Raw genomic sequence first — 54,441 nt, forward strand, 5'->3', positions numbered from 1 at the left:
CGGCGCGGGCAACGGCTGACCACGGCGGCGGAGGCGGCCGCCGACGCCGGCCAGCTGGATCGGGCCGCGGCGCTGGCCGACCAGGCCGCCGACTACGTCACCGATCCCGTGCAACTGGCCGACATCGCCCTGGTCCGCGCCACCGTGCTGGACTCGCGGGACCGCCCGAAGGAGGCCCACCGCCTGCTTTCCGACGCCGCCGTGGCGGTGGCCTCCCTCGACCCGCGCCGGGCCGGTCACCTGCTCTTCCGCGCCGGCCGGGCGGCCGCCAACGCGGGCGACTTCGGCGCGCTGGACCGCACCGCCGCCCGGGCCGAGGAGTTGGGCGTGCCCAGCGCACACCTCGTCAGCGCGCTGTCCCGGGTCTTCGCCGCGCAGAACGCCCTCTCCGACGCCTCGGTCGGGCCGCTGCGGGTGCTAGTCGAGGAGACGACCGGCTGCGCGCAGCACCTGGAGCTGCTCGACATCGGGTGGTGGCACCTGATGCTGGCCGACCTCGACAGCGCGCACGACATCGCGGCGCGACTGGCCGACACGGCCCGTCAGCAGGGCGCCGCCGGCCTGCTCGCCTCGGTGCTCCCGCTGCTCGCCCGCACCCAGCTCATGTCCGGCTGGCACGACGACGCGGAGGCCAACGCCACGGAGGGCCTGCGGATCGCGGCGGACACCGGGCAGCGCCGGCACGCGGTCTACCTGAACACCGTGCTGGCCGCCCTGGCCGCCGTCCGGGGTGACGAAGAGCGGTGCGTCGAGCTGACCGCGGAACCGATAGCGCGGGGTGTGACGCCGGGCAACGTCCACGCGGCGGGCGCGCTGAGCCTGCTGGACCTGGGCCTCGGCCGGTACGAGGCGGCCTTCGGCCGGCTCTCCGGGATGCTGGCAGCGCGGCACCGTGGCGGCGCGATGGCCAGCCTTCCCGACCTGGTGGAGGCCGCGGTACGGGTGAATCGGCCGGCGGACGGGCTCCCCGCTGCCCGGCAGTACGCCGAATGGGCCGCGCACGTCCGCCAGCCGTGGACGCGGGCGGTCGCGCTGCGGTGCCAGGCACTGCTGGACGGCAACGCCGACGACCGGTACGCCCAGGCGGTGGCGCTGCACCGGCAGGGCGGCCCACCGTTCGAACGGGCCCGCACCGAGCTGCTCCACGGCGAGTGGTTGCGCCGGGCGCGCCGGATCAGCGAGGCGCGGATCGTGCTGCACTCGGCGCTGGAGATCTTCGACCGGCTCCGGGCCCGGCCCTGGAGCGCGCGGGCGCGTGCCGAACTGCGCGCCGCCGGGGAGAGCGTCCGGGCCGCCGACACGGGTGCCGTGCAGCGGTTGACCCCGCAGGAACACCAGGTGGTGCAGCTGGCCGCCCGAGGGCTGAGCAACCGGGAGATCGGCGCACAGCTCTTCCTGAGCCCACGCACGGTCGGCTACCACCTCTACAAGGCGTACCCCAAGCTGGGCGTCGGCTCCCGCAGCGAGCTGGCGTCCCTGGTGGCGGACCAGCCCGACCCGCGTCGGGGCGTGAGCGCCTGAGCTGGTGCGACACGCTCCGTGTCTGTGGATAACCCGCGTGTCGTCCACAGGGGCTGCCGGCGGCTTCGCCCGCGCCGCAGGCTCCTGCCATGACCTCGACCGACCGCCCCCGGCTCGCCGTCCGTTCCCCTGCCGACCTCATCGCCGCCGTGCCCTACCTGCTCGGCTTCCACCCGGCCGACAGCGTGGTCGTGGTCGCCATGCGGGGCCGCCGGATCACCTTCGCCGCCCGCGCCGACCTGCCCGACCTGGCAGACCCGCACGATCCCGTCCGGCACCTCGCCGACGTCATCGCCCGGCAGGGCGTCGAGACCGCCACGGTCCTGGGTTACGGCCCGGCCGCCCGGGTCACCCCCGCCGTCGACGCCGTGCGCGCCGCGCTGGCCGTGGCCGGGCTGCCCGTGCTCGACGCCCTCCGCGTCACCGAGGGCCGCTACTGGTCGTACGTCTGCACGGAGCCGGAGTGCTGCCCGCCGGAGGGCACCCGCTTCGACGCCGGGGCCAGCGAGGTCAGCGCGGCGGCCGTCTTCGCCGGCCAGGTCGCCCTGCCCGACCGGGCCGCCCTCGTCGCGCAGGTCGCCCCGGTCGACGGCCCGGGCCGGGTGGCGATGCGCCGGGCCGCCGTCCGCGCCGAGCGGCGCCTGGCGGCCCTGCTCGACAAGACGCCCCCGGCGGAGCTGCGCGACGGGCGGGCGGTCCGGGCCGCCGGGGTGGCGGCGGTACGTGGCGCGTTGCGCCGGCACCGGCGGGGGCAGCGGCTCGGCGACGACGAGGTGGCCTGGCTGAGCCTGCTGCTGACCCACGTCACCGTCCGGGACCACGCGTGGGAGCGCACGGACGGGCGGGACGAGGACATCGCGCTCTGGACCGACGTGCTGCGCCGGGCCGGGCCGGAGCTGATCGCCGCGCCGGCGGCGCTGCTGGCGTTCGCGGCCTGGCGGGCGGGGCAGGGGGCACTGGCGGCGGTGGCCCTGGAACGGGCGCTGGCCGAGCACCCCGACCACTCGCTGGCGCTGCTCCTCGACGACCTGCTCCGCCGGGGCGTGCCACCGTCCGCGTTGGACGGCTGGCCGGCGGTCGAAGTGCCCGGCGTGCTACGCCGCAGGCGCACCCGTCGGGGCCCCCGCTGACCCGCCGGTGCCGGGCCGACGCATGCCGGCCCGGGTCATCCCCGGGCGGGGAGCCGCCGGTCGAGCCAGGAGAGCAGGACCTGCTCGTACTGCGGGCTGACTCCGGCCCCGTCCACGGTGGGCGCGTGGTCGCAGCCGGTCAGCCGGGCGACAGTCAGCTCGGCGGCGCGGGCGGCCCGGCGCCACACCGCCAGACTCTCCTCGATCGGCGTCCAGGCGTCGGTCTCGCCGTAGCAGAGCAGCACCGGGCAGGACAGCTCCGCGAAGACCGGCTCCGGGTCGAAGTCCATGTCGGCCCAGGCACCCGGCTCCGGCACTTCACGTGGCAGGTACACCAGCGGAAACCAGGGCCGCTCGACGGCCGCGTCCAGCTCCGCCTGGGCGACCGAGCGGGGCAGCCCGCCGCGCAGGTACGTCTCCGCGACCCGACGCAGCCGGCTCAGGTGGGCGAGGTCGGCGTCGCCGTACCCGTGACGGCGAAGCTGCTCGGCGGTGGCGTACCGCATCTGCCGGGCGGGGCTGACGCCGCTGCACCCGACGAGCACGAGGAAGTCGACCCGGTGCCGGCTGGCGGTCAACGCGGCCGCCCAAGCCCCCTGGCTGAACCCCCACAGCCCGACGGGGGCGTCGCCGACCTGCCGGCGCAGCACGTCGAGGGCCGCCGCCGCGTCGTCGGCCTGAGCGGTCAGCGGCACGTCGTGACCGTCGACCCGGGGGCGCCGGTCGTAGCGCAGCACCGCGATGCCGGCCGGCGGCAGCAGCCGGGCCAGGTGCTCGTAGAGGAAGTGGGACCGCGTGCCGGCGTGGGAGCCGTGCAGCACGGCGAGGGCTCCCCGGGCCGGCCCGGCCGGAAGGTCCAGGATGGCCGGAAGTTGCTGCTCGCCGACGCCCAGCTCCACGCCGGGCAGTCAACCACGGACCGGCCGCGTCCGTCTCGCCCGTCGTGCCCGCCCGGAGCGGCAGCATGCCGACAGGACGTCGTGCGGCCGGCCGCCACACCGTTTCGTCCCGGCGACGACGGTCTCGGTTCGCCCCGTGCGGAGACGTCGCATGCGGGGGCGGTCAGGCCCGTTCGGCGACCCGAGCAACGAATGCGCGCCACGCCGCTGGCCCGAAGGTGAGGGCCGGGCCGGCCGGGTCCTTCGAGTCGCGTACGGCGACGACGCCAGGAAGGTTGTCGGCGACCTCGACGCAGTTGCCGCCGTTCGAGCTGCTGCGGGTGGCCTTGCGCCACCGCGCGCCGGTCAGGTCAGCCATGATCTTGCCTCTAGGAAGTCGATGGATTGGTTTCGCGGGAGCGCGACCGATCTCACGGTATCCCACACGGCCCAGAGCGGAGCAACGTCATTAGTGATGCGTCCAGTTGCCTGATCATCCAGGTAGCCGACGTCCTCGCCGTCCCTCGTCGTGGCAATCACGAACGGCCCCGCCTGGCCTGGGTGGAGGCCCGCGTCCAGCGGAAGGACATGCACCATGACGTTAGGCCGTTCGGCCATCGCTGCCAGGTGGTCGAGCTGCGGCACCATGACTGCCGGCGCGCCTCGGCGCAACGCTGCCTCATCGATCACGAAGACCGCCAGGGGCGGGCGGGGCCGCTCAAACACCGCAGCCTGCCGCCGTAGCCGCGTCTCGACGTAGCCGTCTGCGTCGGCTATCAGGGGACCACTCGCGAGCACCGCGCGGGCATAGGCCTCGGTCTGGAGCAGTCCGGGAATGACGGTCGACTCATAGCACCGCAGCCCAGCCGCTTCGCGCTCGATGTCCGTCCATGGCTGGAACCAGGCCGGCTCGCGGCGCTTCAGGGCGTCCGGCCAAAGCTCCTCTATGTCCTTGTTCAGGATCTCGGCGACGCGGGCACGGTGACGGGTCTGCGGAATTCGTCCCTGGCTCACCCACCGCGCCGCCGTCTTCGGGTCAACGCCGACTTGAGCTGCAAGGCTCTCGGCAGTCTCACCGGCCTTCGCCATCGCTACCTGTACCGCCCGGTTCATCCCCATCCCTCACTCGAACGTCCCGAATGATTCCGGTACAGACTGCTACGCGGTGTCACTGTCTGGCAACCCTCGGCAAGGTGCTGTGTAGACGGCGCGAGCCGGTGGAGGCACCCGAAGCCCGCCGGTCGTGCCGGCGAGGGGGCCGCCGCCGGGCGAGCATCCGTGGCGGCCCCCTCCTCCAGCCGACGGACGAAGGGAAAGACGGTGAGCCCGCGAGAGATCACCTCCGGCGACGTCCTGTGCCTGACCCGATCCGCGAGCCCGCAGTTCGTCCGCCCGATCACCGTGCGTGTGATCCGTGTCCTGACCGACTGGCACACGTACCACGGATGGTGCTGGATCGACGTCTACGAGCTGAACGCGCGCGGCGACGCCGTGGACCGGCGCTCGCTGTACGTGCGGCGCGAGGGGGTGCGTTGGCGTACGACGCTCCCGGCCGCTGTCCCGGCCCGCCGCCCGCGTGTGCAGGTGACGGCGTGAGTCGGCGGCGCCCCGAGCACCTGCCCACCCGGCCCACCTGGCGCTGCGCGGCCTGCGGGATCGCCTGGCCGTGTTCCGCCGCGAAGTTGCGGCTGCTCGCCGAGTACCGGACGGACCGGGCGGCCCTGCTGGTTCACCTGGCGACCCTCCAGGCGGAGGCGGGCGAACAGCTCGCGGCGTCGGACCGCGCCCCGGCACCGGGCGACCTGACCGAGCGCTTCACCGGGTGGGCGCGGGCCCGCGGTTAGCCGGTACGCGGGCGGTCTCATGGACGGGGCAGCTCGACAGCGTTCCACCACCACCCACCCGAACACGGGCATCCGTCGAAGGATGTAGCCGACGTTCGTCCCGCGGGGCGACTCGACCGGTCCCGGACCGCCCGACAATCGATCACATGCCGCTACCCTCGACCGTCCGGCATGAGCGTCGGACTGCTGCTTTCGCTCGCCGGCCTGGCCCTGGTCGACAGCACCAGCATCGGCACGCTCTTCATCCCGGTGTGGCTGCTGCTCGCCCCCGGCAAGGTCAGCGTCCGGCGGATCCTGACCTACCTCGGCACGATCGCCACCTTCTACTTCGCGGTCGGGCTGCTACTGGTCTGGGGCGGCAGCCGGCTGGCCGACGCGCTCGGTGGCGCGCTGGACAACCGGCCCGTGCTCTGGGCGCAGCTCGCCCTCGGGGTCGGCCTGTTCGTGCTCAGCTTCCGCTACGACGGCAAGCGGCCCCGGCGCAGCGGCGGGGTGCTGCGCTGGCGGGACCGGGCCACGGCCGGCGACTCCTCGCCGCGCTGGCTGGTCGGCCTGGCGCTGCTCGCGGCGCTCGCCGAGGTGGCGACGATGCTGCCGTACCTCGGCGCGGTCGGCCTGCTGACCACCTCGGGGCTCGGCGCGGGGGCCGTGGTGGGGCTGCTCGCCGCCTACTGCCTGGTGATGGTGCTGCCGGCGGTGCTGCTGCTGGCGGCCCGGGTGGCCGGGCCGAGGCTGGTCGAGCCGCTGCTGGCCCGCCTCAACGCCTGGATCGTGCGGACCTCCGGCAGCATGCTGGGCTGGGTCCTCGGCATCGCCGGCTTCCTGCTGGCCCGGGACGCCGCCGCCCGGTTGGAACTGCTCGGCACGTGGATCAGGCTTTGATCCGGCGGGGATGGGCGTAGACGTTCATGGTCCGGTCGCGCAGGAAGCCCACCAGGGTCAGCCCCGCCTCCTCGGCCAGGTCCGCCGCCAGGCTGCTCGGCGCGGAGACCGCCGCGAGCAGCGGCACGCCGGCCATCCACGCCTTCTGGGTCAGTTCGAAGCTCGCCCGCCCGGAGACCAGCAGCACGTGCCCGGCCAGCGGCAGCCGCCGCTCGCGGACCGCCCAACCGATCACCTTGTCGACCGCGTTGTGCCGGCCGACGTCCTCGCGCAGCACGACCAGCTCGCCGTCCGCCGTGAACAGGGCCGCCGCGTGCAGCCCGCCGGTGCGGTCGAACCCGCGCTGCGCCGCCCGCAGCCGGTCCGGCAGCTCGACCAGGACCGCTGCCGGCACGGTCAGCGGGTCGTCACCCACCGCGAAGACGGATCGGGTACGCACGGCGTCGATGCTCGCCTTGCCGCACACCCCGCAGGAGCTGGTGGTGTAGAAGTTCCGGGCCGGGTCGGTGGCGGGCTCGGGCACACCGGGCGCGAGCACCACGTCCACCACGTTGTACGTGTTGGGCGTCTCCGCGCCGGCGCAGAGCTGCGCGGTGTGCACGTCGTCGGCGGCACGGATCAGCCCCTCGGTGAGCAGGAAGCCGATCGCCAGGTCCAGATCCTCGCCGGGCGTACGCATGGTCACCGCGAGCGGCCGTCGCCGGCCGGGGCCCGCCGCACCGACCCGGATCTCCAGCGGCTCCTCCACGGCGAGGGCATCCTGCCGGCGTAGCGAGGTGCGGCCGGTGTCCGCCGCGTCGAGGTCGACGCGGAGCACACCGCGTCGGTCAGTCGCCCGTCCCATCCCGCCATCCTGCACCCCGCCCCCGCGCGGCTACCGTGGCGGGGTGGACGACGCGTACGCGGCGGTGGTGCTGGCCGGCGGGGCTGCCCGCCGGATGGGCGGCGTGGACAAGCCCGCCCGGGTAATCGGCGGCCGGCCCATGCGGGACCGGGTGCTGGCCGCCGTCGCCGACGCCGCCCCGCGCATCGTGGTCGGCCCGCCCGGGCCGGTGCCCGCCGGGGTGCGGGTGACCCGGGAGGAGCCGCCGGGCGGGGGTCCCGTCGCCGCCGCCGCGGCCGGGCTGGCCCTGCTCGACCCCGGTACGCCGGTGGTCGCACTGCTCGCCGCCGACCTGCCCCTGCTCACCCGTGCCGCCGTCGGCGGGCTGCTCGACCGGCTCGACGCCGATCACGACGGCGCCTGCTACGTCGACCAGGACGGGCGGCGGCAGACGCTCTGCGGGGTGTGGCGGGTGGCCCCGCTGCGCGCCGCCCTGGACCGCCTCGCCGCCGAGCGGGCCGCCCCTGAGCCGGCCACCGCCCTTGAGCCGGCCACCGCCCTTGAGCCGGCCACCGCGCCTGAGCCGGCCACCCGTGCCGGGCGGGGCGGTGCCGCGTCGCTGGCCGGGGCGCCGATCCGGGCCCTGCTGGCCGGGCTGCGGGTCCGCGAGGTGCCGTGGACCGGTGCCGGCCCGCCGCCCTGGTTCGACTGCGACACTGACGAGGACGTACGCCGGGCGGAGGAGTGGGCGCGATGACGGTGATGGACGACTGGGTGACGGCGGCCTGTGCCGAGCTGGGCCTTGACCCCGCCCAGGTGCCGGTGCCGGCCGTGCTCGACCTGGCCAAGGACGTGGCGCACCAGGTGCTGCGGCCGGGCGCGCCCGTCACCGCGTACCTCCTCGGGCTGGCGGTCGGCCGGGGCGCGGACCCGGCGGGCGCTGCGGCCCGGCTCAGCGCGCTGGCCGCCTCGTGGCCGGTCGAACTGGGCGCCGAACGCGCCGGCGAGGGCCCCGCCTGAGGTCGTTGTCCGATCGCTGTCGGGCTGATTCGTCCCCCAGGATCCGTGGGTAGGGTGACCTGGACGGACGGAGGCGATCATGACGGCAGACCACCCCTCGGCGCCGAACGGTGACACGCCCGGCACCCTGCCGGCACACCACGAGCCGATCCTGCTCGACGAGCCCACCACGGCCGACCTGCGGGCGAAGGTGACCCAGGCGTGGCGGGAGTTCGCGCGGGCGTTGGCCGAGCGGCTGGCGGCGCTGCCGACGGGCACGCACGTCGAGCTGACGCTCGACCCCACCGCCTCCGGCACCGGCGACGCGGTCTACTCCGTCAGCGTCGACGTCGGCGAGGAGGGCCGGCTGGCGGCCCGCGCGGTCGGCAACGCCACCCTGCCGCAGGGCTACCGGCTGGACCGGGCCGCGGTGGCGGACATGATCGCCCTCGGGTGGTCGCCGCCCGGCGTGGTGGCGGGCTCCGGCGAGCACTTCGGGCTGGACGGCAACACCACCGACGCCACCCGGCTGGCGGCCCTGATCACCCGGACGCTGCGCGACGTCTACGGCGCCCCGCACCCCGCCTTCCTCGTCTACCTGATCCACGACGCCGAGGGGGAGCCGCTGCCGGTGGAGCCGCTGGGCACCGCGCGCAGCGAGTTCGGCCCGGACCGCGACGTGGAGGCCGACCTGGACGAGGCGCTCGCCGCGGCGACCGCCGCCCAGGCCCCGGAGGGCGACGTGGCCGCGCTCGCCGAGCGGGTCCGCACGGTCGTCTCGACCATGCTCAAGTCGGACTCGGACCGGTTGCAGGTCGACTCCGACGGCGACATCAACATCCGCGCCGGCTCGGCGATGGTCTTCGTCCGGGTCCGCGACAACCCGCCGCTGGTGGACGTCTTCTCCCCGGTGCTCACCGAGGTCGAGCCCACCGAGCGGCTCTACGTGAAGCTCTCCGAGCTGACCAACCGGATGCCCATCGGCCGGCTCTACTGCGCCGACGACACCGTGTGGGCGTCCATCCCGGTCTTCGGCCGCAACTTCCAGGCCACCCACCTGATGCTCGCCGTGCAGGTGATGACGGGGCTCGCGGACGAGCTGGACGACCGGCTGCACGGCGAGTTCGGCGGGAAGCGCTTCTTCGGCGAGGGCGACAAGGCGGTCAGGCGTGACCAGGGTGAGCACCGCACCGGCATGTACCTCTGACCGGAGCCTCCTCGGCTGAGACGGGTGGGGCCCGGAAACCCCGAGAAACCGGGCCCCACCCGCCGGGGAGGGAGAATCAGGTCACAGGGAGCCAGTCGAGGCTCCGGGCGGTGGTCGGATCGGTGGCGCGCAGGCCGGCGTCGGAGACGGTCCAGAGCACGTCACTCACCAGCAACGACCGGGTCACCGCGCCCGCCCCGCCGGGGTGGGACACCGTGCCGACCTCGCCGATGTCGCTCCCGGTGACCCGCAGCAGGCGTACGTCGTCGCCGACCGGGAGGGCGACCAGGCCGGTCTCCGGGCGGTGCAGGAAGGCGTGCGAGTCGTACTCCAGCGCGGAGTACTGCCCGGGCACGTGCCACTGGTCGAGCCGGGCCGGCCGGGCCGGGTCGCGGACGTCGAACAGGGAGACCTGGAGCCCCTGCGTCCGCCCCCGTCGGTCGGCCTCCTGGCCCACGCCGAGCAGCCGCCCGTCCGGCAGCGGGTGCAGGTACGCCGAGTACCCGGTGATCTTCAGCTCGCCGGTGACCCGGGGCGCGGTCGGGTCGGCCAGGTCGACCGCGTAGAGCGGGTCGGTCCGCCGGAACGTGACCACGTACGCGGAGCCGCCGAGGAAGCGTACGGACCAGATCCGCTCACCCGGGCCGAGGCCGGTGACCGCGCCGACCCGGGTCAGCGCGTCGCCGTCCCGGCGCAGCACGTGCACGCCGGACTCGGAGGTCGGGCGGGCGCCCCAGGGATTGCCGGTGGTGGTGGCGACCCGCAGGTGCCCCTGCCACTCCGAGAGGGCGTACTGGTTGACGAGCGACCCCGGCACGGCGCCGGCGGCGAGGTAGCGGGGACGCCCCGGCGCGCCGGTGTCGAACTGGTAGATCTCGGTGACCTGTGCGCCCGCCGGCCGGTCCCGGCGCGGCCCGGCGGGCCAACCCGTGACCGGGCGTTTGCCCGCGAGGTAGAGGTTCGGGCCGGTGCCGTAGACCGTGGTCGCGTCGGCGGCGACGGTGACCGGGTCGCCGTCGCCGAGCCGGTCGGCGGCCAGGTCGAAGCTCAGCACCGTCAACATCGACGTGCCGGACCAGGTGGGCGGGCGGCTCAGCCGGTCGCAGCCGACCCGCCCGGTGTGCCGCTGGGCGCCGGCCGTCCACTCGTACGCCGGCAGCCACGCCTCCACCCCGGCCTGGTCGATGACCGCCCGGTTCGCCGCCGTCCGCGTCGCGTCGGTGCCGCGCTTCGCGTACGGGAACTCCAGCCGGGGCCGGGTGCGGACGACGACCCGCGCGGTGGACCCGGTCTGCCGGGCGTCGACCAGGCTCCCGTCCATGCGGTAGGTGCCGAGCACCCGCGGCGGGCCCGCGAGGTCGACCAGGATCAGCCGCGGTACGCCGGCGATCCGCGACCCGGCGAACTCCCTGGCCCCGCCGGCGCCCACCTGGGCCAGCACCAGTGCCCGGTCGCCGTGCAGCAGCAGGCTCTGCTGCCCCCACCCCAGCTCCGGCAGCGCCCCGGTGAGGTCGACCCGCCCGGTCTCCCGCCGGGCGGCCGGGTCCACCACCCGCAGCAGCCCCCGGCTGACCGTCACGATCCGCCGGCCGTCGGTCTTGACCAGGTCGGGCTCGTCCGCGCCGGCCTCGTGGTTGTTGGTGGTGGAGTGCTCGGGGGCGGCTGCGGCCTCCGCCCGCGCGGCGTCCGGGACCGCGCTGAGGGCGACCCCCGTGCGCCAGCCGCCGCCGAATCCCCCCGGGCCGACGGACGCGCGGGCGGCGGCCCGCAGCCCGGCCAGCGCGTCGGCGCAGGAGTCGAAGGAGACCAGCACCGGCGCGGCCGGCAGGTGCCGTGGCGGCGGATCGCCGGGCAGCGGCGGAATCGCGCTCCCGCCGAGCAGGGTGAGGGCGGCCAGCGTGCCGGCCGCCAGGATGTGTGCTCCCCGTCTCATGGCCGGTTCGACGCGGCCGCGCGGCGTGTGGTTCCGACCCGCCCGGACCTTCCGCGCCGCAGTTCGTGACCGGCGGCAAGGGCGACCACCGGCACTTTCCGCCGCGCCCCGGGCCCGGTCGGCGCGGTCAGCCGCCGGAGGGCCCGACGCCGGGGGACTCGACCAGTCGGGAGAGCACGATCGTGCTGCGGGTGGAGGTCACGAAGGGCTCGGCCCGCAGCCGCTCCAGCGCCGCCTCCAGGTGCGCGATGTCGGCGGCCCGCAGGTGGACGAGCGCGTCGGCCTCGCCGGAGACCGTGTACGCGCCGACCACCTCCGGGTGCCGGCGGGTGGCGACCCCGATCTGGGCCGGGGTGGTCCGGCCCGCGCAGAACAGCTCGACGAATGCCTCGGTGGTCCAGCCGACGGCCGCCGGGTCGACGACCGCCGTGAAGCCCCGGATCACCCCGGCGGCCCGCAGCCGGTCCACCCGTCTCTTGACCGCCGGGGCGGAGAGTGACACCCGTTGTCCGATGTCCGCGTACGAGGCGCGGGCGTCCGCGACGAGCAACGCAATGATCCGCTGGTCTACGGCATCTATCTGCAACGTTCCGCCTCTGGGAAGCAATGGTTGTGGCTGTTACCAAAGTTCAACGGTACCTACCCTTGGTCACCGTGAACCAGCAGCGAGTCCCGCGAAAGCGGACATATCTCATGTGCTCGCCCGAGCACTTCACGGTCGAGTACGCGATCAACCCGTGGATGGACGTCAGCACCCCGGTCGACGCGGAGCTGGCGGTCAAGCAGTGGGACCGGCTGCGGGAGACCCTGGTCGGCCTCGGCCACGAGGTGCACCTGCTCACGCCCGAGCGGGGCCTGCCCGACATGGTCTTCGCGGCCAACGGCGCGTTCGTGGTCGACGGCACCGTCTACGGCGCGCAGTTCAAGCACGAGCAGCGGGCCGCCGAGGCCGCCGCGCACCGGGCGTTCTACGAGTCGCAGGGCTGGCGGTTCATCGCGCCGAGCGAGACGAACGAGGGCGAGGGCGACTTCGCGTACCTGCCCGAGGCGCACGGCGGGCTGGTCCTCGCCGGGCACGGCTTCCGTACCGAGCTGCCGGCCCACGCCGAGGCGCAGGAGGCGCTCGGCCGCCCGGTGGTGTCGCTGCGCCTGGTCGACCCGCGCTTCTACCACCTGGACGTGGCGCTGGCGTCGATCGACGACGAGAACATCGTCTACTACCCGGGCGCCTTCTCGGCGGCCAGCCAGAAGGTGCTCGCCCAGCTCTTCCCCGACGCGGTGGTCGCGGACGACGAGGACGCGCTGGCGTTCGGCCTGAACCTGGTCAGCGACGGGCTCAACGTGGTGCTCAACAGCGCGGCGACCCGGCTGGCCGGGAAGCTGAAGGCGGCCGGCTACCACCCGGTCCCCGTCGAACTGGCCGAGCTGAAGAAGGGCGGCGGCAGCGTGAAGTGCTGCATCGCCGAGCTGCGCCACTGAGCCGAGCCGCGCGAGCTGAGCGAGGCGTACGACGAGGGGGCCGGCCTTCCCGGGCGGGGAGGCCGGCCCCCTCGCGCGTCGTGCGGGCCGTCAGCCGAGCGTGGCCAGCTCCGTGACCAGCACGTTCGACAGCACCTGGCCGTCGAGCTGCACCTCGCGCAGGTACCACTTCTGCTGCGGCGTGCGTGGCTGGTTGAACTGCCACACCCCGCGCGGGCTGTCGATCTGGCCGATCTTGCCGAGCGCCAGGTTGACCTGCTGCGGGTTGGGCGTCACGCCGGCGATCCGGATGGCCTGGTCGAGCACCTGTGCCGCGTCGTACGAGGCCATGGCGTAGGTGGTGGGCGAGGTGCCGTGCTTCTTGCGGTACGCGGAGGCGAACCGCCGGTTGGCGTTGTTGTTCAGGTCGGCCGAGTAGTTGAGGGCGGTCTGGATGCCCGTCGCCTCCTCGGCCTTGACGGCCTCCAGCACGGTGCCCTCGGTGAGGAAGCCCGGGGCGTAGATCTTGCCGGTGAAGCCCTCGGTGCGGAGCTGCTTGATGAACTCGACCGCCGCCGGCCCGGCGTAGAAGCAGAACACGGCGTCGGGCTTGCGGCCCAGCGCCGTGCGGATGTCGGCCCGGTACGCGGACTTCGACGGGTTGGTGAAGACGCCCGTCCAGGTCACCGGGTCCTTGATGCGCGGATCGGACTCGCCGAACTCCTGCTTGAAGCCCCGCACCACGTCCTGGCTGCCGGCGTTCTCCGGCGCGATGATCGCCAGCCGCGCCGAGGATCCCAACTGCTCCCGCAGGTAGCGCCCCAGCGCCCGGCCCGCCTCGTCCAGCACGTACGACGTCCGCCAGATGTAGACGACGCTCTGCAGGCTGGTCGGCGAGGCGTTGGAGCCGATCAGCGGCACCCGGGCCTGCTCGACGGTGTCCCGGATGCCGAACATGACGTTCGAGTCGACCACGCCGGTGAGGGCGAGCACGCCCTGCTTGAGCAGCCCCTCGACGGCGGCCTTGCCGGTCTTCACGCTCTCGCCCTCGTCGGCGGTGAGCAGGGTGACCGGGTGTCCGCCCAGGCCGTTTCCGTTGAGGTCGAGGAAGAGCTGGAAGCCGTTGGTGATCTCGTCGCCGATCGCCTTGAGACCTCCACTGGTGGGCGCGATGAGGCCGATCTTGATCGGGCTTCCGTCGCTGGCCGCTTCGCCCTCGGCGGCATCGGTGCCACAGCCGGCGGCGAGACCCGCCGTTCCGAGCGCGGCCAGCAGTTGGAGTGCCCGCCTGCGGTTCATCTGCGACACCGGGTTCCTTCCAGGGAGCGTTGCAGGGCGGATCGCGCCCCCTCGGCGTTCTACCGGGTCAGCGACGCTGCGTCAATGCTTAGCGATCTTCCAGTAGAGATCGAAGAGCAGCCGTGACCTCCGGCCATGCCGTCGACTCCGGGTCGATGAGCCCGAAATGTTCGCATTCTGGCAGCTCAACGAGGCGGATGTCGCCACCTGCCGCCCGGTCGGCCGCGACGAACTCGCGGCTCATCGCCACCGGCACCTGCTCGTCCAGCGCGCCGTGCATGACTACTGTCCGTGTCGGAATGGGCACCAGTGACCGTGGATCGGCGGCGGCGTACCGGTCGGGGAGGTCGGCCGGGCCGCCGCCCAGCAGCGCGGCCACCGCCCCGGAGTCCAGATCCAGCCGGTACGCCTCGGCGAGGTCCGACACCGGGGCCAGGGCCAGTACGCCGCCGACGGCGGCCGGGGCGGTCGCCGCCACGTACAACGCCAGGTGCCCGCCGGCGGAGTGCCCCACCAGGACCGGCGGCCCGGCGGCGACCCGCCCGGGCAGCGCCTCGGCCGCCAGCCGGGGCAGCTCCGTCACGCCGGTCAGCACGTCGGTCAGCGTCCCGGGCCAGCCGCCGCCCGGCTGCCCCGTCCTGCGGTACTCCACCTGGGCCACCGGGTGGCCGAGCGCGGCCAGCGCGGCGGCCAGCGGGTCGGTGTGCCGCCGGTCGTACTCGGCCCACCAGAAGCCGCCGTGCACCACCACGACCAGCGGCCGGGCCGGACCGGACCCGGCGGGTCGGCGCAGGTCGGCGACATGGTCCGGGTGGTCGCCGTAGGAGACGGTGGCGTCCGGGGCCGGGGCGGGGCGGCTGAGTACGGCGCGCGGGTCGGCGGGCATGGCGCGACCGTAGCGCGGATCACCCGCCGATCCGGCGTCGGGGATCGGTCCCCGGGCGCGGTGTGCCGTGCGGCTGGGTAAAGATGGATCCCATGACCGAAACGCACTCCGCTGGACAGAACGACGAGCCGGGCCAGGACGGCACCGGTCACTCCGGAACGGTGGTGGTGGTCGGCCCGGACGGGCGGCCGGTCGGCACCGTGCAGACCGACGAGGCCGCCGGCGAGGACCCCACCCGACTGGTCGAGCAGCCGGCCAAGGTGATGCGGATCGGCAGCATGATCAAGCAGCTGCTGGAGGAGGTCAAGGCCGCCCCGCTCGACGACGCCAGCCGGCACCGGATGCGGGAGATCCACGAGCGGTCGATCGTCGAGCTCAAGGAGGGGCTCGCCCCCGAGCTGCGGGACGAGCTGGAGCGGATCTCCCTGCCCTTCACCGAGGAGAAGGCACCCAGCGAGAGCGAGCTGCGCATCGCGCACGCCCAGCTCGTCGGCTGGCTGGAGGGCCTCTTCCACGGCATCCAGGCGGCCCTGGTCGCCCAGCAGATGGCCGCCCGGGTCCAGCTCGAACAGATGCGTTCGGGCCGGCAGGCGCTGCCCAGCGGCCCCGGCGGCGTGATGCCGGGCATGCCGGGCATGGGCCAGCCGCAGGGCGGCGAGGGGCACAGCACCGGCCAGTACCTCTGAGCGTGACGGCCGGCCGGGCCCCCCGGCCGGCCGTCAGCCCACCCCGAAGACCTTCTCCAGGTACGCCGCCACGCCGTCCGCCGAGTTCGCCGAGGTCACCTCGTCGGCGACCGCCAGGACGGCGCGGTGCGCGTTCGCCACCGCCACCCCCCGCCCGGCCCAGGTCAGCATCGGCACGTCGTTGGGCATGTCGCCGAAGGCGACCACGTCCCGGGCGTCGATCCCGAGCCGGGCGCAGTACCACGCCAGCCCGGCCGCCTTGGTCACGCCCGCGGCGGAGATCTCCACCAGCCCCGAGTACGACGAGTGGGTCGCCTCGGCCAGCCCCTCCAGCGCCCCGGCGACCAGCGCGACGAAGGCGTCCGGGTCCTGGTCGGCGGCCCGGGCCAGCAGCTTCACCGCCGGCGCCGACAGCAACTCCTCCGGGGTCTCGACCGCCCGGATCGCCTCGTGGTCGGCGTCCCAGCGCAGCGGGTAGTGCGCCTCGTGCCGCATCTGCCGGCTGTCGACGATCTCCACCGCGAAGCTGATGTCGGGCACCTCGGCGCGCAGCCGCCGGGCCACCTCGGCGAGCAGTTCCGGCGCGAGCGGGTCGGCCCGGAGCACCTCGTCGGCGGCCGGGTCGTAGACCACCGCGCCATTGGCGCAGATCGCCGGCAGCGGCTCGGCGAGCTGGTCGTACACGAGCTTCAGCCAGCGGATCGGACGGCCGGTGACCAGCACGACCGGCGTGCCCCGCGCGGAGATCCGCGCCAGCACGTCGGCGGTGTGCGGGCTGAGCGTGCGGTCGTCCCGTAGCAGGGTGCCGTCGATGTCGGTGGCGATCAGCCGAGGTGCTTCTCCCATCAGCGGGACAGTAGTCGATCGAGGTACACCGCCACCCCGTCGTCGTCGTTCCGCAGCGTCACCTCGTCGGCGGCGGCGCGGACCGTCGGGTGGGCGTTGGAGACCGCCACCCGGGCCCAGCCGGCCCACGCGAACATCGGCAGGTCGTTGGGCATGTCGCCGAAGACCAGCACCTCGGCCGGGTCAACGCCGAGCCGCTGCGCCACGACGGCCAGCCCGGTGGACTTGTCCACCCCCGGCGGGCAGATCTCCACGAAGCCCAGCCCCGCCTGGGTGAGCGTGGCGACCTCCGGCGGAACGATCTCCCGGGCGACGGCGAGCAACTCGTCGACGTGGTGGTCGGCGGTCCGGACGAACGCCTTGATCACGTCGCAGGAGAGGCACTCGGCGCGGCTGCGCGCCTCGAACGCGTCCTGGTAGGGCCAGCTCGGGTGGTAGTCGCCCCAGAGCGGCGCGTCGTGCTCGTCCGACGCCTCGACCATCACCGTCAGCGGCCCGACCGCCACCTCCAGGTCGGCGAGCAGCGTGGCCAGCACCTTGGCGGAAAGGCGCTCGTCGCGCAGCACCACCGGCCCGGCCGGGTCGCTCTGGTCGACCACGCGACCGCCGCCCGCCATCACCAGGAAGTCGGCGGCGCGGATGTCGTTGCGGGTGAGCTCGGCCAGTCGGGGACCGCGGCCGGTCGCGCCGACCACCGGGATCCCGGCGGCGCGCACCCGGTCCAGCACCCCGTGGGTGTACGCGGAGACGGTCTCGTCGCTGCGGACGAGCGTCCCGTCGAGATCGGTGGCGATCAGCTTGGGCAGGCCCGGGCGGGTCATCGTTCCTCCTTCGCCCGCCGCCGCCGCAACCAGCCGTTTCGGTCGTCGGTGCCTCGACCCTGAGTGACGGCGGGCAGCAACCGTACCTCGCGCGGCAGGTACCGACCATTGCCTTTGGGCGAAGTCGGTGCCAACGGACGACGGCCCGTCGGTGTCCCCGTCCCGGTCCGGGCGGGGCGGCCGTACGGTGGGCGGATGGGAGAGCGGGACTGGCCGGTGGCGGAGATCATCGGCACGGAGCGGCTGCTGCTGGAGCCCCTCCGTGTCGACCACGCCGAGGAACTCGCCCCGCTCCTCGACGACCCGGCCCTGCACGAGTACACGGGCGGCAGCCCGGCGAACCCCGAGCAGCTGCGGGAGCGCTACCGCCGGCAGACGGTCGGGCGGTCCCCGGACGGCGGGGAGGGTTGGCTCAACTGGGTCGTGCGGCACCGGGACACCGGCGACGCGGTCGGGACCGTGCAGGCCACCGTGCGGCTCGACGGCGACCGGCCGGTCGCCGAGCTGGCCTGGGTGGTCGTGGCACCGCAGCAGGGCCGCGGCTACGCCGGCGAGGCCGCGGCCGGCATGGTCGGCTGGCTGGCGGAGCAGGGCATCGCGGCGCTCGTCGCGCACGTGCACCCCGACCACCGGGCCTCCGCCCGGGTGGCCGAGCGGCTCGGCCTGCGCGCCACCGACGAACTGGTCGACGGCGAGGTCCGCTGGGCCGCCCCCTGAGCGGGCCGGGTGCGGCTGCGGGCCGGGTGCCGGAGCGGGCCGGGTGCCGGAGCGGGCCGGGTGGGACCGGCACGGCCCGGTCCGACCGGTTCCGTGGCGGCCGGCGACGGGAGCGGGTCGGGCCCGGCGAGGGCGCGGCGGACGGCCGGGTCAGTCGCGGGGCTCGGGGCGGGCGAAGGGGACGGCCGGCCCGACCGTGAGGTCGGCCGGTGGGGGCAGCGCGTCGTCCTCCAGGTCGCGGGCCCTGAGACTCCGGCGGCGCCGGTCGACCGGCTCCCCCTCGTCGGCGGCCGCTCCCTCGTCGGCGGCCTCCTCGCCCGGCGTGGCCGCCCCGATCGGGGCCAGCTTCAGCGCCGCCGCGAAGAGCGCGCACGCGACGAACGCCGCCACCAGGCCCCGGCCGTACTCGACCCGGAACCCGTCGTCCGTCGAGTAGAAGAAGACGCGCTGGCCCGCCTCGTCCAGCGAGGCGGCGGTCGCGGCCAGCAGCGCCAGCAGCGCCCCGGCCAGGGTCAGGCCGGCGAGCCGGACGTTGCGCCGCACCCCAGCGGTGCCGCGCAGCGCGAGCGCCACCGCGCAGGCCAGCGCCAGCAGCCCGACCAGGTAGCCGACCCCGAAGCCGCCGATGTCGGACACCCCACCCGGCACCCGCACCGGCGTGTTGCCCTGCGGGCCGGCGTTGGGGATCGTCATCACCTGCCACTCGCCGAGCAGGGAGGCGACGGCGGCCACCGCGCCCAGCGCCGCCAGCAGCGGCGGCAGCCGACGGTCCCGGCCCAGGTCGGAGAGCGTACGCCCGAGCCGGCCCGGCGGGGCCGCCTCCGCCCCGCCCCACTCCACGACGGCGGTGCCGTCGGACCGGTGGTCCTGGCGGGGAATGGGGAGATCCTGGGACATCGGCCACCCTTCCGCGTTCGCGGGCCTGAGCCGAATCATGACACAGTACGCACCCGAGGACGCGGAGCGTGAACGGTCGCCGGTGGGTGCCCTTTCCGATAGCGTCGGGGGCATGCCTATCCGTACCGCTTCCGCACGTTGGCAGGGCAACCTCACCGAGGGGTCCGGCACGGTCCGCACCGGCAAGGGCGGGCTGGAGGGGAACTACTCCTTCAAGTCGCGTTTCGAGGAGGGTGAGGGCACCAACCCGGAGGAGCTGATCGGGGCCGCGCACGCCGGCTGCTTCTCCATGGCGTTCTCCAAGGCCCTCGCCGAGGCCGGCTCGCCGCCCTCCTCGGTGGAGACCACCGCCAAGGTCCACCTGGACAAGACCGACGCCGGGATGACCGTCACCCGGATCGAGCTCGACACGGTCGGCGACGTGCCGGGCATCGACGAGGCGCAGTTCACCAAGCTCGCCGAGACGGCCAAGGAGAACTGCCCGATCTCCCGGCTGCTCTCCCCGGGCGCGCAGATCACCCTGACCGCCCGCCTCGCCTCCTGAGCGCCTCCGCCGTCGGCGTACGCCTCCACGGGGAGCCACCCTTCCGGTGGAGGCGCGCCGATCTTGGCCGGGTCGCGCGGGCCGCGCCGTCGGGCAGAATGGGCGCGTGCCGGTGGAGATGAGCCGCGAGCGCTTCGAGGAGCTGGTCGGCGACGCGCTCGACGAGGTGCCCGAGGAACTGCTCGCCCTGATGAGCAACGTCGTGATCCTGGTGGAGGACGACCCGCCCCCCGGCGAGGACCTGCTCGGCCTCTACGAGGGCCACGCCCTGACCGAGCGGGGCTGGGACTACTCCGGCGTGCTGCCGGACCGCATCCTCATCTACCGCAACCCGATCCTGCGCCTCTGCGACGACGACGAGGACGTGGTGGACGAGGTCGCGGTGACGGTGGTGCACGAGATCGCCCACCACTTCGGCATCGACGACGAGCGCCTGCACGAGCTGGGCTGGGGCTAGCGGGCGCGCGACCGGTGCCGCCACCGGCGGGCGGGCCGCGGGTCGCGCCGACCGGCGGATGGGCCGGGCCGGTCGGCCGGTGGTCGACGGTTGCGGCGTACGCCTACCGTCGGTCCAGGCATCGCGAAATCAGGAGGCACTTCCATGCGCAGCGAGCTCTTCTCCGCGGAGAACCTGGAGAAGGAGTCCGCGCAGCCCGGCATGCGGCTGCAGAACTCCAAGATGTTGAAGATCGAACTCAACGGCGAGGCGATGGCCCGCGTCGGGTCGATGGTCGCCTACCAGGGGCAGGTGCAGTTCCAGGCGCTCGGCTCCGGGGGGCTCGGCAAGTTCCTCAAGCAGAAGCTGACCGGCGAGGGCGTCCCGCTGATGAAGGTCACCGGCCGGGGTGACGTCTTCCTCGCCGACTTCGCCAAGGACGTGCACGTCATCGACCTGGAGCCGGGCGACGCGCTCTCCATCAACGGCTCCAGCGTGCTGGCGTTCGACTCCACCCTCCAGTACGACATCCGGATGGTGGGCGGGGCCGGCATGGCCTCCTCGTCGGGCCTGTTCAACTGCGTCTTCACCGGCCACGGCCGGATCGCCATCACCACCAAGGGCACGCCGGTCGTGCTCAACGTCGACGCTCCCACCTACGTCGACCCGCAGGCGGCGGTCTGCTGGTCGGCCAACCTCCAGACCGGCTACCACCGGGCGGAGCAGCTCGGCCTCGGCACGCTGCTCGGCCGGCGCACCGGCGAGGCGTTCACGATGAGCTTCGCCGGCCAGGGCTTCGTCGTCGTGCAGCCCTCCGAGGAGCCGCCGATCATGGGCAGCGGCGCCCAGGAACAGCAGGGCGGACTGCTCGGCGGCCTGCTCAGCTGACCCGCGCCCCACAGGCGTACCGCCCCCGCCCGCGTCTCGCCCGGCCCCGCCGGGTCCGCCGCGATCGGGGGCGGTGTCGTCAGGTGAGGTCGCCGGCGCGCAGGCGGGCCAGCCAGGCGGCGGCGTCGGCGTAGTCGGCGTCCGAGAGGCCGGGCGGCGCGGGGACCGGCCGGTCGCCCGCCGCCGCGGTCCAGCGGTGCCGGGGGTACGAGCCCAGGAAACGCACGTCGGCGCAGACCCGGCGCAGCCCCTGCAACGCCTCCCCGAGCCGGACGTCCGCCACGTGCCCGCTGCAGTCGAGGAAGAAGACGTACCGGCCGAGCGCCTCGCCGGTCGGGCGGGACTCGATCCGGGTCATGTTGATGCCCCGGACCGCCAGCTCCATCAGCACCGCCAGCAGCGCGCCCACCCGGTCGTGGGCGATGTAGACCGCCAGCGACGTCACGTCGTCGCCGGTCGGCGGCGGGGGCGGGCCGGGGCGGGACACCAGCGCGAAGCGGGTCACCGCGTCCGGGTGGTCGGCGATCTTGTCGGCGAGCACGTCGAGCCGGTGCCGGGTGGCCCCGATCGGGGCGCAGATCGCCGCGTCGTACTCGCCGGCGGCGGCGCCGGCCGCGGCCGCGCCGTTGGAGAGCACGTCGACCACGACCGCGTCCGGCAGGTGGGCGCGCAGCCAGCCCCGGCACTGGGTGGACGCCTGCGGATGGGCGGCGACGCTGCGGACCTCCGCGAGCGCCGTGCCGGGCCGGGCGGCGACCACGAACTCGACCGGCAGGATCACCTCACGGGTGATCACCAGGGGTTCCCCCTCGGCCAGCTCGTCCAGGGTCACCCCGACCGCGCCGCCGATCGAGTTCTCCAGCGGCACCAGGGCGGCGTCCGCCTCCCCGGCCCGTACGCCGTCCAGCGCCTCCGGCACGCTGCGGGCCGGTGCGCGGCTGCCCCGTTCGGCGGCGGGAATGGTGTTCAGCGCCTGCTCGGCGAAGGTGCCCTCGGGCCCGAGGTAGACGAAGCGCGTCGGCGGTGTTCCCGGCATGGCGACAGCCTACGCACCCGGTACGCCGGCCGACCCGCCGTCGCAGACCAGGGTCCGGATGCCGGGCGGCCCGGCGGCCCGGACCTCGACCGTGCAGACGTCGGTCCCGGCGGTGACCAGCCGCGGAGCGCTCGCCCGGCCCTCGGTGACCACCTGGAGGTCCTCGTGCCCGGTCACGTCGAGCACCGTGTAGTGCCACCCCCCGGCGCAGAGCGGGCCGGTCCGCACCCGCACCCGGGCGCCGCCCGGGAGCACCCCGCCCCGGCCGCGCACCAGGTCGACGATCCGCTTCCCGGAGGGGCCGTCGGTGCACGGCACCGCGACCAGGCCGGAGTCGGCGGTCGGGGTGGCCGCGCCGGGCAGGCCGGTGGCGGGGGGCGGGGTCGGTGTGAAGGTCGGTGTGCCGGCCGGGCTCGGGGCGGCGCGGGTCGGGACGGTGGTGGGGGCGGCGTTCCGCAGCTCAGGCGGCGTGCCGCAGCCGGCCAGCGGCACCGCGGCCAGCAGCACGGCGGCCAGGAGCCGGCCGCGCCGGGCGGGGTGGCCGGTCGGGTGGTCGGGGGCGGCGGGGCGCGAGGGGGTGGGCGGCACGGGCCGATCCTCGGGACATCGGGGAGCGTCGCTGCGGCCGGGAGGCCGAGCCCATCCTAGGAGGAACCGGCGGCCGGGTGAAGGTCAGGCGAGGACCCGGTGGCCCGCCCGCTCCAGCGCGGCGGTCGCCTCGCCGAGGCGTACCGAGGGAACCAGCAGGTAGTCGGTGTCGTACGTCGAGAAGGCGACCACGCTGACCCGGGCGGCGGCGAGCGGGTCCACCAGCGCGGCGAGGGTGCCGCTCACGGCCAGGTCGAGCGGCCCGGTGACCCGCAGGCAGCGCCAGGCCGTCTCCGTGGCGACCTGCTCCGGCACCCGGTCGGCGGGGCAGATCAGCGAGATCCCGTCGGCGGTCCAGCTCACCGTGACGACGTCGCCGCCGCTCAACCCGCCCGTCAGCTCGGGCGGCAGGGCGGAGCCGGCGGCCATCCGGCACACGGCGTACTCCCCCGGCAGCAGAGCGATATCGAGCATGAGGGCACCTTACGGCCTCGGAGAGCGCCCGCCCCAGATTCGCCGCGTGCGGCGAACGCCACATCCCGCCGCAGGTCAGACCTCGCAGAAGAACGTGAGGGAACCAGCGACCAAACCGTCGGTGAGCACCGGGGTGGAGATCGCGTCCACGGTCGAGTCCGGCCGGTCGGCCGACGCGGCCTGGACCCGGAGCAGCCCTCGGGCCAGGCGCCCGGAGGACAGGGCCAGCAGCGGCGGGATCTTGTCGATCTCGGGCTCGGTCAGCTCGCCCCGGTTGGCGGTGAAGTCGAGCAGCCGGAGCCCGCCGTCGAGCAGCGGCAACCCGATCACGTCCTCCGGGGTGCCCAGGCAGAGCAGCTCGCAGCCCGAGGCGGAGACGGCGATAACCCTCGTCTCGGCGTCGATCAGCAGGCACGGCTCGTCGGCGTGGGAGACGGTCGACGACCACTGCCCGAAGTTGTCGGACCCCAGCTCTGTCGATGTCCCCGCCGCCGGCACGAACACTTCAGAGAGCGAGAGTTCGACGTGGGCCACCGCGCCTCCTATGTACACCGACGGTCTGTCCACGCTAGCCGGTCGCCGCGGATGCCGCCGACCGCGCTGCGGTCACCGGGCCGCCGGTGGTGATGGGGTGCCCCGACCGGGCGGCCGGCGACGGCGCGACCGACGGGTGCCGACCTGCACCCGGGCCGCGTGGCGTCGCCGGTGACGTTACCGCCGGCCGGCCGGCTTGTCAGCGGCCGTTCGGCCGTCCTCGTACCAACGGTAGTCGGCGGCCGGCCGGTAGGCGCCGTTCATCCAGGTGCCCGGGTGCTGGGCGACCCGGGACAGCTTCTCGGCGGTGGCCGGGCTGATCCGGCTGCCCCCGGCGACGAGCAGGCGGTCCAGCTCGCGGTGGGTGGCCATGAGGCAGTCCTTCGGCAGGCCGTAGACGCTGATGACGCCGGAGCCGACGAATGTCAGCACCGGCGTCACCGGGATCGGCAGCCCCACCGCGTCGGAGAGCGCCTTGCTGGCGCGCTTGGCGTCGCGGCGGGCCTCCGCCACGTAGGGCGGTCGCTTGCCGTTGATCTGCACCACGTCGCCGGCGACGAGCACCCGGGCCCGGCCGTGGTCGGCGATGGTGACCGCGAAGAGCCCGCTCGGCCCGATGGCGAGGAAGCCGGCGCGTTCGTCGCGCTCGTGGTCGAGCAACAGGTCGGAGGCGTCCGTGCGGGGCCACTCGATGACGTGCCAGGCGGGCCCGAGGTGGTCGAGCTGGCCGAGCGCCCGCGCGCCGGCCGCCTCCAGCCGGCGGGCGCCCCGCTCCGCCCGCCGGCGGCGGGCCCACTCCAACGGGGACGGACGGACCGGCGTGAGCACCCCCGGCGACTCCACGCGGGGATGTGGCACCGCCGCGGGCGGCAGTGCCCGGGCGGGCGGTACGGCTCGACGAGCGGGAAAGACAGTCATCGCGACCTCCGGCAAAAGGTCCCTCGAAGTTATGACCTCACTACCCTACGTTGCCAGTCCCCCGTGTCGGCAAGTTGGAACGCCGGAGTGAGTGCGGATGAATGCCATATTCATCCACCAACGTTTTATCGGATGCCGCCAAACCCTGCCCTACGCTGCGATGGTGACCCACTACGTGGACAGCGAAGTCGGCCGGCTCGGCACCGTGCTGCTGCACCGGCCCGGCCCGGAGCTCGCCCGGCTCACCCCACGCAACAACGACTCGCTGCTCTTCGACGCCATTCCCTGGGTGGGGCGCGCCCAGGAGGAACACGACGCCTTCGCCGCCGCCCTGCGCGAGCGCGGGATCGAGGTGCTCTACCTCGCCACCCTGCTGGCCGAGACGCTCGCCGTGACCGACGCGCGGGCCGAGCTGACCGAGGAGGTGCTGCGCTCGCCCCGGCTCGGCGACTCGCTGCGCGCCCGGGTCGCCGACCACCTCGCGTACCTCGACCCGGCCGCGCTCGCCGACGTGCTCATCGCCGGGCTGGCCCACGAGGAACTGCGGGTCAGCCGGGAACGGCCGGGCGGCCTGGTCTACACCCTGATGGACCGGCACGACTTCGTCATCGACCCGCTGCCCAATCTGCTCTTCACCCGGGACTCCTCGCTCTGGATCGGCGACCGGGTCGGGGTGACCAGCCTGGCGATGCCGGCCCGGCGACGGGAGACCACGCTGACCGACGCGATCTACCGGCACCACCCGCGCTTCGCCGGCACCGAGTTCGTCTACCACCCGGAGCTGGAGCACCTGGAGGGCGGCGACGTGCTGCTGCTCGCGCCCGGGGTGCTGGCCGTCGGCGTGGGCGAGCGGACCACCCCGGCCGGCGCGGAACGCCTCGCCCGGCAGGTCTTCGCCGCCGGGCTGGCGCACACCATCCTCGTCGTGCCGATCGCCCAGGAGCGGGCGACCATGCACCTGGACACCGTCTGCACGATGGTGGACGTCGACGCCGTGCTGATGTATCCGAACATCGCCCACACCCTGTCGGCGTACACGGTGATCGCCGGGGCGGACGGGGAGGACCCGCGGGTGGACGGCCCGGCGCCGTTCCTGCGGGCCGCCGCCGACGCGATGGACCTGGCCCAGCTCCGGGTGATCGACACCGGCCTGGACCCGGTCACCGCGGAACGCGAGCAGTGGGACGACGGCAACAACACCCTCGCCCTCGCGCCCCGGCTCTGCGTGGGCTACGAGCGCAACACGGAGACCAACGCGCAACTGGAGCGGGCCGGCATCGAGGTCATCCCGATCGCCGGCTCCGAACTCGGCTCCGGCCGGGGCGGGCCGCGCTGCATGTCCTGCCCCCTGGTCCGCGAGCCGCTCGGCGGGGGAGGAAGGGCCCTTCCGCACGTTTCCGGTAATGGAAGGCGCCCTTCCTGACCCCTCGGGCGTCGGCGGGCGGCCGGACGACGCCCCGCCGACGCCGGGAAGCGGGGCGGGGCCGGGGCTCAGCGCAGGGTGAGCTGGCGGCCGAGCAGGCCGTGCCGGGCGCGCCGGCCGGCGGCGTCCAGCGGGGCGGCGTCGGCGAGCGCCTCGGCGTACCGCTTGGCGAACTCGGTGACCGGCTGCTCCCAGTCGGCAGCCGGGACGTCCTCGGGCAGGTCCCAGACCGGCACCAGCCGACCGTGCGCCCGGAACATGCCGGCGAACCGGGTGTTCTCGCCGAGCGTCAGCGTGCCGGCCACGCTCAGCCGGGCCAGCGCGTCCAGCGCGGCGTCCTCGTCGTCGGGCAGCACCCAGCGCACGTGCGCCTTCTCCGGCACCTGGCACCAGTACGCGGCCCGGGCGGCGGCGAGCCGGACGGTCGGGTAGATCGCGGCGTTCGCGCGTTCCAGGGACGCCTGCACGTTCGGGTCGTCACCGGCCCCCGGGTCGAGCCAGAACTCGAACCCGTCGTGCATCGTGATCTCCAGCGGACCGTCGACCAGGACGTCCTGCAGGCGGGGGCCCGGTCCGGGCAGCGGCGGCACGGCCACCGGGCGGCCCGGCTCAGCCCGCAGCGCGCAGAGCAGCGCCTCGGCCAGGTCCCGGGAGACGTCGCCGGACTGCTGGTGGCGCTGGAGCCCGACGAGGACCCGGCCGTCCGGTTTCGTCACGGCCGGGGCGGCCATCGGCAACACGGTGGCGAGGACGACCTCGCGGTCACCGAACTCCTCGACGAGGGCGGGGGCGAGCCGCAGCGGCGCGGAGGCGGCCGGCACCAGCTCGCGCAGGGCGATCCACTCCGGCTCGTCGGTCAGCCCCTCGAACGGTCGGGGTACGAAGATGTCGCGCACCTTCTCCCGCTTGGGGGTGGCTTCGGCGGCCCGCTGGCTCTTTCGACGCTTGCTCACGGCGACACAGCCTAGAGGCCGCAGCCGGCCGGCGTGGGCAGGACCCGCCTGTCGGGGACGGTCAGCCGGCCACGGCCAGGTCCGACCGGGTGACGTCGGCCGGGTCGAACTCGGCCCACACGCTCTGGCCCAGGCCGTCGCGCTCGACGCCCCAGCGGTCGGCCAGCCCCGCGACGATGTGCAGGCCGCGGCCGTCGACGGCGTCCGTGTCGGCCACCCGCATCCGCGGGCCCGCGGCGGCGCCGCCGTCGGTGACCCGGAGCTGCACCTGCTGGCCGGCGGCGGAGCTGCGCAGTCGCCAGGCAACCCGGACCACCCCGCCGGGCAGCGGGTCGGCGTGCCGGACCGCGTTGCCCACCAGCTCGGCCAGGACCGCGACCAGGTCGGCCAGGAGCGGCGGGGGTACGACGCCGGTCAGCTCGTCGGCGAGCCGGTGCCGCGCCTGTCGTGCCCCCGTGGCGTGGTGGGGCACCACCACGCACCATGCCCGTTCGGCAGCTCCCGTCGACACCTTCGCCCCTTCACGCCCCGCCGCCCGTCGCCGGTCCCCCGCGCGGCAGCCGCACCTCTGCGACCGTACCGCCACCGGCCCTCGGCCGGAGGAATACCCATCCATTCTGCTGTTCAACGATCCGGCGGACGAGATAGAGACCGAGACCGGCCCCGGGATAGCGGCGGCGGTCGCCCGACTCCCCCTGCCAGAACCGGTCGAACGCGCGCTCCACGTGCTCCGGCCGGATGCCGATGCCGCGGTCGCTGACCCGGAAGGAGACGGTTGCCCCGTCCGCGTCCGCGCTGATCTCGACGGGGGAGTCGGGCGGGGAGTACTTGCCGGCGTTCGTGCACAGCTCCGTCAGCACGGTGGCCAGGCTGGGCCGGTGGCCGAGCGCCTTCGGCAGGTTGGCCGGGAGGCGGAGGACGAGCCGGTGCCGCAGCTCCGCCGGCAGGTCGGTCACCGTCGCGCGCAGCGCGTCGCCGAGGTCGTACGGGGCGGGCGGCTCGTCGCCCGGGCCCGGCTCGGCGGCGGCCGAGAGCAGCCGGTCGACCAGCCGGGCCAGCTCGTTGGCGCGCTGCCCGATGACCCGGGCCGCCTGCCGCCGGTCGGTCTCGGTCAGCGACTCCCAGTGGTCGGTGAGCGTGTCGGCGTAGCCCTTGATCACGGTCACCGGCGTACGCAGCTCGTGGCTGGTCACGGCGACGAAGAGGTCCCGGTCGTGGTCGCGCCGCTGCTGGTCGGTGACGTCGCGGAAGGTCACCACGTGCAGGGTGCCGGGGCCGGGCAGCTCCCCGGAGGTGATCTTGAGCCAGCGGCCGTCCGGCAGCCGGTGGTCGAGCACCTGCCCGGACGGCGGCAGCGGGAAGGGCAGCGGCCGGTTGAGCGCCTCGGCCGCGGAACGACCGGTGACCTGGGCGGCGGCCGGGTTCCAGAGGCGCACGTGCCCGTCCTGGTCGACCACGGCCAGCCCGTCCGCCAGCGCCGCCACCACCGGGCCGTCGCCGTGCACCGGCAGCCCGGTCTGGTCGCCGTACATGTGGGCGATGCAGGAGGCGATGTAGCCCATCGCGTCGTGCCGGCCGGCGTCCCGCGTCCCGTCCTCGCCCGGGTAGAGCGCGTGCAGGCTGCCGACGGTCAGCCCGCCGATCTCCGCGCGGGCGACCACCATCCGGAGCAGTCCGCGTGCGGCCAGCTCGCCGGCGAGCCTGCCGGTGAGCCGGTCCGTCCGGACCTGGCGTACCCGGGTGCCGGAGAGCAGGCAGGCGACGGCCGGGTCGTCGGGCGGGACGGGTCGGCCGATGATCCACTCGACGGCGCCGGCGGCGGCGATCACCCGGCCACCGGTCGGCGCGAACTCGACGAAGGCCATGCCCGCCGCGTCGAGCGCGGGCCGGACCACCCGGAGCAGTTGGGTGAGGACGGGGACGCCGGCGCCGCCGGAGTTGATCGAGTCGATCACCGCGGTGTGGCCGGCGATGAGAGCGGAGAGGTCGGTGCGCTCCGGCATGCCCCGAGTGTGCCCCGGCGGTCGGTTTCCGGACACCCCTGCCCGGCCGTATCCCGCCCACCGGTCCGGGCCGCCCGCGTCGGGCCGGGCGGGCCGGGGACGCGGTCCGGGCGCGCGGTCAGCGGCCCAGGTGGGCCAGCGCGTGCGCCGGCCGGTCGGTGATGATGCCGTCCACCCCGGCGGAGAGGACGAGGTCCAGATCGGCCGGCTCGTTGACGGTCCACACGTAGACCTGGTTGCCCGCCGCCCGCAACGCGGGCACGAGCTGCGGGCGGGCCCGCACCAGCGCCACGCCGGGCCCGGCGATCCGGGCGCCGAAGGGCAGCCGCCCCGCCCGCAGCCAGGGCGGCAGCACCTCCAGCAGCAGCACCGTGGGCAGCGCGGGGGCCAGCTCCCGCGTCCGGCGTACGGCCAGCGCGGAGAACGACATGACGGTGACGCGTACCGGATCGTCCGGTTTCGGCTCGGCCAGGCCGTACCGGCGCAGCAGCGCGACGAGCCGGCGCTCGACGTCGCCGCCGTAGCGGGAGGGGTGCTTGGTCTCCACGAGCAGCCGGACCGGCCGCCCGGCGGCGAGCACCGCGTCCAGCAGCCGCTCCAGGGTGAGCAGCCGGGTGTGCGACTCGTCCAGCACCTCGTCCCCGTCGGCGGGCACGCTGCGGGGGTGCCAGGAGCCGAAGTCCAGCGCCTCCAGCTCGGCGAGGGTACGCGTGCTCACCAGGCCCTGACCGTTGCTGGTGCGGTCGAGCCGGCGGTCGTGCACGCAGACCAGGTGCCCGTCCCGGGTCAGCCGGACGTCGCACTCCAGCCCGTCCGCACCCTCGTCGAGGGCGCGCAGGTAGGCGGCGAGGGTGTGCTCGGGCAGGTCGTACGAGGAGCCGCGGTGCGCGAAGACCAGGGGTGCGCCCATTCCGCCCGCCTAGAGGACGTGGCCCGGCTGTCCGTTCCCGCCGACGACGGGTCTCCCGGCGGCGGCCCACTCGTCCATCCCGCCCGCGACGTTGCGCACCTGGTCCCAGCCGTTGCGCATCAGGTAGGCGACGACCTGGGCGGAGCGCCCGCCGGAGCGGCAGATGACGGCGACGTCGCGGTCGGCGGGCACCTCCGCGATCCGGGCCGGCAGCTCCATCATCGGCAGGTGGTGCGCGCCGGGAGCGTGGCCGGCGGCCCACTCGTCGTCCTCGCGGACGTCGAGCAGGTAGGTGTCGTCGGCGATCTCGGGCACGGTCACGGTGGGAACCTGGGGTCCGAACACGCGCCAAGCCTAGAACCTCGCCCGGCCGACCGTCGCCGGGCGGTCGGTGGGGCCGGGTGCGGCGAGGTGGGGCGTCCCGCACGTCACAGTCGGGTGACCCACCGGGGGTTGGCCCGGGCCCACTCCGGCACCCGGGTGCCGCGGACCGCCTCGAACAGCCCGTTCCCGCCGTTGTCGAGGACCACGTACGACACCTGGTCGATGGTCTGCGGGTGGGAGGGGACCTGCACGCCCCGCAGCGCGTCGGCCGGCAGGTCGCGCAGCGCGAGGACCAGGTCCTCCAGCGGTACGCCGTTGGTGTCCACGGTCAGCGAGCTGCCCACCGCCCGGATCACCTGGTCGAGCTTGACGGGATTGGTCCGCAGCGACGTCTCGTTCGTGCGCTCCAGCAGGGCCCGGAGCAGTTGCTGCTGGTGCGTCTGCCGGTCGTAGTCACCGCCGGGCAGGTCGTAGCGTTGGCGGACGTAGTCCAGCGCCTCGCCGCCGTCCATCTGCTGGCAGCCGGGGTGGAAGACCCGGTCGGTGTGGATCGAGCGGACCTCGGTGTCCACGCACATGCGTACCCCGCCGAGCAGGTCGATGACCTTGCGGAAGCCGGAGAAGTCGATCAGGGCGGCGCCGTCGAAGCGGATCCCGGTCAGCCGGGCCAGGGTGGCCGAGAGCAGCCGGGTGCCCGGCTCGCCGCCCCCGCCGTGCTCGTACGCCGCGTTGATCTTGTCCTGCCCGCCGCCGAAGCCGTTGCCGGGCGGGATGGCGACCAGCAGGTCCCGGGGGACGGAGACGAGGTACGCCTCGCGCCCGCCGGCGGGCACGTGCACGATGAGGATGCTGTCCGACCGGCGGTCCGCCGCGCTGCCGCTCTGCCACCGGTCGGTCCCCACGAGCAGGTAGTTCAGCGGCCCGTGGGGGTCGGTCCGCTCCCGCCGGGCGGTGGGGTCGAGCAACTGCTCCCGCACCACGGTGCGCTCGTACCGGTTGCCGAGCACCCGGAGGCCGACCACGGCGAGCCCGGCCAGCAGCACCACGGCCAGGCCGAGGCCGAGCAGGACGCGGGGCCAGCGGGCGCGGCGCGGCCGGGCGGCCCGGGCGTCGGCCCCGGTCCGTGCCCGACCGTCGCGCGCCGATCTGGACGTGACCCCTCCCCGCGGCCGTACGTGAATCTCTCTCACGTCAGGCTACGGGCGGCTCCGTGGTCCCGGGCCGCTTCACCGAGTTTGCCCGGCCGCCCCGCTCGGGCGGGCCGGGCAGGGCCGGCGCTATGTGCGGCTGGATATCACCTGAGGGTTGGCGAAGACGAACTCGGCCAGCTTGTCCTGCTTGACCGCGTGGAACATGTCCAGCGTCTCCTGGCTCAGCGTCTCCCGGCTGCCGTCGCCGTGGAAGGTGCCGCCGTTGGTCTTCAGCATGACCAGGTCGTTGCCGGTGACGCCACGCATCGTGAAGACGAAGTCGGCGACGGGCACCCCGCCGACGTCGAGGATGAACGCCTTGCCGGCCGCCGTGATCAGCTCGTTCAGCTTGAGCGGGTTGGTCAGCGTGCCGTTCTGCGTGGCCTTCTTCGCCATCGCCTTGATGAGCTGCTGCTGGTTCTGCTGGCGGTCGTAGTCGCCGTTCTTCAGAGTCTTGCGCTGGCGGGAGTAGTCCAGCGCCTCCCAACCCTCCATCTCCCGGCAGCCCTTCTTGTGCACCACGGGCTTCATCGGCTTGCCGGTCTTCTTGGCGTCCGCGTTCCACATCGGCTTGCCGTCGACGTACGACATGTGGATCGACTGGACCTCCTGGCTGACGCAGATGCGAACCGAGCCGAGGGTTTCGATGATGTTCTTGAAGCCGCCGAAGTTGATGATCGCGGCGCCGTCGAAGCTGATCCCGGTCATCTTCTTGATCGTCTGTGCCATCAACTGCGCGCCGCCCTCCCAGCCGCCGCCGTTGCGGGCGCCGGCCTGGAACGCGGCGTTGATCTTGTCGACCCCGCCGGAGTAGCCGCTCTTCTTGAAGGCCGGGATCTGGGCCTCCGTGTCGCGCGGGATCGAGATCAGGTACGCCTGGTCGTGCGTCGCAGGAATGTGCAGCACGATGATGCTGTCCGCCCGGACGTCGTCGGCGGCCCACCGCTCCCGGGCGTCCACGCCGAGGAGCAGCATGTCGATCGGGCCGTCCAGGTTGGCACCGCCCTCGGCGTCCGACTTGCCCGCGTCACCCAGCAGGTTGCGCTGGGCGATGTTGCCGGTGGCCTTGCTGATCAGGGCCTTGCTGCCGACGATCGCGACGCCGCTGGTCATCATCAGCACGGCGCCGAGGATCAGGGTGAGTCGGGCCCAGAGCGGGTCCTTGCGGCGCGACCGCTTCTTCGCGGGCCCGCCGCCTGTCTTTCCGCCCTTTCCGGGCTGGGTCGGGATGGTCGTGGCGGCCCGCGCCGGGCCGCCGGAGGACTCCAGCGCCGGAGGGCGACGGCTGGTCTGAACCGGCATGCGTGCTCCAGCTCGCGTGATCAGGGGGCGGGATCACTGTACGGACGCTTTCCCGTCCTGGGTAGTTCGTCGGGACGTCAATTGGCGTTCTCCCCGCCGCCATCCAGGAAAACTGTCCAAACGTCCAGATCGATACGACCGGTCGGCCGTTGGCTCACAGGAAACGCGACGCCGGCCCCCGACCCGCGATGACGTCCGTCAATCACGGTAGGGGCCGGCGTCGATGCGGAGCGGGTCAGTTCCCGGTGCCGTCGGCCTTCTGGTTGGCCTTCACCCACGCGGTCATGGTGTCGGCGGACATCGCCTTGTACATGGCCAGCGCCTTCTCCTTGTCCGAGACCACCACGGATTCCCCGTTGATGGTCTGGCTGCCGACGTGCGGGCTGGTCACGAAGGTGAGGTTCTCGCCCCGCAGGTTGCGGAACTGCACCGCCATGTCGACCAGCGAGAAGCCCTCGTCGACGGTGACCGCGGCGGTCACCGACTTGAGGAAGTCGTTCAGCTGCTTCGGATTGGTCAGCGTGCCCGTGCTCGCCGCCTTGTCCATCAACGCGCGGAGGAACTCCTGCTGGTGGCGCATCCGGGCGAAGTCGCCGTCCGGGAACTGCTTGCGCTGCCGGATCCAGTCCAGCGCCTCGGCGCCGTCCATGTGGTTGGTGCCCTTGGTGAAGGTCCGGTACGGCTTATGGATCGAGGTGATGGTCCGTTCGACCTTCAGGTCGACGCCGCCCAGGGCGTCGGTGACCTGCTTGAAGCCGGCGAAGTCGATCGCCATCACGTGGTCGAGCCGCACGTCGGTGAAGCACTCCACCGTCCGGACGGCCAGCGGCAGCCCGCCGAAGGCGAACGCCGCGTTGATCTTCCCGCGCTGGCCGGAGCCGCACTCCGCGTTGGCGCCCTCGGGGATCGGCACGTAGAGGTCGCGGGGGATGGAGACCAGATATGCCTGCTGGTGGTCGGACGGGATGTGCATCACGATGATCGTGTCGGCCCGCCACTTGCTGGACTGGTCCACCGGGGCGTCCGGGTCCCGCGAGTCGCTGCCGACCAGCAGGATGTTCAGCGCGCCGTCCACCGCCTTGGCCGGCCGGCCGCCGGTGATCTCGGAGAACGGGTCGGTGCGGGCCAAGTCGTCGTTCAGGCTGCGGGCGTAGAACCAGGCGCCCGCCCCGCCCAGGAGCGCGAGCACCAGCACGGCGACGCCGGCCACCAGGCCGATCCGGCCCCACCGGGGACGCGCGCCGCGCCGCCCCGGGCGGTAGGGGCCGCCGGGACCGCCTGGTCCGCCGGGGCCACCTGGACCACCCGGACCCGACGGGCCACCCGGGCCGCCGGCCCGCGCCTCGTCCGGCGACGGGTACCAGCGGGCCTCGGCCGGCCGGGCGCGACCCGCGGTGTCCCGGCCGGAGCCGGGCACCGACGCGCGCCCGGCGCTGCGGTGCAGGTACGGGAGCGGGACACCGGCGGGCGTGGTCGCTGACATGTAACTCAGGGTACGTACGACCGGCCACTGTCGCCTCCAGGCGAAGCCGGCGTTTGCCGGCTTCGCCCGGGCGGCCGGTTACCCTAGCCGCTCGCGGAAGTACTCGATCGTGCGCCGGAGGCCGTCTTCGGGCGCCACGGTCGGCTCGTAGCCGAGCAGTTCACGGGCGAGGGTCAGGTCGGGGCGGCGCATCTCCGGGTCGTCGGCGCTGCGCGTGATGTAGGTCACCTCGGAGCTGCTGCCGCAGAGGGACACGATCGTCTCGGCGAGTTGCCGCATGCTCATCTCGTGCTCGGTGCCGCAGTTGATCGGCCCCGTCTCGCGGGAGTCGAGCAGCAGCAGGATCCCGCGGACCAGGTCCGCCACGTAGCAGATCGAGCGGGTCTGGTTGCCGGTGCCGTGCACGGTGATCGGCTCCCCGCGCAGCGCCTGGGAGATGAACGTCGGGATGGCGCGGCCGTCGTCCGGCCGCATCCGGGGGCCGTACGTGTTGAAGATCCGGACGATCGCGGCGTCCAGCCCACGGCTGCGGTGGTAGGCCATGGTGGCCGCCTCGGAGAAGCGCTTCGCCTCGTCGTAGACGCTGCGGATGCCGATCGGGTTGACGTTGCCCCAGTACGTCTCGCGCTGCGGGTGCTCCTTCGGGTCCCCGTACGCCTCGGAGGTGGAGGCCATCAGGAACCGGGCGCCGTCGGCGACCGCGCGGTCCAGCAGGTGCAGGGTGCCCACCGAGCCGACCCGGAGGATCTCCACCGGCAGCTTCTCGAAATCCGTCGGGCTCGCCGGGGAGGCCATGTGCAGGATGGCGTCGAACCGCTCGGCCATGGCCGGGTGGTGGGTCGGCAGCCCGTCGGAGATGTCGGCCTCGACCAGCGTGAACCTCGGCTCGTCCGCCAGGTGGGCGACGTTCTCCTTGGACCCGGTGACGAAGTTGTCCAGGGCGACCACCGTGCAGCCGCGGGCGATCAGCGCGTCGACCAGGTGCGACGGTACGAAACCGGCGCCGCCGGTGACGAGGACACGGTGACCGCTTCCGAAGCGCGCAGCAACGTTCATGCCGGTCAGCCTACCCATCGCCCCGGTCCCGCACCGGGCGTGGCGGGAGGGGCCCCCGGCGCCGGGGACCCCTCCGTTCGGGTGGGGTCAGTGGGCACCGGCGCCGGTGAGTGCGCGCACCTCCAGCTCGGCGTACTTCTCCTCGTCGTGTTCCGTCGAGATCACGGTCCCGAACCAGCCGCACAGGAAGCCGAACGGGATGGAGAGGATGCCCGGGTTGGACAGCGGGAACCACTGCCAGTCATGGTTCGGGAACATCGAGGTGGGTGCCCCCGAGACCACCGGCGAGAAGAACACCAGCAGGACGGCGGAGAGCAGGCCGCCGTAGATGGCCCAGACCGCGCCCGAGGTGTTGAACCGCTTCCAGAACAGGCTGTAGAGGATCGCCGGCAGGTTGCCCGAGGCGGCCACCGCGAAGGCGAGCGCCACCAGGAAGGCCACGTTCAGGTTCTGCGCGTAGATCGACAGGACGATCGAGATCGCGCCGATCACCAGGGCGGAGACGCGGGCGACCCGCACCTCCTGCCGCTCCGACGCCGCCCCGTTCTTGATCACGTTGGCGTAGAAGTCGTGCGCCAGACTCGACGAGGAGGCGAGGGTCAGGCCGGCCACCACGGCCAGGATGGTGGCGAAGGCGACCGCCGCGATGATCGCCAGGAGGGTCGCCCCGCCCAGGTCGCCGCCGAGGAAGTCGATGCCGAGCGCCTCGGCGAGCTGCGGCGCGGCCGTGTTGCCCGCCTTGTCCTGTGCCGTGATCGCCTCGCCGCCCACCAGCGCCGCGGCGCCGAAGCCGAGCGCCAGGGTCAGCAGGTAGAAGGTGCCGATGATGCCGATCGCCCAGAGCACGCTCTTGCGGGCCGCCTTGGCGGTCGGGACGGTGTAGAACCGGATCAGGATGTGCGGCAGGCCGGCCGTGCCGAGCACCAGCGCGATGCCGAGCGAGAGCAGGTCCATCTTGCTGTAGAAGGTCTTCAGCGCGTCGCCGGGCGTGTCGACGCCGTACCGCAGCCCGGGTTCCAGGAAGGCGCTCCCCTTGCCGGAGGCGGCGGCGGCATCGCCGAGCAGCGACGACAGGTTGAACTTGTAGTGCGCCAGCACCAGCACGGTCATCACCAGCGCGCCGCCCATGAGCAGGAACGCCTTGACGATCTGCACGTAGGTGGTGCCCTTCATGCCGCCCACCGTGACGTAGATGATCATCAGGGCGCCGACCATGATGATGGTGGCGACCTTGGCGGTGTCCGCGTCCATGCCGAGGAAGGTGGTGCCCGGCTTGATGCCGAGCAGCAACGCGACCAGCGCGCCCGCGCCCACCATCTGGGCCAGCAGGTAGAAGATCGACACGGTGATGGTGGAGACCGCCGCGGCGGTACGCACCGGGCGCTGACGCATCCGGAAGGCCAGCACGTCGGCCATCGTGTAGCGGCCGGAGTTCCGCAGCAGCTCCGCGACCAGCAGCAGGGCCACCAGCCAGGCGACCAGGAAGCCGATCGAGTAGAGGAAGCCGTCGTAGCCGTAGAGGGCGATGATGCCGGCGATGCCGAGGAACGAGGCGGCCGACATGTAGTCGCCGCCGATCGCCATGCCGTTCTGGAAGCCGGAGAAGGACCGCCCGCCGGCGTAGAAGTCGGTGGCGGTCTTGGTCTGCCGGCTGGCCCAGATGGTGATGGCCAGGGTCACCGCCACGAAGACCAGGAACAGGGTGATGGTGAGGTTGCGGGCCGTGGTGCTGCCCGCCTCAGCCGCGAGGACCGTGTTCATGCGTCACCTCCCCGATCTCGGCGCGGATCCGGTCGGCGACCGGGTCGATCCTCCGGTCGGCGAACCGGGAGTAGAGCCAGGCGATCACGAAGGTGGAGACGAACTGGAGCAGGCCGAAGACGAGGGCGACGTTGATGTTGCTGCCGAACAGCTTCGTGCCCATGAAGTCCCGCGCGTACGCGGACAGGATCACGTAGAGCGCGTACCACAGGAAGAAGGCGACGGTCATCGGGAAGACGAAGCCGCGCAGCGCGCGACGCAACCCGGCGAACTCGTCCGACCGTTGTACGGCGAGGTACCGGTCCGCCGCTGACGCGGAGGGCGCGGACGCGGGTGTGTCCGTGGACATTTGTGGATCACCACCTTCACAGGCGTCGGGGTTTTCGCGCACGGTAGAAAGCGCGCTCCCCGCCGGGGAAGGCTGAGATCGACGCCGGTCGGCGGCTGCGCCGAACGGCACGGTGGCTGCGCCGAGTGACGCAGCTCACTCCGCTGAACGGTCGTCGGGGTCGAACCACCGGCCCGACGTCGGTCCCGTCTCCGGAGCACCGTCTCGTGCTCGACGTCGAGGAACCGGACGTGCCGGTCCTCGTCAGGTCAGCTCGCGGTACCGGCCCCGGTAGTGCAGCAGCGGATCCGTCTCCCCGGTCAGCTCGACGGTTTCGATGGTGGCCTCCATCAGCAGGCCCCAGCCGTACTCGCGGGCGGCGTCGAGCCGGCATCCCGCCCAGCCCCCGGCGTCGGTCGGCACCGGACCGTAGGGCGTGTCGGTCCACGCCCCGGTGGCGAAGAGACCGCCCGGCGACGGGAAGAGGCCGGCGAACCGGTCGGCGAGCTGCCGGTGCGACGGGTTCAGCGGGGTCACCGCGAAGCGGCCGGCGGACTCGACCGCCGCCCACAGGTCCGACTCCGGGTCGACCAGGCCGAGCAGCCGGTCCGGCTCGCCCTCCGCCACCAGCGTCGACGACACCGTCAGGCCCGCCGGCCCGGGCGCCGTCCAGAGGGTCACCGGCGAGGCCAGCCGGCCCCGCAACCGGCGTACGGGGGAGCGCTGCCCGGCGGGCACGGCGAACGGGTCGGTGTGGTGGATCTCGGCGCCCGGCTCATGATTCACGTGAAACATTGTGCCGCCCCCTGCTCCCGCCGGGGCCGTTCCGCCCGCCCCCTGCTCGCCCTGGCTCAGCCGGGTCGCCCGGATGATCAGTTGACGGAGAACCGGTGCCCGGCGCCGTCTGCGCCTGGTTTTCCGTCAACTGATCATCGCCGTTCGGGCAGGTCGGTCGGGCGCTCCTGATTCGGGCTGAGGCGCACCCCTGCCGCTCAGTCGTCGGTGAGGGCGCGGCGGGCGGCGGCCAGCACCTCGGGGTCGGTGCAGCCGGCGGCGTAGCCGGCGATCCGGCGGCGGATGTCTCGGTGGAGCAGCCAGACCCCGATCCGGTCGGCGACCGGACGTAGGAACGCCGGACGGCAGCGGAAGCTGTACCGCCAGGTGGCGACCGTGAACCCCGGCTCGGACGCGGGCGCGAAGCGCCAGCCGCCGGCGAACATCTCGAAGAACCACGGGCCACTCACCATCTTCATGCCGACGTGGCTCGGTGGCGCCCAGGAGACGTACTCGCTGACCATGGTCAGCCCGTGTCGGGAGCGGGTGAAGGTGCGAACGCCCTTGCCGGGGCGGGTCGCCCCGTCGACGAGTCGCTGCTCGCGGACGAACGGGTCCCAGCGGTAGCGCACCGGCGCGGTGGTCTGCGAGACCGCGAAGGCCAACTCGGGTGGCACCGGCACGGTCGCCACCGCCTCGACGACGGGCATCCGGCCATTGTGCCGCCGCCCGGCAAGCCCCCGGCGCGGGCGGCGCGGCTCTGCCGGCACACCGTGTGGGTGCTGCGGGTTGCGGCCCGACGGTGTCGATTCTCAGCGGCGCGGGGTCACCGTGGCGAGCAGTTCGGGCATGCGGCGGTCCAGCACGTCGCCGGCCAGGTACGCGCCGAGCAGCGCGGCGCCCAGGCCGTACGCCGCGCCGACCGGCAGGGCCAGCCAGAGCCAGACGTCGCCGAGCAGCCCGGCGGCCACCACCATCGGCACCGCGGCGACCGCCGAGGCGAGCATGGACAGCAGGGTGAGGAAGCTCTTCGCCACCCCGGCGCCGCTGTTTAGCGCGAACGGGTTGCTCGTCTCCGGCAGCGAGTACGCCCCGAGCACCGAGACGAAGGTGTTGACGGCGAGCCCCGCGCCGTAGGTGGCGACCAGGGTGCCCGCCATCAGCCCGATCCAGCCGGGCTCGCCGAGGACCACCGCCACCACCACGGAGATCACCGCCAGCATCGGCAGCAGGTAGATCGAGAACGCGGCCATCCGGGCGCGCAACTCCAGCTGCCCCGGCACGCCCGCCACCACGTTCGCGGCGTACGCGCTGCCGTCGAAGCCGAACTGGTTGGCCAGGGTGACCGCGGCGAGCAGGCCCACGAAGAGCATCGACAGGGTGACCAGCACCGGCGACGCCGTGTCGGGGACGCTGAACCCCTGCTCCGCCCCCACGCTGAAGCCCGAGCCGCCGAGGTTGACCATGACCGGCACGAAGAGGCCGACGACCGCGACGGTGATCAGGTTGGCCCGCCGCCGGGCGTCCCGCCACCAGTAGCGGACGTCCCGGGCGACCAGCGCGCCGAACCGGTCCCGGCGGGCCCAGCCGGCCGCGCGGGGGAAGAGCTGGGCGACCGCCCCGCCGGCCACGCCGCGTCGGTCTCGGGCCGGGCCGGCGCTGGCCGCGCCCACCATGGCCGACTCGAGCGAGCGGGACCACCAGGCCAGCAGCGCGACGATCGCCGCCGCCGTGATCAGCAGCTTCACCGGGGCGGCCCAGGCGCGGCCCTCGGCCACGTCGATGCCGGCCGTCCAGGGGGCGCCGAACGGCGTCCAGCCGATCACCTCGGCCACGCCGTCGAGCCGGTCCCAGTCCGCGTCCCCGAGGGCGGCGACGCCCGCGAGCTGCAACGGGCCGAGCAGCGCGGCGAGTACGGCGAGCAGCACGGCGGCCAGGTCACGGACCCGGCGGGACCGCAGCGCCGTGGCGAACGCGCTGGTGACCGCCCGGGCCCCCGCGACGCAGAGCAGAAGCCCGGCGACCACCCCGACCGACATCACCGCGGCGGCGGACCAGCCGCCCAGCGCCCCGGCGGTGACCACCAGCCCGGAGAGGGCCAGCAGCACCGCGAGCGTGGGGACGCTGACGAAGGCGGCGGCGAACAGGCCGGTGACCAGCGTGCGGCGGGGCAGCGGCAGCAACGCGAACCGGGCCGGGTCCAGCGTCTCGTCCACCCCGAAGAAGACCAGCGGCAGCAGCAGCCAGCCGAGCACGGCCAAGCCGCCGCCGAGGGAGGCGACCATCAGCGCGTAGCGGCCCCCGTCGGCCAGGCCGGGCGCGGCGAAGAGGAAGAAGCCGGTGCCGCCGAGCCAGAGGCCGGCCAGCACGCCGGCCACGAAGAGGCCGACCCGCCAGCCCTGACCCCGGAAGTTGTTGCCCATCACCCGCAGCTTGAGCCGGACGAAGTGCCGGGCGGAGACCCGTCGGACCGCCGTCGCCGGGCTGGTCGGGTGCGTCACCGCGACAGCCACGCCAGCTCCTCACCAGTCGCCGTGCGGCCGCCGACCACCTCGACGAAGACCTGCTCCAGCGGCCGGCCACCGCGCACCTCGTCGATCGTGCCGACGCGCTTGATGGTGCCCGCCGCCAGGATCGCCACGTGCGAGCAGAGCCGCTCGACGACCTCCATGACGTGGCTGGAGAAGACGACCGTCCCGCCCCCGGTCACGTACCGGTGCAGGATGTCCCGGATTAGCGCGGCCGACACCGGGTCGACCGCCTCGAAGGGCTCGTCCAGCACGAGCAGCCGGGGCCCGTGCAGCAGCGCGCAGGCCAGGCCGATCTTCTTCTTCATGCCGGCGGAGTAGTCGACCACCAGGGTCCGCCCGGCGTCGCCGAGCGCGAGCACGTCCAGCAGCTCCGCCGCCCGCTGGTCGACCACCGCCGGGTCCATGCCCCGCAGCAGGCCGTGGTACGCGAGCAGCTCCGCGCCGCTGAGCCGGTCGAAGAGGCGTACGCCGTCCGGCATCACGCCGAGCAGCTGCTTCGCGGCCACCGGGTCGGCCCAGACGTCATGCCCCAGCACCCACGCCCCACCGGCGTCGGGCCGGAGCAGGCCGACCGCCATGGACAGGGTCGTCGTCTTGCCGGCGCCGTTCGGGCCGAGCAGGCCGTAGAAGGAGCCGGCCGGGACGTCCAGGTCGACACCGGCCACCGCGACCTTGCCGTCGAACTGTTTGGCCAGGCCACGGAGGGAGAGAGCCGGGTGCTCAGCAGTCATGCGTCCGACCGTATCCGGCATCGGCCGGCCACCGGTCCGGCCGCAGGATGATCCCCGGTCATCCCCGAGACGTACCCGGGGCGTGGCGGCGGTCGCTCACAGCCGCAGCGTCTCCGGCGCGTGCAGCCGGAGCATGGTGGCCCCGACGTCGGCCGGCGCCCGGCGGCGGGTCGCCACGGACACCGCCACCATCACGGTGAAGGCCAGCGGCACCGTCCACGCGGCCGGCTGCGCGGTGAGCGTGGCCGGCCAGCCGGACAGCGGCGGGCCGAGCACGGTGACCAGCACCGCCCCGACCGCGGCGCCGCCGCCGACCAGGATCCCGGCGGCGGCGCCGAGGTCGGTCAGCCCGCGCCACCAGATGCCGAGGACCAGCAGCGGGCAGAAGCTGGACGCGGCGACCGCGAACGCCAGCCCGACCACCTGGGACACGTCCAGCCCGGCGAGGTTGAGCGCGAGCACCGCCGGCACGCCGCCGGCGATCACCGTGGCCAGCCGGAACCCGCGGACCGAGCCCCGGCCGAGCACGTCGGTCGAGATCACCCCGGCGACGCTGGTGAGCAGCCCGGACGAGGTGGACAGGAAGGCCGCGAACGCGCCGGCAGCGACCAGCGCGGCGAGCAGCCGCCCGGTCGGCCCGTCGCCCAGCGCGGCTCCCGGCAGCAGCACCACCACCGCGTCCGTCTGGCCGGTGACCAGCAGTTGCGGGGTGTAGATCCGGCCGAGCACCCCGTAGATGGTCGGCAGCAGATAGAACGCGCCGACCAGGGCCAGCACGACCAGCGTGGTGCGCCGGGCGGCCGCGCCGTCCGGGTTGGTGTAGAAACGCACCAGCACGTGCGGCAGCCCCATGGTGCCGAGGAAGGTGGCCAGGATCAGCGAGTAGGTCGCGAACAGGCCCCGGTCGTCGTCCCCGGCGGTGCTCGGCAGCAGCCAGTCGGCCGCGTCGGTGGCCACCCCGGAGACCTCCGGCACCGGGTCACCGGCGGCGAAGGACAGCTCGTCGCCGGGGCGTACCTCCCGGATCTGGCCGTCGGGAAGGGTGAGGGTCGCGCGGTGCTCGACCACGACGGTGGTCGCGGTCCGGAACGCCGGCCCGTCGGGCGGGGTCACCGCCGGCCGGGCGTCGGCCTGCCACTGCAACGCCAGGAAGATCGCCGGTACGGCGAGCGCGGTCAGCTTCAGCCAGTACTGGAAGGCCTGGACGAAGGTGATCGCGCGCATGCCGCCGAGCGCCACGTTCGCGGTGACCACCACGGCCACCAGCAGGGCCCCCAGGGGGTACGGCGAGCCGGTCACCGTGGCCAGCGTCAGCCCCGCCCCCTGGAGCTGCGGCACGAGGTAGAGCCAGCCGATGAAGATCACGAATGCGGTGGCGAGGGTGCGTAGCCGGCGCGAACCGAGCCGCAGCTCGCAGAAGTCCGGCAGGGTGAACGCGCCGGAGCGGCGCAGCGGCGCGGCCACGAAGAGCAGCAGCGCGAGGTAGCCGGCGGCGAAGCCCACCGGGTACCAGAGCACGTCGACGCCGTACTTGAGGATCAGCCCGGCGACGCCGAGGAAGCTCGCCGCCGAGAGGTACTCCCCGCCGATCGCCGCCGCGTTCCAGGTCGGGCTGATCGCCCGCGAGGCGACCAGGAAGTCGGAGGTGGTGCGCGCCAGCCGCAGCCCGTAGAAGCCGATGCCGACGGTGACCAGGGTGACCGCCACGATCGCCGGGACGACGAGACCGTTGCCCACGTCAGCGCTCCGGCCGCTGGACTAGGTCGGTGAAGTCCTGCTCGTTCCGTTCGGCGAGCCGCACGTACGCCCAGCCGACCGCGATCAGGAAGGGGAACGAGACCACGCCGAGCAGCAGCCAGGGCAGGTTGACGCCGAGCACGGTGATCCGGCCGACGTCGGGCGCGATGGCGAACAGCCACGGCAACCCGCCGAGCCCGATCGCCACCACCAGGGAGAGCCGCAGGGCCAGCGCGAACTGGGCCCGGACCAGCCCCCGGACGAGCGCCTCGCCGACCCGGGTCTGCTGGGCCAGCTCGGCGCGGGTGCGTTCCGCCCGGTCCTCGCGGCGCGACACCTCGGCCAGCACGATCCGGGCCCGGGGCTGGGCGGCCGGAGTCTGCCGCGGCACCCCCATCCGCCCCGGTGCTTCGGGCCGGCCCGACCGGGGCGCCGGGACGGGATCGTCGGCAGCGGCCACCCCGGCAGTCTGGCCCGATCACCGCGATTGTCAAGGGCACCCGTCGCACTCGTCGCCACTCGTCGCACTCGTCTCAGCCGTGGCACGTTTGCGGCCGCCGCGGCCCGTGCGCGTGATCCACAGCGGGCTGTGCACAACCTGTGGAGAACGCGTCACCCCTGTGGATAACTCCGTGGGAATCTCTCGATCGGCTGGGGAACCTGCCGCCGCGCTCGTGGGTGGAACAGGTGGAGGAGGGAGGTGACGGTGTCCGACGGCGATCTGATCTCGGAGCTCTACGCCGGGTGTTTCCGCCGGCTCGTGGTGCAGCTCTACGCGGTGACCGGCGACCTGAACGAGGCGCAGGAGGCGGTCCAGGAGGCGTTCACCAGGGCGCTGGCCGCGCCCCGGCGCTTCGCCCGGCTGGAGAACCCGGAGTCGTGGCTGCGGCGGGTCGCGGTGAACGTGGCCCGCAGCCGGTACCGGCGACGGCGGGTGCTCGAAGGGCTGCTGCGCCGGATCGGCCCGCCGCCCGCCGTCGCCGACCGCGCGCCGGAGCACCTCGCGTTGCTGGCCGCGCTGCGCGGGCTGCCCGACGGGCAGCGGCACGCGCTCGCCCTGCACTACCTGGTCGACCTGCCGGTCGACGAGGTGGCGGCGACGCTCGGCGTCTCCGCCGGCACGGTCAAGTCCCGCCTGTCCCGCGGCCGGCAGGCGCTGGCGGCGCTGCTCACCGACGACCGCGACCACGAGGTGCGGCGCGACCGCGACCAGGAGCGCGTCGACACCGCCGAGACCACGCAGACCGGGAGGGCCGATGTCCGATCGTGAGTTCACCGGGTTCGACGTCGAGACCGTCGCAGACGCCGTCCGTCAGCCGCCGCTCGGCGACCTCCGGCGCGCGGCGCGGCTGCGTCGTCGCCGCCGGGCGGCCGGCGTCGGGTCGGCAGTCGCGCTGGCGCTCGGCGGTACGGCGGTCGCCCCGTTCACCGGGCACGGGGGCGGGGTGGACTTGGCCGGTCCGGACCCGACCGACCCGCCGGCCGACCCTCGCGTGAGCCATCTGGTCGTGCTCTCCGAGCGGTCGGCGGTGGCGGTGGAGGAGGCCGACAACGGATGTCGGCTGAGCTTCACGGCCACCACCGACGCCGGGCGTACCTGGTCGGGCTGGCGCACCAACTACCTCGACGGCCCGTGCAGGTCGGACGCGGAGGGACGCCGCACCTCGGACGTCCGGTTCACCGTGCTCGACGAGCGGCGGTACCTGGTCAGCATCGACGGCAGCCAGGTCGTCTCGCTGGACGCCGGCCTCACCTGGCGGAGTCTCGCGTCGGTGGCGACCGAGGTCCGTGCCTTCCCCGAGAACGCCCATCCGGCACGCTGCGCGGAGTCCTGCGGGGCGATGCCGCGCCCGCTGGCGGTCGATTCGAGCACCTGGCGGGTGTACCGGCTCACGGACGCGCCCGGGGAGGCCGTGCCGCAGGCGGTGGACCAGGCCGATGACGGCGCCCTCTGGCTCATGTCGCCCGCGCCCGACCACGGAGCGCCCGCCTCGGTCGCCCTCAGCGTCGACCGGGGAGCGACCTGGCGCACGTCGACGGTGCCCGAGGGTGTGTGGGCGAGCTCGTTGGTCGCCGTGAGTGCGCAGGAGGCGTACGTGCTGGGCGGGACCATGTCCGCCGACCCGCACGGGGAGCGACCCGCCGGTCCGGCCCGGCTGCTGCACACCACGGACGGCGGCCGGTCCTGGGCGGATGTCGGCACCGACCTCCCCTCGACGGACATGGTCCGGGGGATCACCCGGGGCGCGAACGGGGCCCTGCTCGTCGGCGACGTGACGCAGGACGGCGCCACGTCGTTCGTGTGGATCAGCCGGGACGGCGGGCGGCACTTCAGCCGGAGCACGCGGACCGGCAACGAGGGCACGTCGTTCGGCACGTCCCGGGGGCTGGTCTGGCTGGCCGATCGGGAGGACCCCACCGACGCCAACTCGGTCGTCGTCCACGTCAGTGCCGACGGTGAGGACTGGAGCCGGCTGACGTTGCCCCGGTGAGTGGAGGCGGGGACGGCCGGGATACCTCGCCCGGCCGTCCCCGCGACCGTCAGCCCAGCCCGACGCGCTCGGGGCGGGCGGAGGCGGAGCCGAGCCAGGTGTGCGGGTTGCCGTACCAGCACCAGCCGAGCTTCGGCGCGTTCTGGCTGATCCAGATCGCCGGCACCCGCCTGTCGCCGCAGCGGGAGCCGACCAGCGAGAAGCACTTGTTCTTCGCCAGCGCCTCGGGGTGCAGCGCGACGAAGGCGATTCCCTCGTCGATGCTGAGCGGCAGCCGGCCCTGGCCGGTGATCACCTCCATCGCGGCGGCGGGGGGCAAATTCAGCGTCTCCTCGCCCCGGTCGACGTCGAAGAGCAGGTACGCCGGCCCGGCCGGCACCTCCAGCTCCTTGATCGGGTCGAACTTCGGTAGGTCACCCTCGGCGTAGTGCCGGTCGACGATCCCCGGCTTCCGCTTGCCGGCCAGCGTGGTGAGTGCGACGCGCTCCTCCACCGGCACCAGGTCGCGGGTGACCACCAGCAGGAACGGCACCCGTCCCTCGGTCGGGGCGGGCAGGCCGGCCGCCCCGGCGACGGCCGCCGCGCGCAGCGGGGCGACCAGGTCACGGAAGGCGTCCTCGGTCAGGTCGGCCAGGGCCGGGTAGCCCAGCTCCACCAGGCGGTCGAGCTGGCGGTCGAATTCGGTCGCGGCGTCGAACAAGGCGGCCTCCATTTTCGTACGGAGTACCGTACAGCGTACGACAATGCGAGCTTATTCCCGCCTCAGCGGTTCCAGTCCTGCTTCGCCGCGCGGACCAGCTTGTCCTTCAGCTCGCGGGTGTGCCGTCGGCTCACCGGCAGTTCGGCCGAGTCGACCACCACCACGTACCCGGAGTTGACGAGTCGCAGCTCGGCGATCAGCTTGAGCTGCACCAGGTACGACCGGTGGATCCGGACGAACCCGGCATCCGCCCAGCGCTCGGCCAGGGTCGCCAGCGACACCCGGACGAGGTGCGAGCCGTCGGCGGTGTGCAGTCGCGCGTAGTCGCCCTGTGCCTCCACCCAGCGCACCGCCGAGCGGGGCAGCATCCGGGTGGTGCCGGCCAGCTCGATCGGGATGGTCGGATCCTCCTCCGCCCGCGCGAGGGCCGCCGGGTGCGACGGCACCACCCGGGATCCGATCACCCGGCGCAGCGACTCGGCGAGGCGCTCGGCGCGTACCGGCTTGCGGACGTAGTCGGTGGCGCCCAGGTCGAACGCGTCCACCGCCCCGTCGTCGTACGCGGTGACGAAGACGATCGCCGGTGGGCGGGCGAAGCGGCGCAGCACCCGGGCCAGCTCCATGCCGTCCAGGCCGGGCATCCGGATGTCGAGGAAGACCACGTCCACGTCGCCGTCGCGGAGCACCCGCAGCGCCTCGGTGGCGTCCCCCGCCGTGTGCAGCCGGGCCACCCGGGGGTCGGCCCGCAGGTGGTACGCCAGCTCGTCCAGCGCCGGCGGCTCATCGTCGACCGCCAGCACCCGGAGGAAACCGGACGGGTTCACCCCGCCGGTCCGGTCGGTCACGAGCCCGCCCGTACGCCGGGGTGGAACTTCGGCACCCGCATGCTCACCTTCGTACCGGAACCGAGGCCCGTCTCGACGACGAGGCCGAAGCCGTCCCCGAAGACCGAGCGGAGCCGCTCGTCGACGTTGGAGAGGCCGACGTGCTGGCCCGGGTCGTCGCCCGGGTCCCCGGTGGCGCCGGCCAGCTCGGCGATGCCGGCGGTCAGCGCGGTCGGATCCATCCCCACTCCGTCGTCCTCCACCGTTATGTGGCACTCCGTGCCCGCGTCCCGGGCCTCGATGCACACCATGCCCGTGCCCGGCTTGCGGGACAACCCGTGCCGGACGGCGTTCTCGACCAGCGGTTGCAGGCAGAGGAACGGCAGGGTCACGGGCAGCACCTCGGGGGCGATCTGGAGGCGCACCTGGAGCCGGTCGCCGAACCGGGCCCGCTCGATGGTCAGGTAGCGGTCGATCGAGCGCAGCTCCTCGGCCAGCGTGGTGAACTCGCCGTGCGCCCGGAACGAGTACCGGGTGAACTCGGCGAACTCCAGGATCAGCTCCCGGGCCCGGTCCGGGTCGGTGCGCACGAACGAGCCGATCGCGGTCAGCGCGTTGTAGATGAAGTGCGGGCTGATCTGGGCGCGCAGGGCGCGCACCTCGGCGCGGGCCAGCCGCTCCCGCGAGGAGTCCAGCTCGGCCAGGGCGAGCTGGTTGCCGGCCCAGTGCGCCGTCTCCAGGGTGGCCTGCACCAGGCCGGGCTCCGGCTGGCCGTCGGCGACCGCGACCAGCGCGCCGACCGTGCGCCCGTCGGCGCCGGTCAGCGGGGCGACCACCGCGCCGCGCACCGGGCAGTCCACCCGGTCGCAGTGCAGCTCCGAGTCGCCGAGCACGGTCGAGCGGCCCGTCGCCACGGCCCGCCGGGCCGCCGCGACCAGTTGGTCGTCGTGGTGCCCGCCCCGCCCGTCCAGGGCGAGCAGCGTGTCCCGGTCCGTCAGCGCCAGCCCGGCCGCCCCCACCAGGGCCCGCAGGTGGCGTACGGCCTTCGCCGCGTTGGCCGCCCCCAGGCCGGCGCGCAGCGGCTCGGCGGCCAGCCCGGCGGTGTGCAACACCTCGTAGGTGGCCCGCTGGGTGGCCGTGGCGATGCCCCGCCGCCCGCGCAGCCGGACCACCGCGAACAGGGCCGCGGCCAGCGCGGTGACCAGCGAGACGACGCCGAAGACGGCCGAGAGGTTGCCACCCACGCAGCGATCCTGGCCCCTGTCGGCCCGCTCGCCAAGGGGTCAGTACGCGCCCTTGCGGGCGAGCACCACTCCGACCGTGCGCCACAGGATGCTCAGGTCGTACGCCAGCGACCAGTTGTCGACGTAGTAGAGGTCGAGCCGGACCGCCTCGTCCCAGGACAGGTCGGAGCGGCCGGAGACCTGCCACAGCCCGGTCATGCCCGGCCGGACCAGCAGGCGCCGGCGCACGTCGCCGAGGAAGTCGCCGTCGTCGGCGGGCAGCGGGCGCGGCCCGACCAGCGACATCTCACCCTTGAGCACGTTGATCAGCTGGGGCAGCTCGTCCAGCGACGAGGCCCGCAGGAAGCGGCCCACCGGGAAGACCCGCGGGTCCTGCTTCATCTTGAACAGCATGCCGTCGGTCTCGTTCTGGTCGACCAGGCTGGCCAGCCGGTCCTCCGCGTCCACGTACATGGTGCGGAACTTCCAGACCCGGAAGGTGCGGCCCTCGTGGCCGACCCGGGGCTGGCGGAAGAACACCGGGCCGGGGTCGGAGAGGCGGATCGAGATCCCGATGGCCAGGAAGACCGGGACCAGCAGCAGCAGGCCCAGCCCGGCGGCCACCCGGTCCATCAGGTTCTTGGCGAGCAGCGCCGGCCCGGACAGGGTCGGCTCCTCGACGTGCAGCAGCGGCAGGCCCTCGATCGGCCGGATGTGCACCCGGGGACCGGCGATGTCGGTGAGCTGCGGGGCGACGACCAGGTCGACGCCGGAGCCCTCCAGCTGCCAGGCCAGTCGGCGCAGCTCGCCCGGCTCGGCGCTGGCCGAGCCGCAGACCGCGATCGTGTCGCCGCCCACCTCGCGGACGAGGGCGAGGACGTCCCGGCCCGCGTACACCGGGACCGGGGTCTCGATGCCCTTGGCGGCCGCGTAGCCGTCGGTGACGTGGATGGCGACCGGCACCAGCCCGGCGGCCGGGTTGCGGGTGACCGCGGTGTAGACCTCCAGGCACTCCGGCAGGGTGCCGACCAGCACCATCCGGTGGCCGGCCTGGCCGACGTTGCGCCGGACCACGTGCAGCACGAAGCGGCAGAGCATCCGGTTCAGCAGGATCAGCAGCAGCGCGGCGAGCAGGGCGGTGCCGACCGTGTAACGGGACAGGTCGGTCTTGGTGGCGAAGGCGAGGAAGGACACCGTCGCCGTGACGGCCACGCCGGCCCGGATGACCCGCTTGTACTCGTCCGGCCCGAGGCCCAGGTAGCGCCGGTCGTAGGCCCGGTTGGCCCAGAGGCTGACCACCCAGCCGAGCGGCAGCAGCACGAACGCCACCGTGTGGAACCACGTCGGGTCCTGCTCGGCGTTGTAGAAGCCCGCCCGGGACTGGTCGAACGTCTCGATGGCGATCAGGCTGGCGGCCGCGGCGGCCGCGAAGTCGAGCAGCAGCAGGAGGGTGATGTAGGGGCGGTGCCAGCGCGACACCCGGCGGCGGGCCCGGGCCCACGCGGACCGGGGTACGCCGTTGGGGGACGGCGACGCCGGCGGCTGGATCTCGAAGCTGTCGACGTGCCGCACGAGTTTGCTCCGGCCTGTGTTGGTTACCGGGCGCTGGAGGCTTGTCGTCACCTCACCCATGTCCTCCCGCATGACACGTGCCGCTCACTCGCCGTGAGGGCCCGGGTCGCCCACCGTCCCAGTCTCCCACGCGGTGCCGACCCGTACGCCGACCCGAGGGACATTGCGCCGGTGTGGTGCCGCCTGGCGTCTGGCCGGCTCCGCGCCATTTCAGAAGCCGGGGACCGAGCCACTATACCGATGGATTGCGCCCCCGGTAGAGCTCCGACTCCGACCTTCGGAACGAGAGGGCCGATTCCTCTCCGTAGCCGGGGAGTGTCGTCACTCACCGTACGAGCCGCGACAACCGACGGTCAGCGAGGGGCTTGCCGCCGGTCTGACAGGTGGCGCAGTACTGGAGGCTGGAGTCGGCGAACGAGACCTCGCGGACGGTGTCGCCGCAGACCGGACAGGGCTGCCCGGTCCGGGCGTGCACCTTCAGGCCCGAGCGCTTCTCGCCCTTCAGCTCGGCCGCCTTCTGCCCGACCGACCGGCGCACCGCGTCGCCGAGCACCTCCCGCGTGGCCGCGTGCAGGGCCGCGAGCTGGTCGTCGGTCAGCCGGTGGGTCAGCGCGAACGGCGACAGCTTCGCCGCGTGCAGGATCTCGTCGGAGTACGCGTTGCCGACGCCGGCCAGCACCGTCTGGTCGGTGAGCACCCCCTTGACCTGGCCCTTGCGGCTGCGCATCCGCTCGGCGAAGGTGGCCGGGTCGGCGGCGAGGGCGTCGGGGCCGAGCCGGGCCACCCCGGGCACCGTCGCCGGGTCCGTCACCAGGTAGACGGCGAGGCTCTTCTGGGTGCCGGCCTCGGTCAGGTCGAAGCCGGAGCCGTCGTCGAGGCGTACCCGCAGGGCGACCGGGCCCTTGCCGGGGCGCAGCGGGGCGGCGGACGGGAACGCCTCCCGGTAGTGCAGCCAGCCCGCCCGTGCCAGGTGCACCACCACGTGCAGGTCGCCGTCGAGCACCACGTCGAGGAACTTGCCGTGCCGGCGGGCGTCCACCACGGCCCGCCCGGCGGCGGCGGTCGGTGCCGGGTCGTACGTCTTCAGGGCGCTGATCGCGGCGACCTCCATGCGGTCGACGCGCCGCCCCACCGCGCGCTCGCGCAGGTAACCCGCGAGCGCCTCAACCTCCGGTAGTTCGGGCACCAGCCAACGGTAGCCTTCTTTCCCGTGAGAATCGTGGTGGCGCACAACCGGTACCGGGAAGCCCAGCCGTCCGGTGAGAACACGATCGTCGACGCGGAGATCGCCCAACTGACGGCGGCCGGCGTCGAGGTGCTGCCGTTCATCCGCAGCTCGGACGAGATCCCGACGATGCCGAAGTCGGCCAAGGCGCTGCTGCCGATCTCCCCCATCTGGGCGCCCCGCGCGCAGGAGGACCTGAGTCGGCTGATCACCGAGCACCGGCCGGACGTGCTGCATCTGCACAACCCGTACCCCCTGATCTCGCCCTGGGTGGTGCGGACCGCGCACCGGCACGGCGTGCCGGTGGTGCAGACGGTGCACAACTACCGGCAGGTCTGCTCCTCCGGGCTCTACTTCCGGGACGGGATGATCTGCCAGGACTGCCGGGGCCGGGCGCTGGGCGTGCCGGCGATCGTGCACCGCTGCTACCGGGGCTCGCGGGCGCAGAGCGCGCTGATGGCGACCACGCTGGCCGTGCACCGCGGCACGTGGCGCTCGGTGGACCGGTTCATCGCGCTCACCTCGGCGGTCGCCGACCACCTGCGCGACTACGGCATCCCGGCCGGGCGGATCGTGGTCAAGCCGAACGCGATCCCCGACCCGGGCCGCCCCGCCCCGCTGGGCGAGGGGTTCCTCTTCCTCGGCCGGCTCTCCCCCGAGAAGGGGCTGGACCTGCTCCTGGACGCCTGGCGGCGACACCCGGACGGGGCGCTCGGCCCGCTGCGCATCGCGGGCGACGGCGAGCTGCGCCCGCTGGTGGAGGCAGCGGCCGCGGACCGGGCGGACGTGACCTTCCTCGGGCCGCTGGACCGGGCGGGGGTGCGCGCCGCGCTGGAGGCGAGCGCGGTGGTGCTGGCCACCTCGACCTGGCACGACGTGCTGCCCACCGTGATCATCGAGGCGCTCGCCGCCGGCCGCCCGGTGCTCGGCACCGCGCTCGGCGGCATCCCCTACCTGGTCGGCGCGGACGCGCCCCGCGAGCCCGCCGGCACCGGACCGGCCGCCGTCGCCTCCGCCGTCGCCGGGGACGGGCCGGTGCCCCTGCCGGCGGGTGTGCGGCGGGGCGAGGCCGGCTGGGTGGCGCCTCCCGAGCCGGCGGCGTTGGCCGCCGCCCTGCCGGTGGCCGCCGCCGGGGCCGCGGCGCTGGCGCCGGCCGCCAGGCTGCGCTACGAGCGCACCTTCCACCCCGACGTGGTCACCAAGCAACTCCTCGACATCTACGCCGGTGTCCTGCGCACCGGCACGCCGGCCGGTCGCTGAGCCGCCCGGCGTGCCGGTCGACCGCTGAGCCGGCCGGCCCTCGGTCGGATCCTGGCGCTGCCGGCCCTCGGCCGGCCGCTGAACCGCTGTCGCTCCGGTGGGACGCGGGGCGTGCCGATGAGCCAGTCGGCCGTCGCTCCGCGTGACTGTCCGTCAGGGAGCGGCCCGCTTCACTGAGCGTGATTGCACTCGCTCTCGTGCGATGTCCAGAATGTCGCCTCAAGTGTCAGGCATGCCCCTTGAGCAGCGCCTTCACCATGATCGGCGTTTGGCCCCCGGTGACCACTCGCCGACGCTTTGCTCTGCACCCACCGGCGCACCAGCTACCGCACGTGTCCGGTGCGTGAATGGGTGCAGAGCAAAGCGTGCGGTGCGGGAAACCGGCGGGCGCCGGGACACGCGCATGGATATCACGGAGGGTAACTGTGCCCGGTGCCCGGTGCCCGTGCCTGGTGCCCGTGCTCGGTGCCGGGCGTCAGGCCGGGTGCTGGTGGCAGCCGGGCGGACCGGGAGGTGGTCGGATGTTCCTCTCAGCGCAGCGAGGCGCGGGCGGAGAAGGCGATGCTGGCGAGCAGGAAGCCGCCGTTGACGATCGTGAAGGCGACCATCACCCAGAGGGCGAGGGCGGGGGCGAAGATCAGCACCAGGCCGGCGGCGAAGATCACCGCGCCGTAGTCGCGGACCAGCTTCACCAGGCGTACGGGCAGCGAGGTGGAGGTGACCATGCTGGCCGCGTTCGGGCCGGCCTGCATCACCGAGGTGACCAGGTTGACCATCCAGGTGCCGGCGAAGACCGCGACGAGCCAGCTCGGCGTCGACGGCTCCTGCGCCACCGCCGTCGCCGCCAGCGCGGCGACCAGGGCGATCTGGGCGGCCACGTCGCAGAGCACGTCGACCCGGGCACCGGCCGCGCTGCCCTGCCCGGTCACCCGGGCGAGCTGGCCGTCGGCGCAGTCCAGGCAGTACGCCACCTGCCAGCCGACCAGGGCGAGCAGCCCGACCGCCCAGGCCGGGACCTCGCCGGCGGCGACCCGGCCGGCGAGCGCGACCACGGTGACCGAGGTGGCCAGGCCGAGCACCAGGTTGGTGATGGTCAGCGCGGTCGGGCGCAGCCCAAGCCGCTGGGCGACGAGCGCGAAGACCGCGCCCAGCCACTGGCTGACCGATTCGCTGAACAGGCCGCCACCCCGGTTCACCCGGTGGAAGTCGGCGACGGTGGGGCGGGGCTCAGCCAAGGTGGTCGCGGATTGCACCGGCGTAGTCTGCCAGCCGCTCCCGGATCTCGGTAGGCGACATCGCCAGGTGTTCGAGGATGGTGTAGCGGTCCGGCCGGGTACGCGGCGCGAAGTCGACCGCCTCGACGAACTGCTCGTCGGTGAGCCCGAGCCCCGCCGGGCCCGTCGGCAGCCCGTGCCGGTGCAGGCAGCGGGCCAACTGCCCGAACCGCTCCAGGTCGCCCCGGAGGAACGTGCAGAACAGCGCGCCGACGCCGGCCTGCTCGCCGTGCGAGCCGGTGCCGGGGAAGAGCCGGTCGATCGCGTGCGAGATCTCGTGGTCGCCGCCGCTCGCAGGCCGGCTGGAACCGCAGATCGACATCGAGATGCCGCCCAGGATCAGCGCCTCGGCCAGCGTGGTGAGGAAGCCGTCGTCGGTGATCTTCCCGGGGTGGTTGATCAGCGCCTCGGCGCCCGTCCGGGCCAGGGTCACCGCCAGGCCGTCGATCGGCTCGCCGCGCACCTGGTGGGCGAGTTCCCAGTCGGCGCAGGCGCTCAGGTTGCTCACCGCGTCGCCGATGCCCGCCTGGGTCTGCCGGTCCGGCCCGTGCTCCACGAAGTCCAGGTCGACCATGACCGCGATCGGGATGTGCACGCCGTAGGAGCCCTTGCCGCCCTCGTGGGTCAGTGAGGCCACCGGCGAGGCGATGCCGTCGTTGGCCAGGCTGGTCGCCACGGTCACCATCGGGATGCCGTACCGGGTGGCGGCGTACTTCGCGGTGTCGATGGTCTTGCCGCCGCCGATGCCGACCACCGCGTCGTAGTTGCGGCGGCGGAGCTGGTCGCCCAGCTCGTTGGCGGAGTCGAGGCTGCCCCCGGCCACCGTGAACACGTCGGCCGAGCCCAGGGTGGGCCGGCACAGCTCGACGATCCGCTCGCCCTGCCCCGGCCCGACCACCACCGCCACGTCCCCGCCGGCGGAGATCCGCCGGTCGGCCAGGAGCGGCCCCAGGTCGGCCACCGCCCCCCGCCGCACCTCGATCGCGAGCGGGGTGTTGACCGTACGGGCTAGTAGCGGCACGCGATCTCCCGCGCGCGGGCCAGGTCGGCGTGGTTGTCGACCTCGACCCAGGAGACGTCCCCGATCGGCGCCGCCCGGACCTCGCCGCCCCGGTCGGCG

The 54,441-nt window shown here is 74.0% G+C and carries 58 protein-coding genes and 1 pseudogene (2 of these 59 running past the window's edge); 18 read left to right on the forward strand and 41 right to left on the reverse strand.

The window, feature by feature from the left end; translation table 11 throughout:
- Positions 1 to 1,521, forward strand: the 3' portion of a protein-coding gene (locus tag ABZ793_RS01950) for an AAA family ATPase (protein WP_357450388.1). It extends 1,170 nt beyond the left edge of the window; 1,521 of the gene's 2,691 nt are visible here — the last part of the coding sequence; its start codon lies beyond the left edge, outside the window; its stop codon occupies positions 1,519 to 1,521.
- Positions 1,522 to 1,610: 89 nt separating this feature from the next.
- Positions 1,611 to 2,651, forward strand: a complete 1,041-nt coding sequence (locus ABZ793_RS01955; protein ID WP_357450391.1) for a DUF4192 domain-containing protein — start codon at positions 1,611 to 1,613, stop codon at positions 2,649 to 2,651.
- 35 nt (positions 2,652 to 2,686) lie between these two features.
- Here ABZ793_RS01955 and ABZ793_RS01960 read toward each other — a convergent pair whose 3' ends face one another.
- The 3 genes from ABZ793_RS01960 to ABZ793_RS01970 all read right to left on the reverse strand — a co-directional run bounded on the left by ABZ793_RS01960 (position 2,687) and on the right by ABZ793_RS01970 (position 4,642).
- Positions 2,687 to 3,550, reverse strand: a complete 864-nt coding sequence (locus ABZ793_RS01960) for an alpha/beta hydrolase (RefSeq protein WP_357450394.1) — start codon at positions 3,548 to 3,550, stop codon at positions 2,687 to 2,689.
- Positions 3,551 to 3,713: 163 nt separating this feature from the next.
- Entirely contained in the window at positions 3,714 to 3,908 is a 195-nt protein-coding gene (locus ABZ793_RS01965) for a DUF397 domain-containing protein (protein ID WP_350702536.1), read from the reverse strand.
- Positions 3,896 to 4,642 carry a helix-turn-helix transcriptional regulator gene (locus tag ABZ793_RS01970; RefSeq protein ID WP_357450398.1) on the reverse strand — a complete coding sequence of 249 codons (747 nt, stop codon included), beginning with the start codon at positions 4,640 to 4,642 and terminating at the stop codon, positions 3,896 to 3,898. The genes ABZ793_RS01965 and ABZ793_RS01970 overlap by 13 nt, the downstream gene beginning before the upstream one ends.
- Positions 4,643 to 4,849: 207 nt before the next feature.
- On the opposite strand from ABZ793_RS01970, the gene ABZ793_RS01975 reads away from it, so the two are divergent.
- From ABZ793_RS01975 to ABZ793_RS01985, 3 genes are all read left to right on the forward strand, one after another.
- Entirely contained in the window at positions 4,850 to 5,125 is a 276-nt protein-coding gene (locus ABZ793_RS01975) for a hypothetical protein (RefSeq protein WP_357450401.1), read from the forward strand.
- Positions 5,122 to 5,373, forward strand: a complete 252-nt coding sequence (locus ABZ793_RS01980; RefSeq protein WP_357450404.1) for a flavin reductase — start codon at positions 5,122 to 5,124, stop codon at positions 5,371 to 5,373. The genes ABZ793_RS01975 and ABZ793_RS01980 overlap by 4 nt, the downstream gene beginning before the upstream one ends.
- A gap of 171 nt (positions 5,374 to 5,544) precedes the next feature.
- Positions 5,545 to 6,255, forward strand: a complete 711-nt coding sequence (locus ABZ793_RS01985) for a GAP family protein (protein WP_357450408.1) — start codon at positions 5,545 to 5,547, stop codon at positions 6,253 to 6,255.
- Here the strand turns inward: ABZ793_RS01985 and fdhD are convergent.
- On the reverse strand, positions 6,245 to 7,099 hold the full coding sequence (fdhD, locus tag ABZ793_RS01990; RefSeq protein ID WP_357450411.1) for a formate dehydrogenase accessory sulfurtransferase FdhD: 855 nt from the start codon (positions 7,097 to 7,099) through the stop codon (positions 6,245 to 6,247). The two genes, ABZ793_RS01985 and fdhD, sit on opposite strands and share 11 nt — an antisense overlap.
- A 43-nt stretch (positions 7,100 to 7,142) precedes the next feature.
- Here fdhD and ABZ793_RS01995 point away from each other — a divergent pair, with 43 nt between their 5' ends.
- The 3 genes from ABZ793_RS01995 to ABZ793_RS02005 all read left to right on the forward strand — a co-directional run bounded on the left by ABZ793_RS01995 (position 7,143) and on the right by ABZ793_RS02005 (position 9,284).
- A complete protein-coding gene (locus ABZ793_RS01995; RefSeq protein ID WP_357450414.1) occupies positions 7,143 to 7,835 on the forward strand; it encodes an NTP transferase domain-containing protein in 693 nt (230 codons plus the stop codon).
- Positions 7,832 to 8,098 carry a DUF6457 domain-containing protein gene (locus ABZ793_RS02000; protein WP_350702548.1) on the forward strand — a complete coding sequence of 89 codons (267 nt, stop codon included), beginning with the start codon at positions 7,832 to 7,834 and terminating at the stop codon, positions 8,096 to 8,098. Before ABZ793_RS01995 ends, ABZ793_RS02000 begins: the two co-directional genes overlap by 4 nt.
- A gap of 79 nt (positions 8,099 to 8,177) precedes the next feature.
- A complete protein-coding gene (locus tag ABZ793_RS02005; RefSeq protein ID WP_357450417.1) occupies positions 8,178 to 9,284 on the forward strand; it encodes a hypothetical protein in 1,107 nt (368 codons plus the stop codon).
- Between the two features lie 76 nt (positions 9,285 to 9,360).
- Here ABZ793_RS02005 and ABZ793_RS02010 read toward each other — a convergent pair whose 3' ends face one another.
- Complete coding sequence (locus tag ABZ793_RS02010) at positions 9,361 to 11,217, reverse strand: beta-propeller domain-containing protein (protein WP_357450420.1); 1,857 nt, start codon at positions 11,215 to 11,217, stop codon at positions 9,361 to 9,363.
- 127 nt (positions 11,218 to 11,344) lie between these two features.
- Positions 11,345 to 11,803: an Lrp/AsnC family transcriptional regulator gene (locus tag ABZ793_RS02015; RefSeq protein ID WP_350702553.1), complete on the reverse strand. Its 459-nt coding sequence runs from the start codon at positions 11,801 to 11,803 to the stop codon at positions 11,345 to 11,347.
- A gap of 59 nt (positions 11,804 to 11,862) precedes the next feature.
- Between ABZ793_RS02015 and ddaH the strand changes: the two genes are divergently transcribed.
- Positions 11,863 to 12,696 carry a dimethylargininase gene (gene ddaH / locus ABZ793_RS02020; protein WP_357450423.1) on the forward strand — a complete coding sequence of 278 codons (834 nt, stop codon included), beginning with the start codon at positions 11,863 to 11,865 and terminating at the stop codon, positions 12,694 to 12,696.
- 90 nt (positions 12,697 to 12,786) lie between these two features.
- Here ddaH and ABZ793_RS02025 read toward each other — a convergent pair whose 3' ends face one another.
- Both ABZ793_RS02025 and ABZ793_RS02030 read right to left on the reverse strand, forming a co-directional pair.
- Positions 12,787 to 13,983 (reverse strand): ABC transporter substrate-binding protein, encoded by a 1,197-nt coding sequence (locus ABZ793_RS02025; RefSeq protein WP_357450426.1) that lies wholly within the window; start codon positions 13,981 to 13,983, stop codon positions 12,787 to 12,789.
- A 79-nt stretch (positions 13,984 to 14,062) separates the two neighbouring features.
- Complete coding sequence (locus ABZ793_RS02030) at positions 14,063 to 14,860, reverse strand: alpha/beta hydrolase (RefSeq protein WP_357450429.1); 798 nt, start codon at positions 14,858 to 14,860, stop codon at positions 14,063 to 14,065.
- Positions 14,861 to 14,943: 83 nt separating this feature from the next.
- On the opposite strand from ABZ793_RS02030, the gene ABZ793_RS02035 reads away from it, so the two are divergent.
- On the forward strand, positions 14,944 to 15,546 hold the full coding sequence (locus tag ABZ793_RS02035) for a bacterial proteasome activator family protein (protein WP_357450432.1): 603 nt from the start codon (positions 14,944 to 14,946) through the stop codon (positions 15,544 to 15,546).
- A gap of 33 nt (positions 15,547 to 15,579) precedes the next feature.
- Here ABZ793_RS02035 and ABZ793_RS02040 read toward each other — a convergent pair whose 3' ends face one another.
- A complete protein-coding gene (locus ABZ793_RS02040) occupies positions 15,580 to 16,392 on the reverse strand; it encodes an HAD family hydrolase (protein WP_357450435.1) in 813 nt (270 codons plus the stop codon).
- Positions 16,392 to 17,213: an HAD family hydrolase gene (locus ABZ793_RS02045; RefSeq protein WP_357450438.1), complete on the reverse strand. Its 822-nt coding sequence runs from the start codon at positions 17,211 to 17,213 to the stop codon at positions 16,392 to 16,394. Before ABZ793_RS02045 ends, ABZ793_RS02040 begins: the two co-directional genes overlap by 1 nt.
- Positions 17,214 to 17,408: 195 nt before the next feature.
- Here ABZ793_RS02045 and ABZ793_RS02050 point away from each other — a divergent pair, with 195 nt between their 5' ends.
- Positions 17,409 to 17,930 carry a GNAT family N-acetyltransferase gene (locus ABZ793_RS02050; RefSeq protein WP_357450441.1) on the forward strand — a complete coding sequence of 174 codons (522 nt, stop codon included), beginning with the start codon at positions 17,409 to 17,411 and terminating at the stop codon, positions 17,928 to 17,930.
- Between the two features lie 150 nt (positions 17,931 to 18,080).
- Here the strand turns inward: ABZ793_RS02050 and ABZ793_RS02055 are convergent, their stop codons facing one another.
- Positions 18,081 to 18,827: a hypothetical protein gene (locus tag ABZ793_RS02055; RefSeq protein WP_357450444.1), complete on the reverse strand. Its 747-nt coding sequence runs from the start codon at positions 18,825 to 18,827 to the stop codon at positions 18,081 to 18,083.
- A 112-nt stretch (positions 18,828 to 18,939) separates the two neighbouring features.
- Here ABZ793_RS02055 and ABZ793_RS02060 point away from each other — a divergent pair, with 112 nt between their 5' ends.
- From ABZ793_RS02060 to ABZ793_RS02070, 3 genes are all read left to right on the forward strand, one after another.
- Entirely contained in the window at positions 18,940 to 19,371 is a 432-nt protein-coding gene (locus ABZ793_RS02060; protein ID WP_357450446.1) for an OsmC family protein, read from the forward strand.
- Positions 19,372 to 19,483: 112 nt separating this feature from the next.
- Positions 19,484 to 19,828 (forward strand): metallopeptidase family protein, encoded by a 345-nt coding sequence (locus tag ABZ793_RS02065; RefSeq protein ID WP_350702725.1) that lies wholly within the window; start codon positions 19,484 to 19,486, stop codon positions 19,826 to 19,828.
- 144 nt (positions 19,829 to 19,972) lie between these two features.
- Positions 19,973 to 20,695 (forward strand): AIM24 family protein, encoded by a 723-nt coding sequence (locus ABZ793_RS02070; RefSeq protein ID WP_350678421.1) that lies wholly within the window; start codon positions 19,973 to 19,975, stop codon positions 20,693 to 20,695.
- Positions 20,696 to 20,774: 79 nt separating this feature from the next.
- On the opposite strand, the gene pheA is transcribed toward ABZ793_RS02070, so the two are convergent.
- The 5 genes from pheA to ABZ793_RS02095 all read right to left on the reverse strand — a co-directional run bounded on the left by pheA (position 20,775) and on the right by ABZ793_RS02095 (position 24,245).
- Entirely contained in the window at positions 20,775 to 21,731 is a 957-nt protein-coding gene (gene pheA / locus ABZ793_RS02075) for a prephenate dehydratase (protein ID WP_357450450.1), read from the reverse strand.
- Between the two features lie 9 nt (positions 21,732 to 21,740).
- On the reverse strand, positions 21,741 to 22,238 hold the full coding sequence (locus ABZ793_RS02080; RefSeq protein WP_357450637.1) for a hypothetical protein: 498 nt from the start codon (positions 22,236 to 22,238) through the stop codon (positions 21,741 to 21,743).
- A 165-nt stretch (positions 22,239 to 22,403) separates the two neighbouring features.
- Positions 22,404 to 22,793 carry an ACT domain-containing protein gene (locus ABZ793_RS02085; RefSeq protein ID WP_357450453.1) on the reverse strand — a complete coding sequence of 130 codons (390 nt, stop codon included), beginning with the start codon at positions 22,791 to 22,793 and terminating at the stop codon, positions 22,404 to 22,406.
- 75 nt (positions 22,794 to 22,868) lie between these two features.
- On the reverse strand, positions 22,869 to 23,327 hold the full coding sequence (locus tag ABZ793_RS02090) for a hypothetical protein (protein WP_357450456.1): 459 nt from the start codon (positions 23,325 to 23,327) through the stop codon (positions 22,869 to 22,871).
- Between the two features lie 177 nt (positions 23,328 to 23,504).
- Positions 23,505 to 24,245, reverse strand: a complete 741-nt coding sequence (locus tag ABZ793_RS02095; RefSeq protein WP_357450459.1) for a hypothetical protein — start codon at positions 24,243 to 24,245, stop codon at positions 23,505 to 23,507.
- Positions 24,246 to 24,405: 160 nt separating this feature from the next.
- On the opposite strand from ABZ793_RS02095, the gene ABZ793_RS02100 reads away from it, so the two are divergent.
- Complete coding sequence (locus ABZ793_RS02100) at positions 24,406 to 25,668, forward strand: arginine deiminase (RefSeq protein WP_357450462.1); 1,263 nt, start codon at positions 24,406 to 24,408, stop codon at positions 25,666 to 25,668.
- A gap of 68 nt (positions 25,669 to 25,736) precedes the next feature.
- Here ABZ793_RS02100 and ABZ793_RS02105 read toward each other — a convergent pair whose 3' ends face one another.
- From ABZ793_RS02105 to ABZ793_RS02185, 17 genes and pseudogenes are all read right to left on the reverse strand, one after another.
- Entirely contained in the window at positions 25,737 to 26,621 is an 885-nt protein-coding gene (locus ABZ793_RS02105; protein WP_357450465.1) for a DUF5926 family protein, read from the reverse strand.
- A 61-nt stretch (positions 26,622 to 26,682) separates the two neighbouring features.
- Positions 26,683 to 27,099, reverse strand: a complete 417-nt coding sequence (locus tag ABZ793_RS02110; protein ID WP_357450640.1) for an ATP-binding protein — start codon at positions 27,097 to 27,099, stop codon at positions 26,683 to 26,685.
- Positions 27,100 to 27,142: 43 nt separating this feature from the next.
- Positions 27,143 to 28,624 (reverse strand): ATP-binding protein, encoded by a 1,482-nt coding sequence (locus ABZ793_RS02115; protein WP_357450468.1) that lies wholly within the window; start codon positions 28,622 to 28,624, stop codon positions 27,143 to 27,145.
- Between the two features lie 118 nt (positions 28,625 to 28,742).
- A complete protein-coding gene (locus ABZ793_RS02120) occupies positions 28,743 to 29,534 on the reverse strand; it encodes a glycerophosphodiester phosphodiesterase family protein (protein WP_357450471.1) in 792 nt (263 codons plus the stop codon).
- Positions 29,535 to 29,543: 9 nt separating this feature from the next.
- The gene (locus ABZ793_RS02125) at positions 29,544 to 29,879 is read right to left on the reverse strand and encodes a rhodanese-like domain-containing protein (protein WP_350702586.1); all 336 of its coding nucleotides are present in this window, start codon (positions 29,877 to 29,879) and stop codon (positions 29,544 to 29,546) included.
- An 83-nt stretch (positions 29,880 to 29,962) separates the two neighbouring features.
- Complete coding sequence (locus ABZ793_RS02130; RefSeq protein ID WP_357450643.1) at positions 29,963 to 30,901, reverse strand: LCP family protein; 939 nt, start codon at positions 30,899 to 30,901, stop codon at positions 29,963 to 29,965.
- A 234-nt stretch (positions 30,902 to 31,135) separates the two neighbouring features.
- Positions 31,136 to 32,350, reverse strand: a complete 1,215-nt coding sequence (locus ABZ793_RS02135; RefSeq protein ID WP_357450474.1) for an LCP family protein — start codon at positions 32,348 to 32,350, stop codon at positions 31,136 to 31,138.
- Positions 32,351 to 32,585: 235 nt separating this feature from the next.
- Positions 32,586 to 33,833, reverse strand: a complete 1,248-nt coding sequence (locus ABZ793_RS02140; RefSeq protein ID WP_357450477.1) for an LCP family protein — start codon at positions 33,831 to 33,833, stop codon at positions 32,586 to 32,588.
- A 78-nt stretch (positions 33,834 to 33,911) separates the two neighbouring features.
- Positions 33,912 to 34,889 carry a UDP-glucuronic acid decarboxylase family protein gene (locus ABZ793_RS02145; RefSeq protein ID WP_357450479.1) on the reverse strand — a complete coding sequence of 326 codons (978 nt, stop codon included), beginning with the start codon at positions 34,887 to 34,889 and terminating at the stop codon, positions 33,912 to 33,914.
- An 87-nt stretch (positions 34,890 to 34,976) separates the two neighbouring features.
- The gene (locus ABZ793_RS02150) at positions 34,977 to 36,650 is read right to left on the reverse strand and encodes a cation acetate symporter (RefSeq protein WP_357450482.1); all 1,674 of its coding nucleotides are present in this window, start codon (positions 36,648 to 36,650) and stop codon (positions 34,977 to 34,979) included.
- Complete coding sequence (locus ABZ793_RS02155; RefSeq protein WP_350702596.1) at positions 36,628 to 36,999, reverse strand: DUF485 domain-containing protein; 372 nt, start codon at positions 36,997 to 36,999, stop codon at positions 36,628 to 36,630. The genes ABZ793_RS02150 and ABZ793_RS02155 overlap by 23 nt, the downstream gene beginning before the upstream one ends.
- A 243-nt stretch (positions 37,000 to 37,242) precedes the next feature.
- Positions 37,243 to 37,773, reverse strand: a pseudogene (locus tag ABZ793_RS02160) (flavin reductase family protein); the annotation flags it as partial.
- Between the two features lie 197 nt (positions 37,774 to 37,970).
- Positions 37,971 to 38,462, reverse strand: a complete 492-nt coding sequence (locus tag ABZ793_RS02165) for an SRPBCC family protein (RefSeq protein WP_357450486.1) — start codon at positions 38,460 to 38,462, stop codon at positions 37,971 to 37,973.
- 102 nt (positions 38,463 to 38,564) lie between these two features.
- Positions 38,565 to 40,265 (reverse strand): ABC transporter permease, encoded by a 1,701-nt coding sequence (locus tag ABZ793_RS02170; protein WP_357450489.1) that lies wholly within the window; start codon positions 40,263 to 40,265, stop codon positions 38,565 to 38,567.
- Entirely contained in the window at positions 40,250 to 41,014 is a 765-nt protein-coding gene (locus ABZ793_RS02175) for an ABC transporter ATP-binding protein (RefSeq protein WP_350702602.1), read from the reverse strand. Before ABZ793_RS02175 ends, ABZ793_RS02170 begins: the two co-directional genes overlap by 16 nt.
- Before the next feature lie 96 nt (positions 41,015 to 41,110).
- The gene (locus tag ABZ793_RS02180) at positions 41,111 to 42,751 is read right to left on the reverse strand and encodes a cation acetate symporter (protein ID WP_357450492.1); all 1,641 of its coding nucleotides are present in this window, start codon (positions 42,749 to 42,751) and stop codon (positions 41,111 to 41,113) included.
- A gap of 1 nt (position 42,752) precedes the next feature.
- Positions 42,753 to 43,148, reverse strand: coding sequence for a hypothetical protein (locus ABZ793_RS02185; RefSeq protein ID WP_357450495.1), 396 nt, complete (start codon positions 43,146 to 43,148; stop codon positions 42,753 to 42,755).
- A 309-nt stretch (positions 43,149 to 43,457) separates the two neighbouring features.
- Here ABZ793_RS02185 and ABZ793_RS02190 point away from each other — a divergent pair, with 309 nt between their 5' ends.
- Both ABZ793_RS02190 and ABZ793_RS02195 read left to right on the forward strand, forming a co-directional pair.
- Positions 43,458 to 44,021, forward strand: coding sequence for a sigma-70 family RNA polymerase sigma factor (locus tag ABZ793_RS02190; protein WP_357450501.1), 564 nt, complete (start codon positions 43,458 to 43,460; stop codon positions 44,019 to 44,021).
- Complete coding sequence (locus ABZ793_RS02195; RefSeq protein ID WP_357450504.1) at positions 44,008 to 45,243, forward strand: hypothetical protein; 1,236 nt, start codon at positions 44,008 to 44,010, stop codon at positions 45,241 to 45,243. Before ABZ793_RS02190 ends, ABZ793_RS02195 begins: the two co-directional genes overlap by 14 nt.
- Before the next feature lie 49 nt (positions 45,244 to 45,292).
- Here ABZ793_RS02195 and ABZ793_RS02200 read toward each other — a convergent pair whose 3' ends face one another.
- The 5 genes from ABZ793_RS02200 to ABZ793_RS02220 all read right to left on the reverse strand — a co-directional run bounded on the left by ABZ793_RS02200 (position 45,293) and on the right by ABZ793_RS02220 (position 50,748).
- Entirely contained in the window at positions 45,293 to 45,955 is a 663-nt protein-coding gene (locus ABZ793_RS02200; protein WP_357450507.1) for a DUF5701 family protein, read from the reverse strand.
- Positions 45,956 to 46,005: 50 nt separating this feature from the next.
- The gene (locus tag ABZ793_RS02205; protein ID WP_350682550.1) at positions 46,006 to 46,767 is read right to left on the reverse strand and encodes a LytTR family DNA-binding domain-containing protein; all 762 of its coding nucleotides are present in this window, start codon (positions 46,765 to 46,767) and stop codon (positions 46,006 to 46,008) included.
- A gap of 17 nt (positions 46,768 to 46,784) precedes the next feature.
- The gene (locus ABZ793_RS02210; RefSeq protein ID WP_357450510.1) at positions 46,785 to 48,011 is read right to left on the reverse strand and encodes a histidine kinase; all 1,227 of its coding nucleotides are present in this window, start codon (positions 48,009 to 48,011) and stop codon (positions 46,785 to 46,787) included.
- A 39-nt stretch (positions 48,012 to 48,050) separates the two neighbouring features.
- Positions 48,051 to 49,622 carry a sugar transferase gene (locus tag ABZ793_RS02215; RefSeq protein WP_357450647.1) on the reverse strand — a complete coding sequence of 524 codons (1,572 nt, stop codon included), beginning with the start codon at positions 49,620 to 49,622 and terminating at the stop codon, positions 48,051 to 48,053.
- A gap of 265 nt (positions 49,623 to 49,887) precedes the next feature.
- Entirely contained in the window at positions 49,888 to 50,748 is an 861-nt protein-coding gene (locus ABZ793_RS02220; protein ID WP_357450513.1) for a DNA-formamidopyrimidine glycosylase family protein, read from the reverse strand.
- A gap of 24 nt (positions 50,749 to 50,772) precedes the next feature.
- On the opposite strand from ABZ793_RS02220, the gene ABZ793_RS02225 reads away from it, so the two are divergent.
- Positions 50,773 to 52,047 (forward strand): glycosyltransferase, encoded by a 1,275-nt coding sequence (locus tag ABZ793_RS02225; RefSeq protein ID WP_357450516.1) that lies wholly within the window; start codon positions 50,773 to 50,775, stop codon positions 52,045 to 52,047.
- A gap of 530 nt (positions 52,048 to 52,577) precedes the next feature.
- Here the strand turns inward: ABZ793_RS02225 and ABZ793_RS02230 are convergent.
- The 3 genes in view from ABZ793_RS02230 to ABZ793_RS02240 are tightly spaced (each overlapping or abutting the next) and all read right to left on the reverse strand, a layout consistent with a single transcriptional unit that may run on beyond the window.
- Positions 52,578 to 53,300 carry a CDP-alcohol phosphatidyltransferase family protein gene (locus ABZ793_RS02230; protein WP_357450519.1) on the reverse strand — a complete coding sequence of 241 codons (723 nt, stop codon included), beginning with the start codon at positions 53,298 to 53,300 and terminating at the stop codon, positions 52,578 to 52,580.
- On the reverse strand, positions 53,275 to 54,342 hold the full coding sequence (locus tag ABZ793_RS02235; protein WP_357450522.1) for an iron-containing alcohol dehydrogenase family protein: 1,068 nt from the start codon (positions 54,340 to 54,342) through the stop codon (positions 53,275 to 53,277). Before ABZ793_RS02235 ends, ABZ793_RS02230 begins: the two co-directional genes overlap by 26 nt.
- A protein-coding gene (locus ABZ793_RS02240) for a phosphocholine cytidylyltransferase family protein (RefSeq protein WP_357450650.1) crosses the window boundary here: on the reverse strand, positions 54,330 to 54,441 show its 3' end. It continues 620 nt past the right edge of the window; only the last 112 of its 732 coding nucleotides appear in the window; its start codon lies off the right edge, out of view; its stop codon occupies positions 54,330 to 54,332. The genes ABZ793_RS02235 and ABZ793_RS02240 overlap by 13 nt, the downstream gene beginning before the upstream one ends.

It is taken from the genome of Micromonospora sp. NPDC047465 (assembly GCF_040643125.1).
GTDB lineage: Bacteria > Actinomycetota > Actinomycetes > Mycobacteriales > Micromonosporaceae > Micromonospora.

Excerpts from the sequence above, each read along its gene's own strand:
- ABZ793_RS01955 (WP_357450391.1), top strand. The coding sequence starts at position 1,611 with ATGACCTCGACCGACCGCCCCCGGCTCGCCGTCCGTTCCCCTGCCGAC.
- ABZ793_RS01965 (WP_350702536.1), bottom strand. The coding sequence starts at position 3,908 with ATGGCTGACCTGACCGGCGCGCGGTGGCGCAAGGCCACCCGCAGCAGC.
- ABZ793_RS01970 (WP_357450398.1), bottom strand. The coding sequence starts at position 4,642 with ATGAACCGGGCGGTACAGGTAGCGATGGCGAAGGCCGGTGAGACTGCC.
- ABZ793_RS01985 (WP_357450408.1), top strand. The coding sequence starts at position 5,545 with ATGAGCGTCGGACTGCTGCTTTCGCTCGCCGGCCTGGCCCTGGTCGAC.
- fdhD (WP_357450411.1), bottom strand. The coding sequence starts at position 7,099 with ATGGGACGGGCGACTGACCGACGCGGTGTGCTCCGCGTCGACCTCGAC.
- ABZ793_RS02000 (WP_350702548.1), top strand. The coding sequence starts at position 7,832 with ATGACGGTGATGGACGACTGGGTGACGGCGGCCTGTGCCGAGCTGGGC.
- ABZ793_RS02005 (WP_357450417.1), top strand. The coding sequence starts at position 8,178 with ATGACGGCAGACCACCCCTCGGCGCCGAACGGTGACACGCCCGGCACC.
- ABZ793_RS02010 (WP_357450420.1), bottom strand. The coding sequence starts at position 11,217 with ATGAGACGGGGAGCACACATCCTGGCGGCCGGCACGCTGGCCGCCCTC.
- ABZ793_RS02030 (WP_357450429.1), bottom strand. The coding sequence starts at position 14,860 with ATGCCCGCCGACCCGCGCGCCGTACTCAGCCGCCCCGCCCCGGCCCCG.
- ABZ793_RS02035 (WP_357450432.1), top strand. The coding sequence starts at position 14,944 with ATGGATCCCATGACCGAAACGCACTCCGCTGGACAGAACGACGAGCCG.
- ABZ793_RS02040 (WP_357450435.1), bottom strand. The coding sequence starts at position 16,392 with ATGGGAGAAGCACCTCGGCTGATCGCCACCGACATCGACGGCACCCTG.
- ABZ793_RS02045 (WP_357450438.1), bottom strand. The coding sequence starts at position 17,213 with ATGACCCGCCCGGGCCTGCCCAAGCTGATCGCCACCGATCTCGACGGG.
- ABZ793_RS02050 (WP_357450441.1), top strand. The coding sequence starts at position 17,409 with ATGGGAGAGCGGGACTGGCCGGTGGCGGAGATCATCGGCACGGAGCGG.
- ABZ793_RS02055 (WP_357450444.1), bottom strand. The coding sequence starts at position 18,827 with ATGTCCCAGGATCTCCCCATTCCCCGCCAGGACCACCGGTCCGACGGC.
- ABZ793_RS02060 (WP_357450446.1), top strand. The coding sequence starts at position 18,940 with ATGCCTATCCGTACCGCTTCCGCACGTTGGCAGGGCAACCTCACCGAG.
- ABZ793_RS02070 (WP_350678421.1), top strand. The coding sequence starts at position 19,973 with ATGCGCAGCGAGCTCTTCTCCGCGGAGAACCTGGAGAAGGAGTCCGCG.
- pheA (WP_357450450.1), bottom strand. The coding sequence starts at position 21,731 with ATGCCGGGAACACCGCCGACGCGCTTCGTCTACCTCGGGCCCGAGGGC.
- ABZ793_RS02085 (WP_357450453.1), bottom strand. The coding sequence starts at position 22,793 with ATGCTCGATATCGCTCTGCTGCCGGGGGAGTACGCCGTGTGCCGGATG.
- ABZ793_RS02095 (WP_357450459.1), bottom strand. The coding sequence starts at position 24,245 with ATGACTGTCTTTCCCGCTCGTCGAGCCGTACCGCCCGCCCGGGCACTG.
- ABZ793_RS02100 (WP_357450462.1), top strand. The coding sequence starts at position 24,406 with ATGGTGACCCACTACGTGGACAGCGAAGTCGGCCGGCTCGGCACCGTG.
- ABZ793_RS02115 (WP_357450468.1), bottom strand. The coding sequence starts at position 28,624 with ATGCCGGAGCGCACCGACCTCTCCGCTCTCATCGCCGGCCACACCGCG.
- ABZ793_RS02120 (WP_357450471.1), bottom strand. The coding sequence starts at position 29,534 with ATGGGCGCACCCCTGGTCTTCGCGCACCGCGGCTCCTCGTACGACCTG.
- ABZ793_RS02135 (WP_357450474.1), bottom strand. The coding sequence starts at position 32,350 with ATGCCGGTTCAGACCAGCCGTCGCCCTCCGGCGCTGGAGTCCTCCGGC.
- ABZ793_RS02140 (WP_357450477.1), bottom strand. The coding sequence starts at position 33,833 with ATGTCAGCGACCACGCCCGCCGGTGTCCCGCTCCCGTACCTGCACCGC.
- ABZ793_RS02145 (WP_357450479.1), bottom strand. The coding sequence starts at position 34,889 with ATGAACGTTGCTGCGCGCTTCGGAAGCGGTCACCGTGTCCTCGTCACC.
- ABZ793_RS02150 (WP_357450482.1), bottom strand. The coding sequence starts at position 36,650 with ATGAACACGGTCCTCGCGGCTGAGGCGGGCAGCACCACGGCCCGCAAC.
- ABZ793_RS02155 (WP_350702596.1), bottom strand. The coding sequence starts at position 36,999 with ATGTCCACGGACACACCCGCGTCCGCGCCCTCCGCGTCAGCGGCGGAC.
- ABZ793_RS02165 (WP_357450486.1), bottom strand. The coding sequence starts at position 38,462 with ATGCCCGTCGTCGAGGCGGTGGCGACCGTGCCGGTGCCACCCGAGTTG.
- ABZ793_RS02175 (WP_350702602.1), bottom strand. The coding sequence starts at position 41,014 with ATGACTGCTGAGCACCCGGCTCTCTCCCTCCGTGGCCTGGCCAAACAG.
- ABZ793_RS02185 (WP_357450495.1), bottom strand. The coding sequence starts at position 43,148 with ATGGGGGTGCCGCGGCAGACTCCGGCCGCCCAGCCCCGGGCCCGGATC.
- ABZ793_RS02195 (WP_357450504.1), top strand. The coding sequence starts at position 44,008 with ATGTCCGATCGTGAGTTCACCGGGTTCGACGTCGAGACCGTCGCAGAC.
- ABZ793_RS02200 (WP_357450507.1), bottom strand. The coding sequence starts at position 45,955 with ATGGAGGCCGCCTTGTTCGACGCCGCGACCGAATTCGACCGCCAGCTC.
- ABZ793_RS02215 (WP_357450647.1), bottom strand. The coding sequence starts at position 49,622 with ATGGGTGAGGTGACGACAAGCCTCCAGCGCCCGGTAACCAACACAGGC.